Below are 57,671 nucleotides of genomic sequence, written 5' to 3'. Positions count from 1 at the left end.
ATGGAAAATATCGAGGAGATACTTTGAATTCGTTCAATACTGTATTTGGGAAGAATGGAGATAAAGCTAAAAAGATATCGGATGAAATTACGAATCCTCCTGAGAGATATATGTTTAGAGAGAAAGTTAAGGACTTTTCTAAACACTATCACACAATAGGGAATTTCGTTATTTTACCAAATAAATTGATCAAAGATATTATGCTAATAGTCAAAGAAGAAGGACAGTATGTAAAAAAACTAGAATCAACTACAATTAATAGGTATCGTGGCCTCCAGTCTTCTGGACTTCATGATTACTTTGATCAGTTTCTTGGTGTTTTAGAAAATTGGTACAATAAATCAGATGAAATTTCAGATGATTGGAAAAAAGTATTAGATGGAAACAAGGAGCTTTTCCCAAAAAAGTTTGATGAATTTAGAGATATGTTCTTTTTAAACTCCTACTTTGACGATGGTAGAAAAAATGTTAGAAGACTCACTGAGAAGTTTCCAAGTGCTAAAGGTCGCCCTACTCTAGAAAAGGCAGAAAAATATCTAAAAGATGCAACTCAAATAATAAATCAGCGTGCAGAAATAATGATTGAAAATTTAGAAAAGAATTTGTGAAAACTAAAATCCCGAACCTCATTTATATAACCGTATCATAAGTAACGGAAGGAGATTGTTTATGAAAAGTATTTATATAAAATCAGTTGAATTTTTCGATGCTAACGCACATCAAATAGATGAAATATATGCAGAAAAATTACTTATGGATATTTCAACAATAATTCCAATTAAAGATGATAATAATATTCTTTTTTTAAACGTGGGAAATGCATTCGAAGAGAATAAGTTTATTAAAGAATTTATAGGTAAAGAATATAAAATATATAAAGAGAAGAATGATATTTATCGCTTTATTCAAGGATTAAAGGGACAATTAGAGGTTAAGTTATATAATTTAGTATTACAGAATCCTATTGGTTACTTGATATCTTTGTATAGAATGTTAGATTACAACTCACAATTCACGCCTTTAGTAATGGAAGAAATAGATAAAGATATTGATGAAATTGAATTTAAAGATGAAAAAATAAGAATTTTAGCTAGTTCAATTAATCTTCTTAAAAAACAAGCAAATGAATCAAGATTCAAAAAGATTTTAGGATATATAGAGAATATAATTGCTATAGATAAACAAGCATTACAAAAAGTAGTTAATTATATACTCGCTTATAAATTTGAATATTCCGATACAAATATTCAAGCAGTTGTTGAACTAGAAGATTTAATTGAAGTGGCTAGAGGGATTTATCGTATTCTTAGTATAAAACACGAGATATTCTCTAATATAGAGAAGAATACATTAATAATTGATAATGGAGAAATAATCATTAGTGTAGAAGAACCTATTTTAAAAACAATTTCTGGTGATTTTTATGATGTAATGTCCAATAATTTAACAAATAATTTTAAATTTGATGACAAAGTTAACGAGGTAATGAGGGAGTTTATAGGGGTAGATAGTATCACTATTAACAATGCAATTAACAATGCAATAAACCGATATACTGATGGAGAAAGTGAATATCCGGGAATGATGTTTTTTGATGAAGAAGGATTACTAATGTTTTTAAAATCTTTCTTTTCAATCGATACTAATAATGCAAAAAAGATAAAAAAAGAATTGGTTTTAGATAAATTGAAAGTATCTAAAATTCGCAATGATGTTTCTCTAAATGAAGGGAGATTGATGAGACAGAGCATTTTAGAATTAAATGAGGGGTTATACATCTGTAGTGAACCCATTTTTTTATTTTCATTAGGAGGTATAATTGCAGACATTGCTGATGGAAATATTTCTAATGAAGAGTTTAAAGGTAAATTATTCAAATATATTCATGAAATGCATATAGAATTCGAGAAAGATGTGGAATCTTTAATAGGAGCAAATTCTTCGTGTCAATTATTAAATAGGAGGGTACACGAAACGTTTTTTAAAGAATTCAAATTGCCAGGTGAGATTGATATTTTAGTAATTATTAAAGGAGTACTATTTGTTATTGAATGCAAGGCATTTTCATTACAATTCAATTTAAGTGGTATGCTTTCTGAGATGAAAAAAGTAAAAGGAACTAGTGATAAAAAATCTATCCAACAAAAATTGAAGGCTAATGTAGACACTTTAAAAGAAAATAAACACATCGTAGAAAGTGTGGTTGGTTTGAAAATAGATAAAATTGAAGGCGTAATTATCACAAAGAACCCTTCAATAGCTTTTGAAGCAAACATGGGATTTTTTGATGTAATACACAGCTCTCAAATTCTAAATTATATAAAAGACCACACTTAGAATAGTCACGGAAAACCTTAAGTGTGAGAAAGAACACCTTAAAAAGAAGAAAGAATATTACTCAGAATAAGAAAATGCTGTTGAAAATATACTTAAGAGCAGAAACCAATTTTCCACAACCGGGCGCTATCCTTGATAAAAGGATAAGCGCTCATTTTTTCATTGAAGGGCCATTATGGAGAAAGGTTTATTTAACGTGTGCAGGATAGTTGTACAATAGTTTGGATTTTTATGGTAAGTTATTTAGTGAATAAACAGCCATAATTCAATATGAGAAAGAAAAAGAATAGACTATTGAAGGGAGTAATTATATGCTTAATTTTTTATTTGATTTTAAGCAACACAGGAATAAAAGACAATATTCAAAAACAAAAATAAAGGATTTAGATGCAGAATTAAAAATAGAAATTAAGAAAATTGAAGAAGATCCTGAGAGATTCATTTTGAATGTTTCACATAAAAATGGGGAGCAGATCATTGTTTATCGTACTATTTTTGACCAAGATGAAAAATTTGGAGTATTCTTTATAGAACTTAAAGTTATTCATAAAAAAGGCATTGTATTGAATCGAATTCGTTTAAGTGCCTATTACTCCAGTGAAGAAACGATTGAGCTTTGTGATATAGAAGTTTTTGGAGAGAATGAAGGTAGGGGGTACGGTTCAATTTTACTCGATTCTTTAATTAATTTTGCTATAGAAAACTCTATAAAGAAAATTTCTGGTTGGATTTCCTATTCAGACAAGGATCACTTTGATAAGCTAGATTTTTTCTATAAAAAACACGGTTTCAATGTAACTTGGGGTAATGACACTAACAATGCAAATAAAGCCGCAGACATTATTTGGACTAATTTTTGAACAGTTTGTCTAAGAGTGAAGTAACGGTGTGTTTTCCTTCAAGAACCATCTTTCGCAATCAGGCATTTATTGAAAAAGAATTGAGTCGCTTTTGCTATAGGATTATGTTATGGAGTAAAAAAAATAGCAGCGAATTTTTTACAAGATGAAAGTAAATGGGAGATTGAACAACAAGAAGAGAAATATCTTGGGGAAAAAGTAATTGTTATCAGAGGGGACTTAGATGCATTTAATTCAGAAAAGTATAAATCAGAATCATTTAGGTTATGGGTGCATAAATCCTCTGGAATTTTAATGAAGATGGAGACTTATAGTTCAGAAAGAAATGTAGTAGATTCATTTGTAACTCAGAAGTTTATTCTCGATAAATCAATTCCATCAGTGATTTTGAATTTAATATTCCAAAAGATTTCAAAAAAATGATGTAACTGTTCATGTTATGATATTTTTGTTGTAAACATAATTTATTGATTAGGGAGGCCAGCCAATTGCAATGGAAATTAACAAAAGAAGAATATGATGTTTTACTTTCATATGTAGGTTGTGGGAACTTTCCAGAAGCTGATATTATTGTTTTTGGTAATGAAGAGGGAACTGGCGGATATAGTGTTGAAGCAAATGCGAAAGCACGTGTAAATCTTTATGGTCGAGATGAAATTACCGGTCAATTTTTGACATGCTTGAAGGATGGTAATTGGCAGAATGGATTTTATGAACCAAATGCTTACGGTGGGCGTAGGAAAGTGGAGAAATACATATTACCTATCGAAATCAAAAAGAATAAATTTACTAAAGGTGTTTTTAATCAGACCATAGCGAGGTTATGTTTAGCGATTGAAGATCCAAGCAAGGATTGGTTTCAAGGTAGCTCTGGAAGTGGTGCTACTGAATGGGAAGAAATAAAACAATTTGTTAGCAAACAATTATACAGACCAAGGGATGGAGTCCAAACTGCACTAGCTGATTGGCGCCCACTTCCTCGTCCAAGTGAGAGAGAGGCGGATTGGCCAAAGGAAGAATATAGTGCTATTTCCCTGTCTACTAAAAACAATCCATATCTTGCATTCTTTAATAATCCCAAAAGAAATAGGAAAAAGCCTTCAGATTTTAGTAATTTTCAAGAAGATATGAAAAAACGTTTAGAAATTCTTAAAAATCTATTTATAACATCTAAAGCAAACGTCATCATCGGTATTGGGGGAGTTAGTGGATTTAAGAAAGACGCATTAGAATTAATGTTTGAAGACATAAAATTTGTACCATTGGAATTTAATACAGCAGATATGTTTACTAGGAAAAATCGAGAACTTCAAGTGTTAACATCAACTATTTCTTTACCTAATAAAAATCTCCAGATTTTCTTAATCCCATTTCCAGAAGCAGGAAATGTTTTTAAAACGCAAGAAGATGCTTTAAATATGTTAAAGGAACTATTCGTTCAATATATAAATCCAATATTTAAACCATGTTAAAAAGAAGATAATTATACGGGGTATGAATGTTAGAGTGCTATTGTTGAATATTCGATTTACAAAATACTCAAATCAAAACAGCGATGATTCCACAATTATTTGTAAAATCATCGCTGTTTTTTAAAGCAAGACAGTAAAAGCAATAATCGTTGAGGAAACAGCCAACAATAAAAAGATAGTTAATATTAAAGGTGTTGTTACCTAGTATTTATATTATTAAATGTGCGTAGATATAGGCTTTGTTTAAATGATGGCGGCTGTAAGTATGTAAGTTAGTCCTTAACATAAGGTAACAATAATACATACAATCCCTTTTTTTGTTCTTTTGAAAGTGTTGAAAGCATTTTCGTTAATTCTTTGTCCAATTCTTGTTCGATATCTACACTCATTTCTTCGTGGCCATCAGATACTTGCATCTCCTTCTTGTCCTCTAAACTTTGAAAAAAATTACTCATGGAAATTTCAAATTCATTACATATTTTCTCTAGCAAAGTAAAAGTAACTTCTTGATTCCCGCTTTCTATGCGAGATAGTGGATGTATTTAATCTATAATTAAATCATTAAAAAATATAAAAAAAACAAATTTCTCCGTATAAACCTATAGTAAAACAAGAGGTTATTTTCAAATAAAGATAGAGAATATATCAAAGAATACGAGCGGCACACATGTTTATCTATAAGTTATCCAATTAAATTGTATTTAACCGAATGAATGAGCTTATTATAGGAAGGGAATAATTATATAAATGGATGGGTAATTTAGCCTTTTTTTCTAAAAAACATGATAAAATGGAATTATAAAATTTGAGAAATCGATAGTTAATGATTTTTCAATATTCGATGCGATGATATATATCATAATAAATAATTCTAAAGAAAAATTTCTTGAATGAACAGTTTTTACAAGAATTTAGCATGTTTAATAAAGTAAAATAACTTATCGAGCTTCACATATATTTTAGAAACGAAAGAAAGGAATGGAAAAGAAGATGGAATTAGTCTTATTTATCTTGATGATGTTAACTTTATTAGTTGCTACATTCAAATTGTTTATTAAATGGTTTGAATTAATGGTACCGTTTATCTTTAAAAAGCGCCTTGCAGAACTTGAAGCACGTCGCATGGAAGATGTAAAAAAACTACAGGATATGGGAATTGAATTGTTTTCTGGTGAAGATTATCTTACAAAATATACAAGCATTCGATAAAATTGGTCTTTCTTAGTTAAATGCACCTTCATAATCAATATTTTAGTTCGCATTTTTTGTAAAAAGTCCATATTCTATTCGAGTAAATTGATGCAGTTTTTTATTAATGACAATCCCAAGATCTTAGTTTATTTTTTGAAGCGAGGAACGGTGTTTAGAATAATTATTAGGATACAGCTCTAAGTTAGAGGATTTACTCATTAGGGCTGTTTTCATTTTAATTATAATATTCATTTAATGTGAAATAATGTTATGTTCAGAGTGTATTAGAAATGGGTTTTATATAATGGGTGTTTTTTATCTAGATGAAAAATATTTTTTTTGCTAAATAATTTCGATATATAATTCCTCTTTTTTAAATTACGTAGTAAAAGGATGATTTTTTATGGATGTATTAATAGAACCAATTCAATTAAGTTTTCCTATTAAGCAGGCTAATGTAAGAATTTCTTCAGGTTGGCTGGATAGGCTAGACATTTTCACAAAATTTGTATTTAAAATGATTGTTAAAGGATATGGAGAAGAAGAAATTCAAAGTGTGACGAAATTACAGAAGCATTTAATATTAGAAGAAATTCATCGTCTACAAGATTGGGGATTAATCGAAAAAGATTACAAACTAACTAATTTGGGTGAAAATTATGAAGTATTGCTGGAAATAATAGAGGATTTTAATAAAGAAGAACCGATTTTTTATATTAATTTATTTAATGGTCAAGTCTTATTAGAAAAAAAAGAGTTTGTATTAGAACCTAAAGGAAAAAAGATGAAAAGTAATGTAACGTGGGTTCAAACACAAGGTGCAAATTTTAATAATGTTCAAGAGCAGTTTATTCAAACTTATTTGTTTACTCACCCATTGTCAGGTTATCTTTCATTAGAAGCTATAGAGGCATTGGATATTTGGCTTGAGATAGAGAAAGAGACGCCCACAGTGTATTATTTGAAAACAATAGAGTCACTAGCAAATTTGCCTCATAGTCAATTAAAGCGACAGATGGACGATTTATTGCTACAGCTTAAGGTTCCATCCTTAAAAGTAAAAATCGACCACGTTGATTTAATTAGACACAGAACTGTTTTATCTACGTTAAGCCAGTTAGAAAAATATGATGCTTCTTTGATATCAAGTGATGCGCAGAAATTACTTAAGTTAAATGATTTATACACAACCGAATTAAAGCATGAGGAAAAAGTGTATTATTGGAATCCGTTAAATAATCACTTTACTTTAAAATTTGAAGAACAGACTAAAGTTCAAACAAATAGCTTTAAGATTATAGCTGCATGTTTACCTCCTACTGAGTTATTTATTAAAGAAGTATTTGAAGATTTACCTGAGGGGTTTAAGGTTTTTGTTGAAAATGTTGATGAAAAAATATATACAATCCATGCGTGTTCTAAGGAACTTTTGGAGGAGTTAATATGAATAGGCCAGCGCTACGATTTTTAGGACATATGGCATCTCGTTCAGTGGGGATTGTACAAGGTGTTTCAAAAAAGAATATTTTTCAAGTAGTTTTGGAGACAGGTGTAAATGTAGCAGAACTAGCGGGTGAAATTGTTCGGTATAATGAAACATTAAAACATACTGCTTTTATAGAGCAATATGGTGAGCGAGTAAAACAAATGTCTCAAAAAAGAACTGAACAACAAATAAAATATCATCAACAAAAGGTTATACAAATCCAAGAAGAACAATTATTAAATTTACAACTTGAAGAAAAATTATTGCATCAGTCCTTAGAAGAGTTAAAACAAAAAAGCGAGACGCAAATGTTATTAAATGAAATAGAAATAAAAGAGAATATTGAAATTAAGGTATTCATTATGGATATGTTAAAAACTTATAACAAAATGCTTTCACTTTGTCATAAATGTATTGAAAGTACAGTAGCTGAGGGAGAAGAGAAGCAAAGATTATTTGAAGAGTATCGTAAAAATCAAAAACAAATGAATGCACTTTCAAAGGAGATATATTGATGGGAATAGATATAAATAAGGCGAAAGATAAAGTGAAAAATGCGAGAGCAACGAATACTAAAAGCGGATCAAAGCCAAAATTAAAGCATAATGAAAAAATGGATTACATTAATTCTGGTATTACGGTAGTAAATTCATTAGCAGAGTTAACGAATACTATTTTGAATTCTAAAGAAGAAACAAGGCGTGCAAAAATTGATGCAGATTCACGTCAAGCAGAATTAAATTCAGATTTAGCAAAAATGAGAATAGACTTGTCTGAGAAGACTGAAAAGATGAAGATGAAACTAGAAAGAGCTCGTCTTAACCAACAAGAAAAATTAAAAGAAATTGATGCGGAGATTCATAAAGTAGAGCAAACAGAAATGACAAAACGTGAGATGCTCAAGTATGATCATGAACAACGTATGGAAGTTCTAGGAATGCAAAGAGAAATGCTAAATACGATTATGGCTATTTATAAAAAATACTATGAGGATTTATTTAGTGGTAATTCAACGTTAATAATTCCAGGAGATATAGGTCAACAAATGCAACAATGTATTAGAACAATTAATACTGCATTACAGCCAGTTGCTTTAAGTCATAAGGAAATTTATCTAGAAATAGAAGATTAAGAAAGGTGGTATTGTATTATGCCTTTGCCACTTCTACCATTATTATTAGGTGGAACTGCTGTTATCGGTCTAGGAGCAGCAGCAGCATCGTTTATATTTAATGAATTAACAGAAGCGGAACGTTTGAAGCAGCAAGAAATGAAAGATAATATAGAACAATTTAAAGAAGAACAAGATATTATCTTTAAAAAATTGTTAGCGGAGCATAAAATAACGGAATCACAGTTTAAGTATGCTACTGATGAGAAAATTACAAATTTGCGTGTTCAATTTGCAAAAAGCCAAAGTCAAATTCAATATGAATTTTCCAAAAAATACATTCAATTAACTTACGAACAAATCCAAGTATCAAAAGAAATTCAAAAGGAAATTCGAGTTGCACGAAACCGTATGAAAATGGTTATTCAAAAAGAAAAAACGATTTTACGTAAGGAAGCGATGAACTATTTATGGAGGGAGTTACAAATTGGATTTGAGAAAGCTAATTCTTACGTTTCTTATTTATATGCACATATAGAAAAAATAAAAGCACATCGTTTTCAATTGAAAAGTGACGAATTTATTTTTGAGTTTCGCTTACCAAAAAATTTTCCGCATATCGGAAAGTTATTGTTTTTTGAAAAAGATCGATTATTAGAGCCTAATGTGTCTTTGTCTTTAAATAATTTTCAGTCTTTCAACCTTGTAGTAGAAGATCTAATAGAATTAAACAATTTACCAAAAGAAGCGAAAATCCCGGTATTTATTACATCAAGACTGGATAATAGTACATATAATGTTTCGATTGGGAAAGGAATGTTTCAATTTGTTGCTGTCCAACAATCTCAAGTAGGTGTTCAAGCATCAGTTAAGTCATTTGGGGAACGCGGGGAAATTTTACTTTCTTATAAAGGTGTAGAATTATCTATGCGATCTAGAGATTTAAAGAATCCATTGAAAATTCCTCCTATAGGTGCAAATATTCGGGTTTATCCAACAGGTTGGCATGGCCTTTTACAACAAAAAATATTTGTAAGTGAAAAGTATGAGGATAGCTTACGATCATTTCAATTTTCAACATTACCGATTGTTTTTACAGATGATGGTGCAGAAGAATTTATTACCTATTATGAAGAGCAGGGTTTAGAAGGGGCATCCGATGAATGGAAAATAGGTCCGTATAATGGTGAAGTAACATCATTTAAGTTGCAACTTGGAGATTTTTTAGTTTTTAATGTTCAAGTTGAGCAAGGAGAATTTCCATTTTTACGATTTAAACAGATTTTACCTTTGGAGGAAGCGTTTGAAACCGATGATATCTTTATAGTAATGGATGCAGAGTTTGAAATGGTACTGGAAACGGAATTGCCCCTCCTTTCAAAGGAAAGTCATCGCAATATGTTTGATTTGAATGTGATGATCTTGAAAGAAATTCAAATACAAGAGCAACTAAATCAAAGTATAGAGGGGCTAAACTTTTTTGCGAAATGGACAGAAGTAACAGAAAAGCTTATTCATTATTTATCAAAGGGAACAGAAATAGCATGTGAGTTAGGAGTAGGGACAGTAGAATTGTACAAAACGAATTTTGTGCAATTATATAAACATAAATATGAGATTTTAAATAATGATGAGGTTATTAGTATATTAAATACGATCGCAGTAAATGGGTTACCACAATTTTTTATTGAGGAAAATCAGATGAAAGTAGAATTCGATGAGACCAGCCGACATTTAATTTGTTATAGCAATCAAGAGGAATTAAAATTCTCTCATCAAAGATTGCTTGTCTACACACGCGTTTTTTGTTATCCGGAGACACAACAAAGACTGGCACTAGATGCGTTTAGAGAAGGTGCTTTATTGAATGCAAAACTGCAACCGTATATTATTAATGGTACAAATGTTCAAGCTGAACCAATTTTACTTCCGAAACTTTCATGGAAAAATCCTTATTTGCTTAGTAATATGGCACAAAAACAGGCTGTAGAACAAGCATTAGCAGAAAAAAATTTGTATTTAATTCAAGGACCACCAGGTACGGGGAAAACAACGGTTATCCGTGAGTTGATTCATCAACAACTTCACTTAACACCGTCTGCACGTATTTTAGTTGTTTCCCAAGCTAATGTAGCTATAGATAATGTATTAAAGGGGTTAGATGAACAGCTAGCGGATGAAATGATTCGATGTGGCAATTTAGAGAAAATTGATTCAGACTTACAAAGTGTGAGTTTTGATGAAAAGCATTCAAAATATGAGGATTTGTTGAAATATAATGATGTACCAGATTATTTACAAGAATTTTCAAATGAATGGAATAAAATAATCACTCGTGAAAATCCAGAAAATGCGCCTGTTATGGGAGAAATACTTGTTCGTAATCATAAAATTGTTGGTGCAACTTGTTTAGGGCTTATGCAGCGTAAAATTGGTCTAAATCGAGTTGAGTTCGATTTAGTTATTATCGACGAAGCGGGGAAAGCTTTACCTGCTGAATTATTAATTCCAATAAATCGAGCGAAAAAGTTAATTATGATAGGTGATCACAGACAGTTACCACCAGTTATTAATCCAGCTCTATATGATGCTGAGAAAATTGAATTATCGGAAGCAGACTATTGTAAAAATGAATTATTTACAACAAGTTTATTTAAAAGACTTTATGAAACATTACCGAATTCTAACAAAATGATGTTGAATACCCAATATCGAATGCCAGCGGTTATTGGTAATATGATTAGTGAATTTTTTTATAATGGAAAGTTAGTTAGTCATAAGAACACAACAGAACGACCAACGAAATATTTCAATGAAAATTTAAATTTCTTGAATATGGATCGGCATGTAGCCTATGTTGAAAATACCCAATATGGTTCTGTGACCAATGAATATGAAGCAGAAATAGTTGTTCAACTTGTTCAACAAATTCGTGCTACTAGACCTATTTCAGAAAAAGTTGCGATTATCTGTCCATATCGTGGGCAAAATCGATTAATTAAACAAGCATTTTATAAGCAACAGATGAATATCAGTGAGCTAAATATAGCAGTCAATACAATCGATGCTTATCAAGGTGATGAAGCAGAAATTGTAATCTATTGCATGACGCGTTCAAAAAGAAAAACCCTTTACTTTTCCGATGAGGCACGATTAAATGTTGCTTTTTCTAGAGTGAAAAATGATTTACTTATTATTGGTTCTATGAAGTATTTGAAATCCTATGGAGAAAATCATATCGTAAATAAAATTGCTGATTATATTGTACGAAATGGTGAAATTCTTACAATAGAAAACTTAACGCAATTTGGTAAACAAATAACGTCAGAGAAAAATAGAGAAATAGATTTAGCGTCATTTAGTTAAATTAAATTTCAATGTCCCGATGTAGTTAAGAAAGGGTTTTTATAGTTAGAACACCCGCCGTATCGTACCATAAACATGAAATAAATCCTTTACACAAATTATACACAAAGACCCAGAAATCCTTGATAAAAAAGGGTTTCTGGGTTGTTTAAAAGTCCTCCTGGGACGTATCGAGGTTCAGATAGAACAAGTTTGAACCAACTGAAAAGCGCTTCAAATCCTTTAGTATCAAAGGTTTGAAGCGCTTTTATTTTTTGAGTTATTCAACAAACGGGCCATTTAATTGAATAACACTTCTAAATAAAAAATAGTGTTTTTTGTTAATCTTGATGTGAGTTTGTGAAACAATGTACTTAAGCTAACGAGGCAGTTTAGTTCAATAAGAAATCCGTTTTTTTGTTAAAATAAAACTAATAAATATGTTCTTTAGAGGAGCTTGTCTAATTGGAAATAAACGAACGAAAGGAAAAGATTAATTTACTTCAAATGAAAAGTAAAAGAAATACCATTATTAAAGAAATGAAAATCAAAGATATTCACTTAACTCTTGATTCTTTCTTAGAACCTCAACATTCCTATGATTTACTTGGTGATTTATTCAATAAAATAGATAAGCCCGTTGAATATAAAGAGGAATTTAAGTTTGGACATTGTAAAGATAAAGCAGCTAAAGAACTAAGGTTGCTATACAAGAAAATTCCAAAGCAACTTCAAGAAAAGGAAGTTATTTTGTTTCATTTAAATTATCGTGAAACAGGTGCGATTATTTAAAGATTGGAAGATATTTTTAGAGATATAAATTGGATAGTTAATTTTAGTGGTTATTCAAACAATGTTTTTAATTTTGTTGTTGTTGAACCGACCTTTAATTATGGAATTTGTATTGAAAGGTTTGAATATTGGGATACCTTTACTATATGGGGTTTATTGAACTAACGAGGGCTTTAGTTCAATAACAATCTTCAACAAACGGGCGCAATTCGGTAGTGACCCTTTAAAGTTAGAGTTTTTATTATGCAGCTAATTGGCTGGCATGTTTTCGGTAATTTACCGGACTCATGCCGGCCAGTTTTTGTTTAATACGAACATTATTATAATAATTGATATACTCTTTTATTTTCTTTTGTAATGCTTCATAAGAGATTAATTGTTCTCCATAATACATTTCCTGTTTTAGTAAGCTAAAGAAGTTCTCCATGGCCGCATTGTCTGCGCACGTTGCTTTACGAGACATGCTTTGAAAAACCCTGTTCTGCCTCAATGTTTTCACCCATGTATTGTGTTGATAGTGCCATCCTTGATCGGAATGAATGGTTGTCCGATATTCAGCACGCTTTTGAATAATTGGAAGCGCTTGTTTAAGTGAATCTAACACAAAATCTAGGCTCGGCCGTTTTGACATACTTAACCCAATAATCTCACCATTATATAAATCCATGATCGGACTTAAAATATAATTTTTCATCATCTGTACATTTAAATTCAGTTACATCAGTCACCAATTTTTGAAGGGCATATGACGTTCTGAATCTACGATTCAAAAGGTTTTTAGCGACTTTCCCAACTGTTCCTTTGTATGATTTATAGCGTGATTTACGCACGAATTTCACACATTTCAACCCTAGGTTTTTCATAATTCGTTGTACCTTTTTATGATTTATTGTATGTCCTTGCACTCTTAATTCCGCATGAATTCGCCGGTAGCCATATCGACCTTCATGTTTTTCGAAAGTCTCTAAAATCAAGACTTTCCACTCTACGTCTGGATCCTTTTGCCCCATCAGTTTGATATGATAATGATACGTCGCTTCTGGAATATCCACTTGTTTTAAAATATCTTTTAATCGAAATCCTTCTTGTTTAAGTTCGAAGGCGATGGCAGCTTGTGCTTTTCGAGGAAGGCATCTGGATTCTCTCGAAAAGCCTTCAACTTTTTTAAATACGCCACCTCTAAACGAAGCAGTTCATTTTCGCGTTCTAGCTGCTCCTCACGTGACATTGTTTTTTCTTGGTTATTCGCTGTTGATTTTTGTTTCTTAGACATAGACGGGCGCCCCTTTAATTTTTTTTGCAGGCCCTCTATCCCTCCTTTTAAAAAACGATGATACCAACTAGCAACTAAAGTTGGATCATTCAAGTTAAAGTGAATCGCAGTATCTTGATAGGAAGCACCTGTTCGTTTCATAAAGTTTAATACATCTAATTTAAATTGAACAGAATAAAACTGCTTCGTTTTCTTAACGGATAAGCCACTTTGCCCAAACTCTTTAAAAGCACGGACCCATCTCCTTAATGGAGAATCACCTATACCATACTTCTTCGCTATCGCTCTATATCCTAGAGAGCCACTTAAATATTCTTGAACCACCATCAATTTGAATTCTTCATTATATTTAGTCATAAAAAATCACCTCAAAAGTTAGTTTTTCACTCTAACTTTTGGGGTGCAGTACCTTCTGTAGCAAGAATTGCGCTATTTCTTTTTTGGGGGCTATTTTATAGTGTATGAAAACTGTCATTTTGTCAGTGTATGTTTTGGGAAAATTTGATAAAGTTTAAATAATTATAATTAGAAGGAGGCGGTACATTATGAAAATCGCGAACATATTTAACGGGGTGAATCTATTTTAAGGGAAGAGCGTATAAATCCCCTATAAACTACGTGGTCCCTAAAATCCGGAGGGAAAAAAGTGATTATTAGAGACTATAGTGTTAATGACGAGACTGGTTGGGTAAGATGCCGAACACTTGCGTTTTTACAGACTGCTTATTTTGATAATGTACTAAATAAGAAAGAATGTTATGAAAATCCAGCAATCGAGCTAGTCGCAGAGTTTGACGGTCAAATCGTTGGGCTTATTGATGTTGAATATGAAATAGAAGAACGAACAGTTTGCTCCAGAGGAGAAGGGTTAGGAGGGATGATTTGGCATGTCGCTGTTCATCCGGATTTCTCCCGACGAGGAATAGGACAACAATTACTCTATGCTGCTGAAACTAAAGCTAGAAGTGTGAATTTAAATCGTTTTGAGGCTTGGACAAGAGATGATTTATGGGTTCAGAACTGGTATGAAAAAATGAATTTTAATATCGTTGATTCCTATTATCACGTTTATTTTGAAGGAAATGAAATGAATCATCGAATTCAAAGTAATATGCCCAATCTATACTTAGTTAACGCTTTTACTCATTACGTTGGGAAAGATATTGACCAATTTACAAATAATAAACGTATTCACCAATGTGTTTGTTTTGAAAAATCATTTTAATCATTTCTAAGTTATGAATGGCATATTTATCAATAATACTATTCAACAATCGGGCGCAATTCTGTAATAAGAATCAGCGCTCGCTTTCATTAAAGGGCTAGATTGTGGGATAAGGGGTCTAGCCAGATTTATACGGATTCACAACGGTAGGCAAAGAAATATCCCCAAAAAAAGGGGGAACAATATACTTTAACCCGAATTATCCAGTCTTCTTTTTAATCCGTCGTCTCCTTCATCCGTTATATATTAATTTTATGTTTAGAGATACGTTGTAGGGGTATATGTATAGAGAGTAACATCTAAAATTTAGGAGGGATAGAATATATCACATGAACAACACCAAGAATTAATCCAGGCTTTACACCAATGTATGGCTGCCTGCAATCACTGTTTTGACGCTTGTCTAAAGGAAGACGATGTAAAGATGATGGCTGAATGCATCAGATTAGACCGGGAATGTGCAGATATCTGTAACTTTTTAGAGCAGGCGTTAGCACGAAATACACCATTTGCTTCAGAGCTAGCATCAGTATGTGCGACAGTATGCGAGGCGTGCGGCAATGAATGTAAGAAACATGATTATGAACATTGCCAGCAGTGTGCGGAAGCTTGTTTCAAATGTGCAGAGGCTTGTAGAAAGCTAGCTGCTTAATTTCTTTTCTTACTTGAAAAATACTTTATCCAGCATTATGTACATTTTCACGAGTCGGGACGTCCAATTATTTGGCGTCTTTTTTATTGATACAAAGCAATTATTAAGCTTCTCCATCGTATATGAACTAAATCTTTCAAAAAAGCAGTAAAAGGGATTGGTTCAATCGCTACCCCTTTATATTAAAGAAAAAAGGATATGCTTCTTTATTGATTAAAGAAACGATAAATGTACTAGACCAGGAAGAAAACTATAACCTCTTTCCTTTATAGTGATATTGGGATAATAGGTGAGTTTTCTAATAATCCCTTTGTATGCAATTTCATTACATAACAATTATTAATAAGCTAGGTTACAAGATAAGGAAATAACCGATAAAATAAGAGGAGGGATAAAAATATGAAAAAACTAGGGACTCTATACTTTTTCTGCGGAAAAATGGGAGCTGGAAAAACGACTAAATCAAAACAAGTGGCTTTAGAGAAGCAAGCAGTATTGTTATCTGAGGATGAATGGCTTGCATCTCTTTACCCTAATCAGATTACAACATTTGAAGACTATCTTAAATTCTCAGCGCAACTCAAGCCGATGATGAAAAAGCATGTCCAAAACATATTAAGTGGTGGTACAGATGTAGTCATGGATTTTCCAGGTAATACTCAACAACAGCGAAAATGGTTTTTGGATATTGCATCAGAGGTAAATGCAAACCATCAACTAATTTTCCTTAATTTAAATAATGAGCAATGCTTACGTCAAATTGCACAAAGGTGTATCGAACAACCCGAAAGAGCAACTTTTGACACAGAAGAGATGTTTATTCATGTTACTAATTTTTTTGAAGAACCAGAAGTATCCGAGGGTTTAAATATTTTAGAGTTTAGTGGGGAAGAATAATAAGGTTTGCAACATATCCTTGAAGATTTAAAGTGTGTAAAAAAATACCAAAATAGACCAGCGATAGTTTCTATTAAAGGTAATGAGATTGTTCGGATTTAGGTGATTACATTAAAGGCGATTGGCATTCTAGTAATTCACCCTACTCTGTAAGGTATAGAGGGTGATTTACTTTTTTTTGAAAAAGTAAATGACAACGCAAGAATCGTTACAATAAGTGTAGCGAAACTAAACATGAGCGTTATAGACTCATAAACTGTCATTGGAACCATCTCCTTTATTTTCGTTTGAAACGAATTTTTGGAATAAAAGATGACCAATCACCCTTAATATCTCGATCTACTACATGTAGAAATTATACCTTTATTGGCGTTTAATATTAAAAAAGCGAACACTAATTCTTTTGTACGATTATAAGGGAATTAGTGTTTTTTAATTTGTTACGATACATTCTGCAATCTCTGGAAAATCAATAAATGGATTCCGATTGCCTTGAAGTTCATGGATAGCTAGGTTGCGATGCTTTTCATAGATAGATACTGGAAAAGATTGATGCCATTTTAACAATAAGGAGGTATTCTCTAGTTCTTTTTTTATTATGTTTGGATAGCGAATTAGGAAATAGAGTGTAGCTCTAGCAACGATTCCTTTGCCGTATTCTGGTTCGAATTTACTTTCTTCAGCTTTGCCGCAGCCATCTTTGATTCCTAAAATTAATCCTTCAGGGATATAATCATGGAAATCGTAATAAGGGTAGTTGCTGCGACTGCTATTGCAGGTAGGATTGCAGGCGAATAAATGATGCAAGTCTCCTCTCATCGGTTCTTTTTTATCGAACCATGATTGAGGCACTACATGTTCACAGTTAAATAGATTATCCGATAAGATGCTTATTAACCCTTTTGCCTGCATTTCGTGGAGCCGAACGTCCTCCTCTATGACAGAAAGGGGATCCATCCTTTTTCCAGAATAAAGACTTTTTAATGAACCGTTTTCCTGTAAATCAACCCAGGGGTACACATAACGGTGCGGGCTGTAGTTTAATTGATCTGTATGTGTTTTTATAAGCAATGTGTGAAGGCTGTCTAAAAGAGTAGTATTCGTGAATGAAATGCTATGATAGTATTGATTTCTGACTTCCTTATCTTTCTTTTCGTCATAATAGGGTCGATTTTCCTGATAGTTTAAAAAATCTGACTTGGCCGTTTCCCATTCACAGTATAGCAAATCTAGTTTGTCCATTATATTTTCAACGCCTGTCCATATACTTTTTGGTTGAATACATCCGATAAGTATTCCTCTGTTGTTAAGTACAGCATTCCGTTGCCTTCGAGTTTTGGCGAGTTTCCTAAAGGAATCGTTCTTTTTATTAATTGTGCATACAGCTCAGCCTCTGTCAGATTTCGCTCAAAGTTTCTGTTGGCATTCTCTTTTATGAGTGCAAGTGCACCAGATATATGCGGTGTTGCCATCGAAGTTCCGCTTAGTTTTGCATAAGTTCCGTTTAAATACGTGGAAAGGATTTCTTCACCAGGGGCTACTAAGTCGACTTCATTATTCGAATTTGAAAAATTAGAAGATCTGCGTTGGAGGTTAATCGATCCGACGCTGATGACTTCATTGTAGCATCCAGGATAGGCCAGTTCATTTGAAGAACTCTGTCCATCTCCCTCATTACCAGCAGCACAAACTACTAGAATTTGATTAGTGATTGCGTTTTGAATAGCTTGGTGTAACTCAGGTACATCGACAGAACCTCCGAGGCTCATGGAGATGATATCCACCCTTTGTTCAACTGCATAGTTAATACCCTTTATGATCCAGTCATATTGCCCTGATCCATATTTATCAAGCACTTTTAAAATTAATAAACTTGCTTCAGGTGCAACACCAACTACTCCGGTGCCATTATTGATTGCAGCGATTGTGCCAGCCACATGGGTTCCATGGCCATTATAATCGATGTATTGATCAGGTTGTCCATCATCATCATGAGTGAAATTCCACCCACCGATAATACGCCCACTCAAATCAGGATGGGTGACGTCGCAGCCTGTGTCCAATATCGCTACAGTAATCCCCTTCCCTTTAGAATTCTCCCAAACTTTTGGAGCTGCAATAAGTTCAATACCTTCTGGCACCACTTCGACCACTTCGACCACTTCATTCACTTGAAACGGAATTAAATGTAACTTTTGCTTCATTTGTATCCCTCCTGAAAGAAATTAGTTTTTAAGTGTAATATTGGTAATTAATAATATTCTAACAATTCTGAATTTAAATTAACAGTTACAATAGATGTGTTTTTATCTAAAATATCAGATTTTTAATAGTGAAAATAGTATTGGTATCTATTAGTCAATATCGCATGATAACATCTTAAAGATTGTGGATGTTTGTACTTAAAATAAACTGCATTGGAGAAGTTGAATTTCATGGAACAGAAGATGCTTATAAAGGTATCGAATTAATACGTGTACATAAACTTTCTAAAAATACAACATTAGCTGAAGTAGAAAATCTATTCTCTATGCTATTTCACAAAGGTGAAAAGGGCTATAAAAATCCAAAACAATGCGTGGGTAAAATTACAATTCGAGCAAAAAAAGAAAATGGTGAAATTGTATAAGAAGGACACGATTGAGGGGGAAAATGGAATTTAAAGTTTCAACAAACAAAAGAAAATGTGAGGATTTTCATTTAAACAAAATGGACCAAAAATATTTAAATCAATTCATCAATATTAAATTTAAAATATTTGGAGAGAGTGAGAAATAGATAAAGAATATTTACTTTAATATTAAAGTGTTTTAAAATCCTTTCAATACTTAAATTTACAAGGAGGCATATTATGGAACAAAACATTCCTGAATCAATTGATGAATATATTTTACAATATCCTCAAGAGATTCAAGAAATATTAAAAACAATAAGAAAGGCTATAAAGGAATCAGCACCAAATGCCCAGGAAAAAATAAGTTACCGAATGCCTACTTTTGTATTAAACGGAAATCTGGTACATTTTGCTGCATACAAAAACCATATAGGCTTCTACCCAACTTCAAGCGGGATTAATAATTTTCAGCATGAATTGTCGGGATATAAAACCTCTAAAGGTGCAGTTCAATTCCCGATTGGAGAACCCATCCCTTATGGATTAATTAGTCAAATAGTAAAATTTAGGGTTGCTGAAAACCAAAGTAAAGTGGAAGGAAAAATAAAAAAGAAATAATTTGTAGATGGCAAATTTCCCTTTGTTTATGAACTGTAACAAAAATCATAATAACAGGATTTATCAACAATCGGCGCGATTCTATAATATGGATCAGCGCTCGTTTTCATTAGAGGGTTAGATTATTGAATGACATGCTTTTGTAAATGTAACTAGACCATTCTTTGGGTGCTTTTTTCATCTAACATTATTGTATAGTTAAATGTAAAAGGGGAGACAGAGTATGGATAACCAATATTTCGTAGGTTGGGGTACATTGGCATTGACAGATACCACCTTTGTGTAACAATCCTGTTTACAACTCTAATGGGCATATTCACGAAATAAATGTACTAAAATGGTTATTTTCTGTTTCACTATTTATACCAAAGCCGTACACATGTGTTTCATTCTTATTCCACAATCGGGTCATATTGTTGAAATACATTCTTTTATGAAAAGTTACCAAACGGCGGTTTGATAACTTATTATTTGTTATTTAAAAGAAAATCTAAAAACAATTCAGAACTAGTATTTGGCTGCATGTTTAATCGTGTGCATACATGTACAGGGCGTATAATTTCTATGTTTTTCACATAAATCCTTTGCAGTTGATTAGTATCTAAATACCTTTCAACAGCAATAGATGGAGATAAAGTAATACCATAACCTGAAAGAACTGCTTGAACCGATTCCGTTAATCCATTAAAAACCAATCCTATTTTAGGAAATGGCACACCTTGAGTATGACAAATGGATTGAAAAAGTTTTCTTGTTGAACTCCCTTCTTCTCTCATAACAAATGAGTATTGAACAAGTTCATCTAAAGTGACCTCTTTATTTGCTAATTTATGCTTTGGGTGAGTAACGAAATAAAACTCAATATCTTTCCAATGTTTACTTACTATATTAGACTCATCTATATTTTCAGTAACAATAATTCCTATATCTGCCTTATAATTTAGCAAATTATGAATCATGTCTTTCGTGTTTCCTGATTGAAGTACAAATTGAATATGCTCATTTTCATCTTTATACTTCGAAATGAATGGTGGAAGTATAGCTGTAGCTGGTAAATAGGTCGACGCAATGACAATTGTTTCAGCTGCTTGTTTTTTTATATTCGCGATTTTTGTTTCTATCGAGGTTTCTAATGAAAAAAGGTTTTCCGCCTCTTTTGCTAGAATGCGTCCTATTTTCGTTAATTGAATTCCTCTACCTTTCGATTGGATCAATGTCACATCAAGCTCTTTTTCTAAATGGCGAATTTGTATCGTTACAGCTGGCTGACTCAAACATAGATACTCTGCGGCCTTTGTTACATTTTCAAATTCGGCTACCGTTTTAAATATTCTTAAAGCGTGTAGATTCATGAAAATCCCCCTTGCATAAATATTATTTATGAATATTACTTAATTATATATTAGATTTATTGATAATAGCGTTGTATGGTTTGTATAAAAAGTTGAGGGAAAAATAATGAGAACATTGATTAATCTTTCATTGATATTTGCAGGTGGAGTTTTTCTATTATTACAAATTAATGCTACAACAAACATCCCGTTTCTCAGTATCATTATTTGCATTGGCATGTTAGGTTCATTTATAGGGACACTTGCAGGAGGCGGAGGCTTAATTACGTTACCTGCAATGCTACTACTTGGAATTCCTATTCATTTTAGTATCGCAACAAATAAATTTTCTTCAGGAATCGCATCATTATCTAGTTTATTTGTTCTTCTAAAGACAAAAGAGTTGAATATGAAAATAATGAAATCCTACATTATTTCTTCGATTATCGGAGGAGGCTTTGGTGCGCTAGTTACGTCAATTCTTCCAGAGAAATGGCTAAATCTAATTGCAATTTGTTTGCTAATATTTACATTTTTTGTATCTATTAAAAGTAAAAAATGGTATAGCGAACTACAAGCAAATAATACAAATCTTAATAATAATCGTGCTTCTAAAGTGATGTCATTCTTTATTGGGATGTATGATGGTGGATTTGGTCCTGGGTCATCAACATTCAGTATTTTATACTTTATAAAATCTAAAAATACTTATGTAAAGGCAACACAAATGAGCAGAGTGTTAAATTTCGGTAGCTGTTTTGGGGCATTTATCATTTTTTATCAAACGGGTTATTTACAATGGGATTATGCAATTGCTTTGGGTATGGGATCTATCATTGGAACACAAGTTGCAATAAAAATTGTATCAAAAATACCTTTAAAAATTGCTAAAGGGTTAGTAACTACCATCCTAATTTTATTAATCGTTCAAGTAGCATGGCAATTTAAGTAGATATGCAGTACTAAATCACGATCTTCAGCAATCGGGCGCTTTTCTTGAAGATTATTGAGTTGCATAGGCAGCTCTTTTTTCTTATTCAACTAACAGAGCAGTTTAATTAAAAATTATCTACTTAGAGAAACGAGGGTAATAAAATGAAATATTTTACTAAAGAATGGCATGAATTGTGTCAAAAAAATAATTTACATCTGCATTTAGAGGAAGAAAAGCAAGCTGAAACATTCTCAGAAGAATATTTTCAACAGCTTTACCACATTGAATTAAATAGTTGGCTTACTGTACAAGAAGAAGCTAATTTAAGATTAAAATCTCACGAAAACTATGAACCTTTTAATAAAGAAAAGGGAATAGAACAATTTCATGATATTTTCATACATAATCTTATGTATTTAAAAAAGCAATTACCAGAAACAATAGTAAAACAGATTGCAGATATAAGGGTGTTTACTTTAGATAAGGCAACTCGTAATGTAATAAATGCTGTAACTCAATTTTGCGAGGAAAATTACAGAATTGTAACCACAGTAATTGAAGATTACAAAAGATATATAAAAGAAAACTCAACATTACTAGATATAGAAATTGATGGGGATTTTAGCTTCCATGATTGCAAAATTATAAAATCAATTAAGAATGATAAATCCTTAAAATTACTCCTTGATAATAAAGTGAGTGATACAAATATAGATGAGGTCATATTTGAAAATATTAATATTATCAAACAGGATGATTTGTTAGAAGATTCATGGTGGCTGTATGAGGAAATATATAAAGTGAATGACAAATATGAATTTCACATCTTGCTACAAAATAAAACGGAGGACTTAATTGATTTTATTATATCAGCTGAACAAATTTCCTTTATAAGTAATAAAAATAATCTTTGATAGTAAACTGAGGCGTTTTTGTATTAAGTCGAAGCGAAGATATTAAAAAAATAAAGAGAAGCCTTATTAAGCTAACGGGTGCTTATCTTCAATAAGGTACTCAACAATCGGGCGCGATTGCGGAATAAGCTCCTCTTCTCTGATACAATTTACGTGTGTTTAAATGCTATAAGAACTTGAAAGTTTGTAAATACATCAAAAAGCCAATAAACGTTGTTAAATCAACGTTTATTGGCTTTATTAACTGTATTTAGTTCTAAAGGTCTTGAGTTTGAACAAGTTGTAGCATTTGGTAGAGATTATGATTTTGAAAATGAAGAAAGACTAAATGCTCATTATGTAGCGGTTACAAGAGCTAAAGAAAAAATGATAATACAATTGTCTATACAAATAAATTAGCTAATATTTTTAGAGCCCAAGATGTTAGTAGCAAGGAGAAAATTAAGTAATCAACTGTTATAATTTCAAATCTGTTAAATATTGGAGTGGTTTAATTAGGGTGTTTTACCTATTAATTTACATAAAGATAGACTAGATTATTTTAAGCTGTTTCTAAGGTCGCCATAATGCTTAGAGAATCGTATGTAGACAAACTACACGAGAAAGAAGCTGATGGATATTATAGTTTCGGGTCGCGGGTTTGAATCCCTCATTACTTATACGTACGATAATTTTGTTCAGCTAGTTGCAACAGAAGTAAAACCTGGATTCTTTTTAGTAAGAAGAATTAATTAGAATTTCAGTTTGGAACATTACCATAGTTAATTTATAAGAGCTAGTGAGATCCAATTAATCAGCATGTATAATTGTTGAGTAAATAATCATGTTCTACACATTTCTACACAACCTAATTGAAAACCCAGTAATACCAAGGTTCCAGGCGAATGATAAATTCCCTCCTGGGACATCAATTGTAAATCATAGGTTGATTTTAAACCAAAAAGAAAAACGCTTAAAACCTTGGATAATACAGGGGTTTGGGCGTTTTTTTTGTGTAAAGAATATCGAGAATAGCATTGAATAACATATAAAATTAAATTTAGGTAAACAATGTGGGCAAAAAATTAAGATGCAAAAATGTTGATTGCAATTTCTTCATCGCGTTCTTCCATTTTTTATAGGAGCGTATAGCAAGGCTGTAAAACGTTTATCAATGGTGCAAGGTGAACCATCATTAAAATGGTAAATGGAAATATTTATTCAAATTATTTTTTTATGAGGTATTATTAAACTATATTATTTGTGAAAAGCATAGAGAGGGGTTTTTAAATGAGAAAAGTTTACTTGTTATTTGCTATTATTGGCACAGTATTTCCGTATTATTTTTTGGTGCAATTCTTGAACGAAAATGGATTTGATTTAGGGCTATTAATAGATTTATTATTTGCAAACTCGATATCGACCTTCTTCGCTGTTGACTTTTTTATTTCATGTTTTGTTTTATCATCTTTATGTTTAATGAGTCGAGAAAGTATAACATTAAAGAAAAGTGGATATGTCTATTAACTTTGTTTACAGTTGGTTTATCATTGGCATTACCATTATTTTTGTTTTTCAGACAGCCTTATATAAAGAAATAAGGGTGTTAACCTATATAGGCTTTAATTAAATACTCCGTGATGGGTGGTCTTTAACAATACGTTCTAATAGCTAAGTTAATAAAGAAAATTACACATTTATTCACTAATTGGTGTCCTAGAGGTGCTTGAATTAGAATTTTATTTTATTGGATTTATTTTCCTTTTAATAGAAATAGTAGATGTGTTTAGGAATATTGATAAACGAAATTTAGGTGTGAAATTTTCTTTTTCTTATAGTTATTTGACCTTATTTCGAGGGGGTTTTTTGAAATTAATTGTACATAGCACTCAAAATGTTTATTTTGTATTGAGTGAAATTTTAATTATGATACCATATAGATTAATACATATTTGGAGGAATAATTATGGAAAATAGTAAGATAAAGTTATTATTATTACTAAGTTTATTTTATGTTTTAATTTTATCAGCATGTAATCAGAAAGAAGAAAGTGTTGATAAATCAGGTGATAATGAACAAGAAAAAGTAGAAACTTTAAATCAAGAGGAAAAAGAAGAAGTAGATACATCAAATCAAGATGGTTTAGTTGAAAGTGTCGAGAAAATTTCCAAAAATGAAGAGATTGCTGAAGACAATCATTTAAATACATCTTTGACATTAGTTTTAGAAGATGTTATTCCTAGGGACCCAAGTATTGATGATAATGTCTATGGATATGAATTAAATTTTATTTTGAAATATATTAACCATACAGATAAAGACATAAAAGGATTTATAGCAGAAACATATTTTTATGATATGTTTGGTGAATTAGTATACACATTAGATTTCAAATATGAGTGGGATGTTATTCCTGCAAATGGTTCTTCAAACTTCAATACTGCTGTTGATTTAAATCAATTCAAAGATGAAGATATGCGTTTTTATAATTTGCCATTTGAGAATATGAAATTTAAATACAAAATTAAATCCATAGTCTTTACGGATGGAACAAGTATTTAAAAAAGTAAAGCCTTACAACAAGCTTTGTAAGGCTATTTTATTTTGGAACCCTGCAGGTTGGGTAATGGGAGCCGTTGGAATAACTGCCGATGCCTTAAATGTTTTTAGATAAAATTAAACGTAAGATGACTAAGGAATTAGTAAAAAAGAGAAAGAAATACAAAAAGAACTAAAGAAGTGGCTTAATACCGATATTATCCCTCCAATAAGAAAAAAGATGTATTACCAGTATAATAAAGATATGAAAAATGATATAAAGTATTGCGAGTGTAATAGTTATTTCCATTAAGAATTAAACCTTGATTCTAATCGTATTTAGCATTTTATGTATTGATGAAATAAGAGGTATCTAAGTAAAAACATAATTATACACAATTTCTACACAATGAAGCTAGAAACCCTAGTAAAATTAATGTCTCAGAAATATTTATAAGCTCCTGAGACGTCTAAAGCTTCATGCTAACTAAAAGCGCCTCAAACCTTTTAAAATCAAGGGTTTGAGACGCTTCTTTTTCTTTATTAAGAATACGTAAGAAAATGAACTGTGCAGGAAAGTCTCGAATGGCTGTTATAGGCTTAGTTATAAATGATTTTTTGACCATCGCTAGCATTAGTACAATCTGTTGCTTCCCAAAGCAGATCATCGTAGATACTTTGTTCTTTATGTTTGTTTAGTTTAGTGTGTCATGGTGGTTCGTTTTTACAATTATTTTACGCCAGGGACCCAACCTACATTACGTTTCATCATGTTCATTAGGGGCTCTGGAATGTTATTATCACGGCTCATATCCATTTCCGTAATAACGGGTTCACCAGCGGCTACTTTTTCCACCCAGTGCGCTTCAATTAATAGCTCACGACCAAGTGCAAGTAAATCAGCACCTGTTTCCATCGCTTCTTTCGCATCTTCTGGTGAATAAATAGAACCAACGCCGATAAACGGTATTCGACCGTCAATGACGCGTTTTAAAATTTTAATACGGTTTTCTTTTTCGCCGCTATAACGATGTGCTTCTGAGCGGAAATCACCTAATGAAATGTGCAAGTAATCGAGCTTTTCATCTGCTAAACGATCTACAAGTCGAACCGTTTCATCTAGCGTGATGCCGTCTTCTTCAGGCTCTTCTGGGCTAAAACGATAACCAACGATAAATTGATCATCAGCATATTGCGCTTTGGCGCGGTTTATACTTTCGATAATTTCTAATAAGAATGTCATACGGTTTTCAACAGAGCCACCATAACGGTCTGTGCGTTTATTTGTAAAGCCTGAGAAGAATTGTTGTAATAGATACGTATTGGCACCGTGAATCTCCACACCGTCAAATCCTGCTTCAATGGCGCGACGTGTCGTTTCACCAAATGCTACGACGATTTCCTCAATTTCTTCTACCGTTAATGCACGTGCCACACCGCCATCTGCTGCAACGTTTTCACTTGCACTTACGATATCGCCATTTGGTACAAGGTCACGTACTGCTTGGCGACCGCCGTGATATATTTGTAAAATTGCTTTTGCGCCACCGTCGTGAATCGCATCAGCAATACGTTTTAAGCTCAAAATATATTCATCGCTATGTGCCGAAATTTGACCTGGGAAGCCTTTCCCATTAGGAAGTACGTAAGCACATGCTGTAATCACCGCACCGACGCCATATGAGCGCTCACGGTAATATGTAATCTCCGCATCTGATACCGTATCATCCGCATTTGCTGAGTAAGTGGTCATTGGCGCCATTAAGTAACGATTACGAATTGTGACGCCGTTATGAAAAGTAAATGGTTTTAAAAAAGTTGTCATGTTATTCACTCCTTCTAAAACAAGAGTAAATTTATAGGATTTAAAAGTCAAAAATCATGCTTACGACTATTTTCTACAACAAAAAATCAGTAGAAAGAATGATTGTATGGAGGAATTGGGGAAAAAAGTGGTCGGTTTAACAGGATGGACCAGAGTTATCGTAAAAAAATTGATCCACAGCATATTGCTGTGATTAGCGCCTTTGGAAACGACTATTCGTTATTCACTCTTACACAATGCGCATGATACATCTTGCTTCACGTTATCCGCACGTTGGACACTTACGTATTTTAATAAAACACAGAAAAAAGCGGCCAAAGAGTCGCCTTTTTCTATGTCTATCATTAGCTTACAGTATCGTGTAACCTTTTAAACTAGCCTTCTATTTAGGTATCGTAGAAAACAATTCAACATCATCAAAGTAATGAATCGCATCTTTATCTTGGTCATAAATATATAATCCATAACCATTTTTATTTTGTACTAGCTCTTTTATTTCACTAGTAGTCATCGGTTTTTCTACTTCTATATTAAGAGTAACAATATATTTTAGTGCATTAAATTCCATAATAGCTCCAGGAACTAACCCTGTACTATCTTTGTTTATTATTGAAGAAATATTTTCGGGTATCTTTAATTCAAAATAATATTTACTATTAATTTTACTTAACACATCATAAAGCTGAGGACTGATTCTGTAAGAAATTTTAAATTCCACTAATTTATCATTAGCGTTTACTTTAAATTCATCAACTCCAAAATTTGGTGGAATAAATTGCTTTTCTAAAGAAACGGTACTACTGACTTCCTCAATTTGTTGTTGTTCATGATTATTTTGTTTTTCCTCTAATTGCTGATTGTTACGTTTTGTATCTTCAATTTGTTGATTATTATCGCATGCTACAAGAACAAAAATAGATGTCAACATAACTAGAATAAAAATAAAAAGTTTACTATTAATAATTTTTATCATTGTTTAACCTTATCGCTCCAACTAGTATACGTCCATTTTCCTGTCACAGTCTTAGAACTTATTACTTTGCCTGCACTCCATAGTTTTTCAGTTCCACTTGCTTGCACCCAACTACTTCCTGCTCTTAACAAATAATTAGACTTGGCGGGAATCGACCAAGTGATTGAAAGTGTTTTTGTAGTAGATGTTCCTAGTTCTACTTGAGTTGAAACCCCAACTTCAGCCACCATTGACTTAAAAGTAGCGCTAGTAGCAACATTAGCTGAAGAAGATTGCGTAACAGCTACTGAATAACTAACAGAATCTGTGGCCGAACTAGGATTTTTAGCCAAATGTTGAAATTCAAGCTGATTGTTTCTAGATGAACTAGAATGCACATATTCATACCCTGACATATCACTGGCATATGGCGCAATACTTGGCAAAGTTACAAGCGGAGCGTTATCGTATTCTGTATAGTCCTCAGAGTTTGTAAAGTCAACTGCGTTTGTAAGGTCTACAGGTTCTTCAGCGTTAGCACCACTAACAGCATGTAAAGAAAGTAAAGATAACATTGATGTTGCTAATAAGGTTTTCTTCATACACATCCTCCATTCATCATACAAATTTTACCAAAAATAGGTTAATGAAATTATATATCATTATTTTTTGATTTTCAAATTTTTTACATAATCAAATGTTTAAATTTGTTTTTTAAACAATCGTTGTATAGAATGCCTAAAAATTTATCATTTGAGAAACTGATTTGCTTGTTGTCGCACTCAGAATTTCTATTAACTAATATAGGATAAAACAGATTGTAAAAAGGAAAAGACCACTCCTTATAAGTGGTCAATATAGATAATATGCAATTTGGTCTTATTTTATAATGAAGTCGACTTACTTTTTTTCTCATCCATAATTAGGTCTTCTTCATGTTTTGGGCGAGGGGGTTCAGTATGCCCGACACGCTCATTCGGTTTTTTAATATTGGATGATTTTGCTGACTCGTCTGTTGCAAATTCTGTATCTTTTTTATCCCTTTTCATTTCGACACCTCCTAAAAATAGTATTTAACGTATCTCCATAAAATATCCTTGTTTTTTTCAAATTCACATTTTCAAAACAAAAATTATTTTTCCGACCACTAGTGGACAGGCTTTGATAATGACGATAATGGATGGCACACAAAAATAAAAAAACAGACAACTAGTAGTAGTTATCTGTTTGATATGAGACGTTTATTTTGTGATCTTTACATTATTAAATTTGTAATCTTCCCAGTTAGCAGTTAGGGCAATATTAATTGAATCAGCATTGACAGGTTCAAAGAAAATTACATTTTCGGCAGTTACACCTGGTTCAATATATGAATCAGCATGAGGAACATCTTTTTTATACCATCTATCAAAATTGAAATCATGTTTGTAACTGTATTGCTTGCCATTTGCCACTATCCTAGATAAAGAAACGCTAGTGTTTATTTTATCATTTGAGTTATTAATATACGTTAAATATACTTTTAGAGAATCTGAATCTTGAATGACTTTGTCAATATTCACCGTAACACCATTAATCGTTTTTGATAATTCCGATTGGGTAGTAGGAGTTTTACTAGAATTGGATGTAACAGCATATGTTTTAGATTTGCTATCGTAAGTTACTTTCCCTCCAAATAGTTCTGTAACTTCATTTAGTGGTACATAAGCCTTGTTATTAATTAACTGTACATCGATAGATTTTTTGTTGCCGTCGAAAGTAAAATTGTACTTAGTGGCAGCGTAAGCACCCATACTAAACGTAAATAGTAAAATGAATACACTCAATATAACTGTTGATTTTTTCAAATTAAATCCTCCTTTTTTAACCATAATAGGGAACTAAATAAGTTTTGTATATAACAAAAAACAGATAACCATAATAGGTATCTGCTTAAATAAGTTTCTTCTAATTAGGATAAAAGGATAATCTTGTGATTGGAATAAGAAACAGCGTCCGAACTAAAGAAAATTTTTGCATATATTGTTAAATTACAAAAAATAGGTGGCTTAATAAAATAGCTAATACTACCTTAAATCAATACTTCTTTTTCAATTAATATACATATAAAAGCGTAGAATTCGATTTCCTAGTTAGTGGAAAACTGCCACTGAGATAATAAGAGTAATCTTCAATGTTGGGGATCGTAAAAAATCTTGTTATGTAGAAGGAAATAATTAGGAAAAGAACATACTTGATTTAAGTTTGGGTATCAAAGCTGCCTAATACCATGAAATCGACCACTACGCCACTTACGGGGTTTTCTGAACCTAAAACGTTAATACCTAAAACTGTTACACCACTAATATTTGTAACGTTAGCAGAGACATATTTTGCAGCAATGTTCTTTTCTCTCATTTGTACCCGCGGTCTTGCATTAATCGATGAATTGGTGGAATAGACGCTTGATACTGCGTAGTCGATTGTTGATAACAGTGTATTGCCTGTAGCTAATGCATTGTCTGTAAAATAAAACGTCGCTACACCATTAGCATCTGATGTAGCTTGCCCATAGATAATACGCTTTTCCTTTTTAGGATTGGACTCGCCTGCTTTAAACACATGAAATAATGTTGGTGATAATGTAATAACTTCAATGCTCATAGCCATCCTCCATTGCATTTTACAATATCCTATGAACTTTTATTTCGTTTAATACTTGAAATAGGCATTATTAACTTTTCGTTAGAAGCAGACGAATAACACGCGAATTATGGAGAATGCATACTACAAGAAATGAATAAGTAGTAAAATATAGGAATGGCGTGATTTTAAAAAACCGACTTAAGGAGAGAACATAGATGGGCAGGAAGCGAAAAACCTTACCGAAAAATTTCGAGGAACTCATTGAAATAGGCGATCTATCAGCGTTAAAAGAGGTATTTTTACAATGTGAATTAGATGCTCATGGTGGTTACAGTAAATCAACAGCTTTAAGTTTTTTTAAAGTACCGAATGATTTGGTTCGCTGGCTTATGGAGCAGGGTGCTGATATTAATGCGCGTGATTGTTACGGAAGAACGGCTCTACATAAACAGGCAATGAGTTGGTGCGGAAATATTGAATTGTTACTTGAGTTGGGTGCAGCGATAGAAGCACTGGATTATCAAAATGAGACACCTTTATTTGCAGCGGCAGAGTCATTTAATCCAAATGCAGTTTACACATTAGTTGGCAAAGGCGCAAATCTTAGCGCAGAAAACAAGATGAAACAAACCCCTTTAGAAAAAGCTTTGGCAACCTGTAGAAACATAGATATCGTCAATATGGCAAAGGTTGCAGAAATTTTGCTAAACGCTGGCGTGACTGTAACGCAGGATATGCAAAACGCTATTAAGCGAATTGGCAACGATTTTGAATTTCACCGAGATAACTTTAATAAGGAATATTTGAATCAAACGGATGAGGCACTTTACCGTCTATATCAGCTATTTGCTGTTTCCCCAGTCGGAAAACGAAAGATGCATGATGGCAGCTCTCTAATAACAGTATCTTCAAATGGTTGGCAGGCGCAGCATAATGAACTATGGGGTTTACTCATTCCTTCACAAGGCCATGCGAACACCATACAGGGTGAGGTAATTCGTATTACTGGTAAAGTCGCTTATGAAATTTTAGATAACGGTGGCATTAACTGGGATAATCAATATCGAAAGATGCTCCACAGTTTGGGTCATTATTTTCGTCTGGGCACGCCATTAAACCCAGCGACTTTGCAAGAGGCTGAAACATTAGTGAAAGAACTTCACAAGGGTAATAGTAGTGATGAACCTGCGAGACTGTGTGAATTAGCTGTGCATTGGGTACTTAGCAATCCGAATCCAATGAGGTTGGAGCAGCCAGATTATAAGCGATAGCTACGTATGCCTTGTTCAGCCCAATAAGCATTCAATGCTTAGCAATTCTCTTACTTTACAAGCTAAAAAAAGAGAATCGGACAGATAAGGAATGACAAAACACCTTTATTGGCTTACTAAACATAATTGGAGGGAATGTTTTACTATGAGTTATGATGTTCATATCGGAAGGTTAATCAGTGGGAGAAGAGAATTAGAAGGTAAGGGTAGTTATCTGCTATGTACGGCCAATCAAACGATTCAAGAAATAACGACATTTGGTTCTAAAGATGGGATATTTATTAGTACGCGTGATTTGGAGAATGCCCTTTACGACTTCTGCAAATCTGCCATTGCTCGCTATATAGAAGAAGGACGAAACAAGGATGTGTATACTTTCTCACTCTATACGGATAGCTATAATGGCAGCTATATAGTGTACATTAATAATCGGCATTCTTTAGAGCAAACGGTTGCTCAATACTACGCACAATATCAAGAAAGTTACTTGGAAACTGGTAGCAAGTTTTACAATCAAACTCTAGAGCAAATCTATCGCTCCTGTAAATTTAGTGAAGGCGATTATCCCTTTATGTACGACGAGATGCCGAATGGTCTTGAAACCTATCTTGAAATGTTCAACTGTATTAGTCAAGAAACACCCACGTATTTAAGCAATGACGAGAACTACATATTTGAGAAGACCATAATAGATTCAGAGCTCTTTTTAATTGCCATCCAAGTTATTCATCGATTGCAAAATGACCTAAAGCAATTGAATCGTACGGAGGACTTTATTGCCTACGTGTCAGCCGCGGATGGCGTTGGTGGTGATTATTTGACATTAAGCCAGCTCATAAGAAAAACTGTACCCGAAGACCAATTGTATCAATCAATGCCTGACTTAATGAAGAAAGATATGGAATTCCATTCTGCAGTCGATGCTATACAGCAACGTCCCCTTGTTCAACAAGTAAAACATTGGGTAGATGTAATCGAAAGAGGAGAATTTGGTAAAGGTAGCATGCGAAGCTTCTGGCGAACAGATTATGAGGCTTATGAACAACTTGTGGGGCTTGGAGGTCACGCCATCCCACATATTCAAGAGCATCTGAACAGTGAACTTAAAGATGATACTAGGCGCATTCTAATGGTGGTATTAGAAGATCTGGCAGAACAAGCTGCTCGCTTATAATTTTACAAAATCGTATAAGGCGAAAGGGGGGAATCCAATATGACGCAACGACTACCATGTAAGACGGAAGGCTGTAGCGCAACAATACTGCCGACTACAGCAGCCAAAATGGGCGGTATTTGTATGCCATGTCATCAGGAGCATGCACGAAAAAAGCAACAAGCTTACATTGAGAAGCACCGCAAAACGGTTAATCTCTATGAAGGACTTACGAATTATGTGGACATTCTTAAGGTAATGCATGCGCCGAGAACGTATGCTCCTCTTATCCAATACATTCCTTTTCCGTTAAGCATGGAGCAGATATACATAGTATTATCAGAACAAGAAGCGGACAATATGTTGAAATATGCCATGGAATTACTTGCCAAAAATAATGACAATGAAGCAGAGGACATTCTATTGTCGCTAGTATGCTATCGAAATAAAAATATCGCCAATTCTTTACCTGAACTGATGGAGCGTAGCTTGTTTCATTATCCACTTGTTTTTAAAGATGCACCACCAGATATACAACAGCTCCTTTTAGAGCGTATTAAATGGGATCAGGATAACCGAAACCATCTGCTCCTTGTGCTCGGTTGGATTGGTAATGCCATGGTCATAGAGCAGTTTCGGCAATGGCAAAAACAGCCGCCAATATGGACAAAGCAGTTGTATGTAACGCCAGAAACCTACGCTCTTGAAGGCGGATGGGAGCTTAGCCGTGACGGAATGAGGCGTGACCTAATTAACCATGTCTGCTATGCAATTAGGCAAACAGACCAACAAAGTGAAGATTTCAATGAAGAGCAGTATGCGCATTTTCTTGGGATAAGCCATTCAACCTGTCCGTGGTGTAATAGGAAGTTAACGAAATTAATGGACGTGGCTACCGCTCATCCATCTTTGCACTATCTCAACATGCACAAGAACTTGCAGGTAATAACCTGTGATTTATGTGGAAGCTTTAGTACAATCTACATGGAATTGGACAAGGATGGTGTGCCTGTTTGGAGCCGTTATAATCAAAAACCAGCGTATCTTCCAGATATTGATGACGTAAACAGCTCTATTGAAATGACACCTAGGTTAGCCCTTGCACATGAGCCACAATCACCATATTATGCTGCGCTTTGGACGATGTCACAATTAAATTCGCAGATCGGTGGTTATCCAAGCTGGGTGCAGGATTCAGCATATCCGCTTTGCCCTTGCTGTGAGCAAAGAATGCGTTTTATAGGGCAGATTGATTATACTGATTTTGATGAATATGCTGAAGGTATTTTTTATATGTTTGTCTGTCTAAAAGACAACATTACAGCAACCATTTATCAGCAAAGCTAAATAATGTTACTGTGTCAAAGGGGGAATAATCTTGCGTTGGAAGGAAGTTAGCAAGACAGATAATCTGTCACTTGTCCACCAGGCAGCAATGGAACTGGATGTGAATGAACGGGACGAGCGCGGGAGGACACCGCTGATGCTTTTTTTAACTAATCGAATGCCTGTAAAAGCGATTGAAATATTAATAGAGCACGGAGCAGAACTTGAAGCACAAGATAAACTTGGTGAAACGCCACTTAAAAAAGCTGTAAAGTTCAAGCAAGTGGATGCTATATTGAAGCTGATCGAAGCGGGAGCCGAACTAGATTCGCCACTGGGTATTTTAGCGACGGCTTGGAATGCAGCTCGTACAGATAAAAAGCTTGCTGACCTTCTGCTTGCAACAAAAGGAGCGGTTCGCCTTTCGTTGACAATGGAAGAACAAAGCATTGTTGAGGAGCTGTTGTATGAAGAGTCACAAAACAAACTATGCGAGAAAATAGCACACATTAATTCGCCAGAAATATTACATGCCATTGTGAACGGATATAACTGGGATGATGGTCCGGAACCGATGCTATCTGTTTTTCAACATCCAGCAACGTCAGAAATTACACTTCTTGATATGTATGATTTGTTAGATGGGGATTACTGGATGAACAAGAGGGATTCACATGATTTATTAAACACAGATGAGGAGAAGCGCTTTACGGAGCTTGCTGTTGCACTGTATAAAAGATTAGAGCAGTGCCGTCACTAATGATAAGAAGAGGCTGCGCCGTTGTTGTCCGCTTCGGCGGTGCTTTCCGCTCAGCACAGTAAGCCGCAACCCTCGCTAGCGCGCGGTTCGTTACGTCTTACGCTACGTGCATTTCCGCAGGAGTCACCGCCTTCGCTACCAACAACTAGTGAACCCTTTTAATTTTTTAGTTATGTTCCAGCCTCTTTGCATTATTAGTAAGCATTTAATTTATGGATGACTTCCTCTGCTAACACATTGCTAAAGCGAATAATTCCATGTTCTTGTACAATCAGCCCTTCATTGAGGCGTTGATTGAGCCAATCTGTAATAAAGGAAGGCGCATACCCACCTAGACCGAACTCACTGCCAAATACGATGATGTTTTGATAAGCTTCTATATATTGGTCGTAACTAGTTTCAGGATACGACTTCGTATATAACCAAAATTGCACATCATACATGGTATAGGATAATTGATCTGCATGAAAACTAAAATGGCCTTTCTCTTCGACAATCTGTGTACATATGCTACGGATTTTCTGTTCCACTTGTTCCACCTCTGTTACACGAGAGCACAGCTCCTCCAGCAGAGGAGTAAACTTCCCATGCGCTACTTTAGCCAAGGCTTCTTCTTTGTCTTCTTCAGAAGTATCATAGTGTTCTTCATTCACTAAGCCTTTGATAAACGCTTCAAAATTATCGGCAAGGAACGTAATCTCATAATCATCTTCTTGATCGACATGAATCACTTCAGGTTCACCATCTCGACCACATGCTCGATAGTCTAACATCACGACATCATGCCCGGATGAAGGACAATCACAAATAACTACTCCAATGTCTGGATATCCCCATTCCTCTATCATAAACGGACTGCCCAAATCTCCGCATAGGGAATAGCTTTTCTCACGTCCAATACCCATAATACCTGTAATGGCAATATGATCTTCCGCCCAGGAAGTTGCCATATCTGTTGGAAAGCAAGTATTTCTCGGTACTCCGCCATTGTGTTGCTTCATTAAATAAATATACGAAGCGGGGAGTTTATAACCAAGCTCTTTCTCTATAGAGGCAATTAATTCATCCGACGGTGGCTCTGATTGATAGGATTTTCTTGCATACTCGCTATCTTCCCAAAATGCACTTAGAGACATCTCTGAAAAAGGAATTCTCTTTTCTGCGGAGCCACCACGCTCGGAGTAAGCTTTCTTCTGGGCAAGTCGAAGTTCTTCACTTTTTTGCTTCTTGGCTTTAAGGGTACTCTGTCTTAAAAAATACTCGGTGCTGCGATCTCCGGAATCTAATTGGTCAGACATGCTAAAAGCTTGAGCTGCTTCCTCATAGCGCTTTAAATAATAGAAAGCAAAGCCTACCCGATAATGCCATAGCGCATCTTGTTTACCTGCCTCAGAAATTTTACTAAAATGATTGAGCGCTTCTTCGTAAAGACCCAAATTGTTATAGGCTCTAGCCAAAATGCTAATCAATTCATCGTCTCGTTCTTCTTCAGGAATTGCTAAAAGGGTATCGACAATTTGCTGATGTTCGTCTACTTCATGCCACTCGTTCAATTGATTTATAAGCTTTTGTTCCATTGTTACCTCCAAATGATTATTCATAAATACTACCTATGTATCTGGTAAATCCTTACCTTTAAAATAGTAACATCTATAAATGAAGGATTCTAGAATTTTCCTGTATGTTAAAATCAATACATTATGAGTGTAAAAAATAAAAGTATGTAAATTTCGGATAAAATAGTAAAATATATAATTATATTAACATTTTAGTTATTTTATAAATGTATAGAGGAGAAATTGTATTGAAGAAAAGTTGGATTTTTATTTTGTGTTTAAGTTTATTTTTAGTAGCATGCTCTAATGAAAAAGTTGGTGATCAAACAAACAGTGAACAAAAAGAAAAAAGTATAGGATCTTTGGTAAAAGAGATAAATAACTATGTGATTAATAAAGAGTATACAAAAGCAGTTGAAATTTATGAAGAATTAGGGGATTTAACGAGCAATAATTATGATGAAGATATAGAAGAATTAATTGCAAAAGAGAAAGGTTATAAAAATGATATACGTATTGTAAATGAAATAAAAGAACATTTAGATGAGGCGTTATTTAATCCAGAAAGTTTACAGTTACATAAAATTTTTATTGCAAAATTTTCAATGGATAATGAGGATTATGAAATTTATATAGATTACTCAGCAATGAATAAAATGGGCGGTTATGCGCGAGATTATTTGGAATGGGAAGTTAAAAACAGTGCTTTGCAGAACTTTACTCAAATTGAACCTGAGCTGTTTAAACAACAGTTAGAACTGCACAAAAGTAGTACAATTAGTGATGATAGCTATGAATTTGATTTAAGTTTGATTAAAGAATAAATATATAATAACTGATTAGAGTAACAGCTATTTAGCTGTCGTTATGCGTGGAAATTTCCCTCTAGGACATTATTGTAAGCCTAACATCCACAATAGTTGTAAGGTTTATGAGTTTTGTATTGGACTTATTTTTAATATCGCCTTGATACGTAATTAAATTGCTTACTTCAACCATGAAATGTCTTTTTATTATTCTTCAACGTTTCATTGATTACTTCATGCCCATTTGTCCCATGATATAGGTAGATGGGGGGTGCAGGCTAATGGATTATGAATATTCCGTGAAGTTTTACTTTAACGAAAGCCGTGAAGAAGAATATAAAATTAAAAATAATATTGGACAAGAAACCTTTGTAGAAGAACTGTCTAATGGATTCAATGAAAAGCCTTGGTATTCATTTACTGAAACTGAACATTTTAAAACGATATTAATTAGCACGAAAGAAGTTTATAAGGTATCGGTCGTGCAAAATGTTGTCACATTTGATTAATCCAACGAATTTAATACTTTTATCGTTATGCTTACAACGATAGTTGGATATTTAAAAAGGAAGCTCTAATCGCTTCCTTTTTGTTTATATAATATTACGCTATAGATAATGGCAATTCGTGCAAATAAAAAGGTTAACGTTACATCGTATGGTTTGTTTCATACTCGATGTTTACTTTAATTTTGTGCAAGTCCCTATCAATTTTTGAAATTAACATATGTATTTCTTCATTTTCTGAAGCGTTAAACGTTTCTCCTCTTCGTTTGCTTAACGTGACTGTTTGATTGATTAACCGCAAACAAGATTTAATTAACGCTAAATCTGTTTTGATTGCTTCTTTATTTAAAATGTCTATTTCATCCATTAATATTCACCCCCACTATAGATAATACAATATTAGTAATAATTAACCAATGTACAGCGCTGTCCTTAAAAAACTGATGAAATATATCTTAACCAGTTCATCTGTTGTTCATCTTGCCTTTGTAAAATATATCTGGGCAATAAGTGTATGCATTCTTAAAAGGTACATTTAAATTTGTGCTATGAATCGGGTGATTGAAATGTTAATAATGGCTACAATATTTATTACAGCAGCACTAATTTTTTATACAGTAGGAGTATGGTCAGAAAAATTTCAAAAAACATTAAAATTGTGGCATGTGATTATTTTTTGGATAGGCTTCATATGCGATACGCTTGGAACGACCATGATGGAAAAAATGGCTACAGAAGGATCTTTATTTAGCTTTCATGGCGTAACAGGTTTATTAGCTATTGTGTTAATGTTATTTCATGCCATTTGGGCTTCTATTGTGTTGGTGAAAAATGACTCTAAAATGAAGCAAAAGTTCCATAAGTTAAGCATGGTGGTATGGTTCATCTGGTTGTTTCCTTATATATCTGGAATGATATTCGGGATGATTAACAAATTTTAAAGTTTTGTTCTTTGAAAAAAATGTTCTAAAAATTACCCTATTTATTATTATGTCACAATACTTTCATTTGATATTCAAATCTTATATGGTATGGTTTTGAATGGGGCATTTACTGAATTCCAATTTTCAATAGGCGCTATCTAAATCAAGATTATATTTTAGCTCTAAAATAAATGTATGGGCAAAATAACATCCAATTAGATGGTTACAATAAATGTAAATCCCTTTTGAATGAGTGGTGGTTGAAAACACCCCTCTAATGAAACACGGAGCAATGAAGGTGATACAATTTAATTACTTGCTACTACATTAATAAATTATGAAAGAGCTGATAAGATATGACATGGGGTTTAGTTATGACAATAGTGATTGGATCTATTGTTAAATTGGTAATGAGTCCTCCAAGCATCGTTGTAGGGTGGACTGTCAGTAAATTTGAACTGCACAAAAAACTGGATGCAAAAGATGTTACCGTAACCTATAACGGAAAGAATTTAGAAGAAGAAGAAAAAAGTAGATTTACTAACTATTTTAATGAAGCTTCGTTTTTAAAAAAGCATTATATTTTCCCAGGTAATGAAAAGTTATTTTTAGAACCTGAATCAAATATCACGCCATTTGTTATCAATTTTAAAAAAGGCAAAAAGGATATACACTTCTTTGTTTTTAATTACGATAATCACGTTGATATCGTGAAGAAATACAAGGAAAAAGTCGTTTCATACAGTGTAAGTTCTGATTGTTTACAAAACTTTTCAACGTCTAAAGGTTTAGTATAAAAAGCTTTCATTGCAAATGATTCAACCAGTTGTCGCTATTATAGCGGCGACTGGTTGTTTTCGTTTTGTATGAAATGAAAAAGGCACTTACTAAATTGTAAGTGCCTTTGATTGCGTCGTCTTTTTTAAAATAGTAAAAAAATTGCTATCGTTTGAGATTGTATAGTCCTCTTTGGTACTTATGACAGTCAGTGATTTATTATGTGAATCAAGGAATATCGCATAACCTGTATTTAATGTGAAGTTGATTCGGTAATCATAATCAAGCAAGGATACGGATGCTTTTTCAAATTTGGCGTTTTTAAAAGATTCTATAAGTTCTTTTTGTGTTTCTTCGGGGAGTTTTATGTCTGTAAATATAACTTTGTAGCCTATATTGACTCTATGAACAGTGACAGTTGGATTGGCTGCATTGAAATTAGCGTCCGTTAATACATCTGTTGCAGAATAGGTTCGACTTTTTATTGCAATAAAAAACTAGCAACAACGATTATAAGTAAAGATAAAATAACGGTTAATATAAATTTTCTGATTTTTGATTTTTTCGTATAGACCCCTCTTTATCCTTTTTTTATAAAATGATAGCAAAATGCTGCAATTAAAAAGAATAGCATTTGCAATTCTTTTACGAAAAATTATAAAATTCTATATTGTATTTATTTGAAAATTGACTAGGATGGATTTTGTTTATAAAATTTGTGTACTGTGTTTAGTAAGTTAGTGGTTTTTACAGCACAAAATAGCTTTTAGTTAGCAGCATTTGCCTTCTATAAGAATTAGCAAATACATGAATTACATGTGATTTTCTTACTAATGGTTAGAGGTTAGTTAGTTGATTAATAATACATGGCGTTTGAATGGATGGTGTCAGTAAATGTTAGCAGAAAATATAAGGTCAGCTAAAAGAGGAAAAAATGAACGGAATGGTATTCACAATTGGCATCCCTATTATGCGAGTTATTCTGAATACTTTGTGGAGGATATGCTAGATTATTTAGGAGCTAATGAGAGCTCGATTGTACTCGATCCTTGGATGGGCAGTGGGACAACGGCTTTAGTGTGTCAAAAGAGAGGAATCAAATCTTTTGGTATAGATATCAACCCAGTGATGGTCATTTTTTCAAAAGCTAAAACTAGAAATTTAATTGAATTTAATTTGGATAGTATCGGAAATGCTATTAAGGAAACGGCTAGTCATGTCAAACTTGCAGAAGATGAATTTTTAAATAATGAAGACACATTAGAATTTGTAAGTGATAAACATCTGAATGTGTTAAATAAAATTCAACTAGCTATCGACGACGTTTGTAAGCATCACAGCGATATTTCAGATGCACCATTATCAGATACAATACGAGCTTTTTACTTTGCCGTTCTATTTAGATGTTTAAGGTACGTAGGGAAATTCAAGGTAGGTAAAAATCCAACATGGCTAGTGAATGAAATACGTAAAGCGAGAACCGACGAAGTAGATACATATCATTTATTTTATCATTATGTAAAGGCCATGATAAAAGACTTAGAAACATACTATACGAATATTTTAAATTATGGCTATTCCTATCCCTCTTTGTATGAAGGGGATAGTAAACAAATGATTTTTTCTGATTGTACCGCAGATAATATCATTACTTCTCCTCCGTATTTAACACGCATTGATTACGCTGTTTCTACAAAGCCAGAATTATTGTTTTTAGGTTATAAACAAGATACGGATTTTGATAGAGTGAGAAGAGCAACTATGGGAGCTCCTGTTATTGCTGATAAAAATATAGTCATAAACGAAAAGTGGGGTAGTTGTATTTGTTCTTTTTTAAAACAAGTGAAAGAACATCATGCAAAAGCCTCCCAAAGTTATTACCTACCTATATTTTTACAGTATTTTAGAGATGCATTTGAGTCGTTACGTGAAATCAAACGAGTACTAAAACCAAATGGACAAGCTTGTCTTGTGGTGCAATCTTCTTATTATAAAGATGTAGAAGCTAAACTGGGAGAAATGTATGTGGAGATGGCTCAATCCCTTAATTTAGAAGCACAAATTATTAAACGAGATGTTGTGAAACATCATTTAGCCAATGTTAATACGAAATCTTCGAAATATGTGAAAAATAAAATTTACTATGAGGATGCTGTTCTTATAAGAAAGAAGGGGAAAAATTGACGGAGTATAGTAGCCATAGAGAACAAGTAGCACAAGTTCATGGTGTGTCAGATAGACAAAATATCGTCGAAAATGCTTTATTACATGCATTCGAACCTTTTATTTTTATAAAAGAAGTACCATTTATTAATTTTGGTAATATGACTGCTGGTGAATTAGCGAATGCATTTAGCGCTTACCCTATCGTGGTAAAATCCATTTTAGCGACGGTAAATGTTGCAGGAAGGGCGATTAAGCGAGATTTAGATATATCTATTGATACATATAGTGATAAGTTACCGAAAGAAAAAGCGGCAATTTTAGCAGGTTATATTAAACCGATGTTGCCCAATGAACTTGCAATTCCTGCAATATGTGAATTGGATAGATGGTTTTATGTAGATAAAGAAATAAGAAAATTTAAAGGTAGTTGGGAAAAAGCGATTCTTACTATTTTAAAAAAGAATGCCGTAACAGATGATTTTAAAAAAGTTAAGTTTGAATGGGATGGGGAAAACTTTCAATTAGATGCAGTACATCCATCCAATGCGCCCTATAAGGTTGGTATCGATGTCAGAAGAATTGAGGCAAAACAAGATATCCATAAAAGGGCAGATGAAATCATCAATAAGGCGAGAAAATTTAAAAAAATTTGTCCAAATGCTAGCTTTTACGCAATAATTTATTACCCATTTACGAGTGAACATATTAATTTACAAACCAGATTAAAAGATGAACATATTAATGGTGTTTTTTTTGCTACCGAATCATTTTCAAGTATTGAACAGCAGACAAAGTATATTTTAAGTTCAGAAGGTTTACTGAAGGACGAGATTTATTAGATAATGAATAAATAATAGGTTATGAAGCAAAGTTAGAAATAATAAGGAGGAAACAACTATGTCAAAGAAAAATAAAGCGTTATCACTCGAACAATGTGAGGAATTACTTCAAACTTTGCAAGAGCGATTTGAGAAAAATATGAATCGCCATCAAGGACTTGATTGGACTTCAGTACAAGCAAAGCTCGAGACGAAAGCTGAAAAACTATGGTCACTCAATGAAATGGAAAACACTGGCGGTGAGCCTGATGTCGTAGGGTATGACGAAAATACGGGGGAGTTTATTTTTTATGATTGTGCAACGGAGAGCCCGAAAGGTCGCAGAAGTGTTTGTTACGATCGTGAAGCATTGGAGTCAAGGAAGAAGCATCAACCAGAAAATACTGCGATAGATATGGCAACGGCTATGGGCATTGAACTTTTAACAGAAGAACAATACCGAGCATTGCAGGAACTAGGTACTTTCGATTTAAAAACGTCGAGCTGGGTACAAACACCTGCAAATATTCGAAAACTGGGCGGGGCCATTTTCTGTGATCGTCGCTACGATACGGTCTTTATGTACCATAATGGAGCGGATTCCTACTATGCTGCAAGAGGCTTCCGTGGCGCGCTTAAAGTATAAATATAAAAAAACTTCGGAGAGCTTTCTAGAGCGTTTATGCTGTTTAGAAAGCTTTTATTTATTACAATTTAGTATTAAGGGGAGTGGTTATGTGATTTTCAGCAAAGTATTTGAGGAACCAAATAGTACACATTGTACAAATACAATTTTTAGGGAAGCTGTTAGAGCCATCATTTTAAATCAAAATAAAGTTTTGCTAGTTCATTCAAATAAGGGAGATTACAAATTTCCAGGAGGGGGACTAGAGGACAATGAAACTCATTTACAAGGGTTAGTACGGGAAGTAAGGGAAGAAACAGGTTATGTGAATTGCTATGTTTATAACAAGCTGGGCTTGATTTATGAAAAGAAAGTGGATGATGATGACGACAACACATTATTCCAAATGACATCCCATTATTATCTTTGTGAATTAAATGATACAAGGATGATAGCACAGCAACTAGAAGCATACGAATCCGAACTGCAATTTACTCCGAAATGGGTATTAATTGATGAAGCAATTAAACAAAATGAAAACTTGGGGAATACATTAGAGAACAACCGATGGCTACAGCGTGAAACCTTTGTTTTAAAAGAGCTGAAAAGATACGTAGCGTCAGGATTTCATAAAAGATCATAGCGTACTATCGTATGCTCCTAATAGATTGAAACGGGTGAAGCATGCGATTTTTTATATCCAATCATTCATATAACATGGTTAAACCTAAAATTTCTTTTTAAGAGCGTTTGAGGGCTAATCACCAAAGGAGAGCCCAAATGAAGGGTAACAGTATTAAAGCTATCATAATAACGAAAACAGTCATCCATGCAAATTTGCAGGGTGACTGTTTCTTTCATATGAAAGCGGGAGCTAGTGAAAAATGTAAAGACCGTATTTCAACCAGCTCGTCTATTTTGAAAAACAATGAAAAGGGTCACTAGGCTGGGCATAACCCTTTTTAAAGAGAGGTGCAATCAAACTGTATGTTAGAATTAGCAGTCTTCTTTGCTATTTATGAAAGTAGCGCCAACAATAATTAAAAGAATAAATAATACAACGATTAGAGCGAATGTTGAACCATAGCCATTGTTATTACCGTATTCATAGTTACCACAATAATTGTTGTTCCAACTGCCCCCTACATTTCCGCCGAAGTATCCCATGGAAAATCCCTCCTTTCTTCAATATATAGTATGTAAACTACTAAGAAGTGGAGGGGTGTTTATCCATTGGGGTAAGAAAAATAATGAAATCGCCATTAAAATAGTTAGAATCGCCAGCAGAACAAAGGAAATCGCCACTAATGCACAAGAATCGCCACAAAAACCTCCACAATCGCCACAAAAACCATTTGTGCAATTCGTTATTGGTTACATCGCAACCCAGTGATCTTTAGAAACTTCTACAAGTTGTGTATTGTCTAAGTTAAAACGGTTTACCATCAACTCTTCTTCGGTCATGACTTGGCGTTTCTTTTGTTTTTCAATGGCTGGATCTGGAATCGGAATTGACTGCAATAACATTTTGGTATAAGGATGTTGTGGGTTGGCATACAGCTCTTCGCTCTCTGCTAATTCTACAATTTTTCCTCCATACATAACGGCAACGCGATCGCTAATATGTTTGACCATCGACAAATCATGGGCGATAAATAAATAGGTTAAACCTAAACGTTGTTGTAAATCTTTCAGTAAATCCACAACTTGCTTTTGAATGGAAACATCTAGAGCAGACAGTGGTTCATCACATACTATAAAATTTGGCTCGACAGCTAAAGCGCGCGCAATGCCAATACGTTGGCGTTGCCCGCCACTAAATTCATGAGGGTAGCGTAAAGCATGTTCCTTTTTTAAGCCTACTAGTTCGAGTAATTCTTCAACTCGGGCACGACGTTGTTCTGTTGATGTCGTTAATTTATGTACATCAAGCGCTTCCCCGATAATATCAAGCACCTTTTTACGAGGGTTTAGTGATGAATAGGGATCTTGGAAAATAATTTGCATATGACGTCGCATACTTTTTAACTCATTTTTAGATAAGCGTGTAACAGGCACCCCTTTATACAACACTTCACCATCTGTTGGTTCATGGAGCTGTAAAATCGTACGCCCTGTTGTGGATTTGCCTGAACCAGATTCACCAACGAGCCCCAATGTCTCACCAGGGAAAATACGGAATGATAAATCATCGACTGCCTTTAAAAGCTCACCTTTCTTTAAATCGAAATGTTTTGATAAATTGCGAACTTCAACAAGCGGTACAGTTAAATCTATATCTTGTGCTAGATGGGGTGGCTGTTTCGGTTCTTTTTTTTCATGAAGCTTTGGCAATGCGTTTAACAGACGCTTTGTATAGGGGTGCTGTGGGTTCGCAAATATTTCTTCCGTAGTGCCTTCCTCAACAATTTCTCCCTCTTTCATGACAATGACACGATCACACATACCTGCAACTACACCTAAATCATGCGTAATTAAGATAATAGATGTCCCTAGACGTTCTTGCATTTGCTTCATTATGCTTAAAATTTGTGCTTGGATTGTGACATCTAGTGCTGTTGTTGGTTCGTCAGCAATTAACAGGGCAGGGTTACAGGCAAGAGCCATGGTAATCATGACACGTTGACGCATACCACCACTAAATTCATGCGGGTACTGATGATAACGCTCCTCACTATTTTTTATACCAACAGATTTTAATAATTCAATCGTTTTTTTGTAGGCTTGCTTTTTAGTCATTTTTTGATGCTTCATTAAACCTTCAGCGATTTGTTCACCAACACGAATGGTTGGGTTAGTGGAAGTCATGGGGTCTTGGAAAATCATACTAATATCTTTTCCCCGAATCGCTTCCATTTGTTTTTCCGTTTGTGTCACTAGATTGTCCCCTTGGAAAAGAATTGTTCCAGACTTTAAAAAAGAAGGGGGGGAAGGGAGAAGGCGCATGATGGATCGAGCCGTTACGCTTTTACCGCTACCAGATTCGCCTACAATGCCGACTGTTTCTCCTTTATTGACATAAAAGTTTACCCCTTTTACTGCTTCAAATTCACTTTCACCAGTAATAAAAGAAACGCGTAAATCTTGTATTTCAAGAATTTTTTCACTCATCGAATGCTCATCCTTTTATAAATTTTAAATATTCTTATTGACGAAATGTAGTCGTTCATACATACTGTACTATACAGGTAGGGATTGTACAATATAACCTGTGATGTAAATTATTTCGTTTGATTTTCATACCTTACTACTATAGTAAACGAAGAAAGGAGGAAATACATGATTAATTTTCAGAATATTATAAAGTTTGAGGGAAGTTATTATTTCAAGCGGGTTTTTAGCGAGATAACGAGGAAACATAGTTATTCAATTGCACTATTTTTACTAGGATTCCCAGTTCATGTTGTTACATATTTTTTATATTTGTTAAAAAAGGATAAAAATTTATATGTGCCGTTGTTTGCACAAATAAAACAACAATTTATTTCAGAGGGAAAAGTACATGCTTGGGCAGCCGAATATAAGCTACAGGAACAAACAAAGGCTGCATTTTTTAATAAATCACTGAATGAACGTCAACTGGATTTGGTTGTTAATCAATTAACAGAACAAAAGCTACATAGAGAAGTTGAAAAAATATTAGCAAACGATGGTTTAGCAAAGCCTTCTTATAAAAGCTATTTTAGTGAACTGCTTGAAAATCCACTGTTTTTAGTTTTGTCATTTATTCCAGGCGTTTTTATGTATATTTTCCTTATCTTATGTAGTAACGCATTTAGTCGGTTTATCGTTGAACGTTTAGTTCAAAGTGCCTTTGTCATCGTTGGTGTTGCCACATTAGTATTTACGATTTTATATTTATCACCATTTGACCCTGCTCGCAATTTGCTAGGTATTGAGGCAACACCTGAACAAGTCGCAAATTTTAATAAAATTTATGGACTCGATCAACCTTATTTAGTGCAGCTTTGGCATTCTTTATCTGGACTGTTTACGTTTGATTTAGGTAATTCGTTTGAAGGCAAGGAAAATATTACGCAAAGTATTATGAATAAATTTCCTGTGACATTGGAAATTGCCCTATTGTCATTACTAATGGCGGTGGCGATTGCCATTCCTGTTGGGATTATCTCAGCGGTAAGGCCAAATTCTTTTGCAGATTATGCGTTTATGTTTATCGCACTTATTGGTTTATCCATACCGAGCTTCTGGCAAGGTTTGATTTTTATTTTAACGTTTTCATTAAAATTACAATGGTTCCCAGCTACGTATAATCCGAATAATTGGTTATCCATTGTTATGCCAGTTGTTGTATTAGGTACTTCTATTACAGCGTCGATTGCTCGCATGACAAGGTCAAGCATGCTTGAAGTGATTCATGAGGATTATATTATTACTGCCAAAGCGAAAGGATTGAGTGAGCGCAAGGTTATTACCAAGCATGCGATTCGCAATGCAATGATTCCTATTGTTACAGTAATCGGTCTGTTATTTGGTGGTATGCTTGGCGGTGCTTCTGTTACAGAGAAAGTCTTTAACATCAGTGGTATTGGTAGCTATATCGTTGATAAACAATTTATTCCGGATATACCGGCACTCCTTGGAGGGGTTGTCTATATTGCGATTACGATTTCGATTGTCAACATGGTGATCGACGTGTTATATGCATTCTTTGATCCACGTATTCGTTCAAAAATGAAGAAATCTTAGGAGGAGAGGGGATAGTGTGAAATTCATCTCGAATGTTAAGCTGCTAATTAAAATAACGCAAGAATATGTCAATGCACAGTTTACCATTGTCTTTTCTGCTATTTTTTCAGTGTTGTTTTTACTAAATAGTTTTAATTTTGCTGACGGTGTATGGCGTCCCTATATCCTTGGGCTATTTATCATTTACGTTGCTACGACTTTATATGTATGGGTCGCAACGTGGCAAATAAAAAAAGATTTAGCTAAACAACGAGAAATTCAAAAGCGAACAAGATTGCTTGGTTACCCATTAATGTTAACAGTACTAGTGGGTAATGTATTTGCAGCAGGTTTCGGATTTATGCTCGCAACAAAAAATAAAACGGCAGAATATACTTTTGCTATCTATGCCTTCATTACACAAATTTTTATTATCGGTATTTCGGCACTCAATTTATTTAAGCCGTATGTAGTCGATACATTTTTATTTGCAATGGGTGGGTTTTTAGCACTCGCTGTCTTTTATGCCGTGATGGCTATACTTGTAGCGCGTTACGTTACGGCTAGTAATGCGCCAAAATGGATGATACCCCTTGGTGTGGTGTTACTTTTACCTACACTAACTGGCAATTTATTTTCATTACTGCTTGGCTTGACGTTAATTAAAAAAGCACGTAATACGGATCCATCGGCAGTAGAAAAATGGCAAAAAATATGGAATAAAATCTTGCGCAATACGATGGCTGTATTCGGCATGTTCTTCATTATTTTTATGTTCTCGCTGTCGGTCGTGAGTTCATGGACATTTGATTACGATTTTGCCGTGCAAAATAATTATAGTGCCTTGCTACAAACGCCATCTTTAGACTATCCGCTCGGAACTGATAATTTTGGTCGGGATTTATTTTCTAGAATCGTATTTGGTGCTCAAATTTCATTAATTGTTGGTTTCTTTTCTACAATTATACCAGCTGTAATAGGAGGAGCACTCGGTGCGTTTTCAGGCTATTACGGAAAAAATACAGATAACATTATCATGCGTTTGCTAGATATTTTATATGCTATCCCAGGCATTTTACTAGCTATTGCAATTATTGCAGCATTTGGCGCAAATACAGTGAACTTAATTATTGCGTTGAGTGTAGGGGCTATTCCAACCTATGCACGAACGATGCGCGCCAATGTCATGCAAATTGCCAATTTTGAATTTGTTGAATCAGCAAAGGCGCTAGGCGTATCAGATGCCGCCATTATTTTTAAACATATCGTACCGAACGCTCTTGCTCCGATGATAGTAAAAGCGACTTTAACAATTGGCGGAGCGGTCATATCGACTAGTAGTTTAAGCTTCCTTGGCCTCGGTATAGAGCCGCATATACCAGAATGGGGCAATATTTTAAAAGTAGGTAGTACGTATTTAGAAACCAATGCTTATGTGGCTATTTTCCCAGGGTTATGCATTATGTTACTCGTCTTATCGTTTAATTTTTTCGGCGATGGATTACGTGATGCCCTTGATCCTAAAACAAATTAACTTATTATATTGGAGGAAAAGACAGATGAACAAAAAATTATTTACATTGGCTACATCAGCAACTGTTGCAGCGGTTGCGTTAGCTGGTTGTGTAGAAACAAAATCAAATGTAGAAAATAAAGATGATCAATCAGAAACAGCTAGTACTAAACCAGTTCTTGAAGTGCTTGGGATGGCTTCACAAGAACAAGATATGAATATTGTACGAGACCAATTAGTGAAAAATGGTTTTGAAGTAAAGTTAAATATTCAACCAGACTTCGGTTCTTACTCGGCACAAAAAGATGCTGGCAACTATGATGTAGCGGTATCTAGCTGGACAACTGTAACCGGCAATCCAGACTATGCAGTAAGAGGATTATTTAAAACAGGTGGAGATTACAGTGTGACTGCCGATGCCACTGTCGATAAATTAATAGATGAAGCAAGTACGTTAACGGGGGATGCTGCAAAAGAGAAGTATAAAGAGCTAGAGCAAGCTTTAGTATTTGATAATGCGTATATTGCGCCATTATATATTTCTCAAAAGTTCCAAGGGATTTATGCAAAAGAAGTAAACCCAGACACTGTCCGTTTACCAAAATCACGTGCACAAGCATGGGAAACAATTTCATTTAATGATACCGCTAAAAATGCAACAGATACATTAGTTTTACATCAAGGGATTGCTTCCTTAACTTCTCTTGACCCGGTAAAAGGAAATGACGGTTCCATTAATACATTAAATACTAATATGTATGTACGATTAGTGAATTTATCTGATACGGATGAGGTCGTTTCTAATGGTTCACTATCTTATCATCACGCTATTTCCGAAAATAACAAAGAATACTATTTCGTCTTACGTGATGATATCAATTTTGCTAAGGTGGAAAATGGCAAAGCGGTAGATACCGGCGATTTAGTATCGGCTGAAGACGTTGTATTCTCTTTACAGCGCGCAAAAGATCAAAATTCAGTACCAGATCACCGCACATACTCTATTCATGAGAATATTGACTCTGTAGAAATTGTTTCAGATATAACTGCACTTGAAGCGGTGAAAACGTCTGACGGTCAATCAGTTTTAGATGAATTATCGGCTAAACTTCCTGCAGCGATTGCACAAGTTGTAACGGACGAAGCGAGTGTAGATAATGCAGCAGGTAAATATCAAGTTGTGAAAATTACAACACCGAATCCTTTCCCACAAGTGCTAAACTATTTAGCTCACCAATCGGGCGGAATTGTGTCTGAAGCGGCAGTTAAAGCAGTCAATACATTTGACGTAGCAAGTTATGACCCAAATGTAAATGTGGCATACGGTGACCAAGCTACTGTAACAGAAGGGGCAACATATGCCAATCATTTAGCGGCATCTGGACCTTACATTTTAGTTCAAAAAAATGATTATGAAGCAACGTTTGTCAAAAACCCAGCTTACCAAGTAGGGACTGAAAACGAGCCGAAAATTAATCATATTAACGTTCGATTCATTGAAGATAATGATTCAGCACTTTCTGCTCTTCGTAATGGTGAAATTGACGTATTACAATCTGTGCCTGAAACGAAAATTGATGTTGTAAAAGGTGATGCAAACTTAGCGTTAAAAACAGCGGATAGTAATGCTGTATCATATTTATTAATCAATCCAAAAGGCCGTGAAGTTTCGAAATCTGCAGACTTGCGTAAAGCCATCCTTTACTCGATCAACCAAGATGAATTTATTAGTTTCTATCAAGGTAATAAAAAACCAGCCGTTTCAACAGTTTCCCCACTTGTTGACACAGGCCTAAAATTAACAGCAGATAGCACAAAGGTAAAAGAATTTCTAAGTGCTTATAAAGCTAGTAAATAAAGTATCTGCCACTTTAGGTAAAGCACTTCAAAGCCATTTTTTATGGTTGAAGTGCTTTTTTTAGTACAAAGCTACATTATTTGTTTAAAATTGGAACTTTTCAGAGTTTTAATCGTATATGAAGAAAAAAGATAAAGAAGGGGAGTTAGGCATTTGCGAAAGAAAGATGTACTCATTATGCTAGTCACTTTGATTGTAGAAGGAATCATTACTTACTTGATTGCATCGTTTTTCTCTGTTCGATTTATCGAAATTATGTTTTTTGTTGGTTTTGCCATTGCAGGTGGAATTTTTTACTTTTTGAGTAGTGGTGGACCAATGGCTAGATACAATGAAGTTCAAGTTACTGCTCAAACAGGAATCATTCACAAAAACGAGCAATTTACTACCAAGAAAGGTCCGATATTTTTGGCTTCGGTATTATTTTGTTTAATTGGACTGGTGTTTTTTCTCCTATTAATTGCAGAGATTATTCCACCTAGTGCAAAGTAATATAGAAAAGTTATGCAGCTCTTATTCCGACTTTACAAAATACTTTACTTACATTAAAAAGCCCTTCTACCATTCTCCAACGGTTAGAAGGGCTTTTGCTGTTGACATGATAAACCAAAATAGAGGACATTCTAGTGTTCGTTGTAAATCAACGTACCGAATAATTCACATAGTAATTGGAAAGTACTTTAAGAAAAAGTCGGAGTTGATTGTTGTGATATTTAATCAAGATAAAGAATTTTACTGCTATAGCTGTCGTAAAAAGACGGTCTTTACATGTAAAGATCGACACAATAAAAGCGGAGTAGAAAGTCATTGCAGTGAATGTAGCGGCATTTGGTTTGAATGGCAAAATCGAGCCGTTGAGCGAGAAATGGAAAAGTGGGTTGAATATAACCACAAAATCGTCAATTAATACTATTATTTCCATAAAAAATGGTATTCTTGCTTGTAAAATATTAGATGAAAAGAAAAACCTTGCTTAAAATATTACGAGTTTTTGCTTAAATATGATACAAATTATTCATTTCAATCACCTATTTAGAACTTAAGGCTTGCCAATATGGCTATGTCTGATTTAGTTGTATATAATAAAATAAAGTTAACGCGTGAAGGTGATTGTATTGGACGACATAGTCATAACAGGGTATGGCATTAAAGCTCCTGGAATTCTAGATAAACATAGTTTTTTAAATGTATTAACAAAAGGTATTTGTACACAGAGTAATTTAAACAATGCTCATCAGCCTCAAGCAAACATCGTTGCGGGCGTGATTGACCAAAACTTTCAGGAGATTAATGGCGTAAATTATCGCCGACATCCACGTTCTGTAAGAATGGCAATTGCCGCGACATTGGATGCAATGGAAATGGCAAATTTAAAAGATGTTCAACCGCATCGAATCGCTGTCATTATGGGTACATCCGCTGGAGCGATTTTGGAAATCGAAAAATATGCTGCGGATGGTTTTGATTTAAGAAAATTCCCGATTCATGGGGTTGCGCTTGTTGATACCCACACGCTTTCGAGCTCTGTTGCAGAAGCTATCGGATCGTGTGGTTCTGCATTTACCGTCACAACTGGTTGCAGTGCTAGTTTAGATGCCATTTTAATAGGGAAACAATTATTAGAGTCTGGAAGTGTTGATGCTTGCATTGTAGGAGGAACAGAGGCTCCTTTAGGCCAGTGGACTATTAATGGCTTTAAAAAATTGAGGTCTCTTTCAACGGAGTGCTCCATTGAAAAAGCGGGTGTTCCCTTTTCAACACTGCATCAAGGCTTTGTTTTATCCGAGGGAGCTGGCGTTATGGTTTTAGAACGTAGACAATCTGCAAATGCACGAGGGCAAAGCATTTATGGGAAGGTTGAGCGTGTTATTTCGAGAAATGAAGGGCAGAAACTATTAAATTCTGATAGTACTGGTAGACATATGTTAGACGTTTTTCAAGAAACGGTTGGGGATACACTACCGAGTTATATAAACAGTCAGGCACTAGGCATAGCATTGAATGATCAAATCGAACGCTTTATTTTGGAAGAAACATTTGGTTCAAATGTGCCCATTACTTCGATTAAAGGAATGATTGGTCACACGTTTGGTGCAATGGGAGCAATGCAAATCATATCTTCTTTGTTGTCAATGGAATATGGGTTTATCCCGCCAACGATTAAAACATTAGGGCATGGATTTGAAGATACACCGATTGTTTATGAAACGAGGCATCAAGCGGTAGAGTCTGTATGTATCACTACTCATGGTAGTAGCGGGAATAATGCTTGTTTATTACTGACACATACTTAGGAGGCTCTTTATATGTTTTTTATTTTTTTACTTTTGTTATCTGGTATTCCCATTTGTGTTGGAATTACGATTTTAGTGTTATTCAAAAAAAATAAACTATCTAAAATTATTTTTCTATTTCTTCTTTTGGCGTCCTTTTGGCATATAGATGTTTCATTTTTATATGCTGTTCAATTGTTTAGCCAAGAGACCATTATGTTCTTTTTTAAACTATTTCGATTTGGGTCAATCATGTTAACACCAACCATCTTTTACGTTGGGTATACGATTGTTCAAGAAATGCTCCCATCGGAGTATCAAAAAAAGTGGGGGTCTATTGTTAATCGGACCACTGTGTTCATCTCTTATGCGTTTGCGTTATTTGTTTACATAATAGGATGGAGCTCTAAAAGTATTCGTGGGTTAGAACGTATTCAAATGGATACAAGTGTTTTTTACTTTCCTGTTGATGGAGAGCTATCCTGGATTTTTAATTTTAATGTATTTCTATTTATCATCACAATTATTATTTGTTTGTTGATTAGTTTAGATGTACAACATAAAAGTGAACGTTCTTTTTTATTTTATTTTACTATTTTCACATCCATCGGCTTTGCTATTGGTTACTTAAATATGTTTCCAACTTCTAGATTGTACCCAAGCTCGATTGCTATTTTAGTCTTTGCGATTTCTATCTTGATTCTTTCGAGTAGAATGCATCTTGAAATTGTTAATAATATGAATAAAAAGCTATACGAGCAAAAGCAGTTTTTGTTCAGGGTCATTGATTTAAATCCTAATTATATTTATGCGCAAGATGAAAGTGGTCGTTATACATTAATGAACAAATCGTATGCACAGTTAATGGGCATGAGCTTTCAAGATATGATTGGGAAAACGGACGGCGATTTACTAGCTGACTTCACTGATGGAGAAGAATGCAACAATCCAGATAATACGTTTAAATTGCCAGAAAAGTATTTTATAAAAGAAGAAGCTATTACATCCGCTTCGGGGGAAGTGGTATGGGTACAAACGGTTAAAGTTCCGATTAATATAAATGATAGTGCTACATTACTGGCAGTTTCAACTGATATTACGGAACGCAAGCGCTATGAAGATGAAATCAAGTTTCAAGCTAATCATGATGCATTAACAGGGTTACCAAATAGAAGGATGTTCAATGAAGATTTAATAGCGCTTTTAGAACAAGCAAAACTTGAAGGAAGTCAAAATGCCATATTGTTCTTTGATCTCGATCGTTTTAAATATATCAATGATTCACTTGGACATGATGTGGGTGATCTCTTATTGATTGAAGTATCAAGGCGTATTGAAATATTGCTAAAAGAAAAACATAGCAAGGCAACGATCTATCGACTCGGTGGAGATGAATTTACCATTTTACTGCCTGATTATGATGCTACTGAAAGTGAGAGATTTGCTAAAGATTTGTTATGTCAATTTAATACAGCGTTTTGGATTGATGGAAGTGAGTATTTCATTACACCGAGTATTGGTATTAGCACGTTCCCTAATGATGGGTATGATGCGAATACATTGATTAAGCATGCAGATACAGCCATGTACTACGTAAAAGAACGAGGGAAAAATAACTATCAATTATTTACTTCAGAAATGCAACAACACTTCTATCGAAAGATGATGATTGAAAAGCAATTACGAACAGCATTAGATAATGAGGAGTTTGAGCTTTATTACCAGCCTATTATTGATGTGAAAACGAATGAAATTATTGCTATGGAATCACTCATTAGATGGAATAATGAGGTGCTTGGGCAAGTTACCCCAGATGAATTTATTTCCGTTATGGAAGAAACAGGGATGATTATTCCGATAGGTAAATGGATATTGACTACAGCCATAGCACAAACAGCCCGTTGGCACAATGAAACAAATAAGCCTTTAAAAATAAGTATTAATGTATCGGTGAAGCAGCTGCTTGAATCAACATTTGTAGAAAATGTTAAGCAAGCAATAGAGAATGCGTCATTCGATGCATCCTATGTTGTGTTGGAGATTACGGAGAGTATTGCGATGTACGCTGAGTCAATGATTGAAAAATTATATGCATTGAAAAAACTAGGAATCAGTTTATCAATGGATGATTTCGGTACAGGCTATTCTTCGCTTAGTTATTTAAATAAATATCCATTGGATTCCTTAAAAATTGATAAATCATTTGTTATTGGGATGAACCAAGATGATGAAAACAAAGCGCTTGTCAAAACCATTATCGCGATAGCTAAGCAGCTCGATTTGAAAGTAATAGCGGAAGGAGTAGAAGGGGCGGAAGAATACGAATTCTTAGCCGAAATTGGCTGTGACTATGCGCAAGGTTATTTGTTTAGCCGACCACTACCTGTCGCAGCATTAAAAGCGCAATGGCTTACCATTAACTGATGTACGCCCTATTCATTCACGGTTAAAATTTGTTAGCTAGGCTTTCTCTTTTGAGGAAGCCTTTGCTGTAACAATTACTAGTATTATATTGCGACTATACGCTTGAACAAAATAGTGGAGATAGACAAATAGATAAAAAGGAGCGAATGGTGTTTATGAAAAAATGGATAGTATTCTTTACGCTAATAATATGCTTAAGCTTTCAATCAAATATAAAAGCACAGGTTATTTGGGATGGTGCGGAAATTACAAAAGGGCAAACAGGTAAGTTGACCTTTTCAAAGGATGTGAAAATATATAAAAAAAATGCTGATGGCACGTTCACCTCACTCGTTGTCAAGAAAGGAGAATTTTATCGTGTATACGGCCATGAGTATTCGACTGTTGGCAAAGTATACAAGATGAGTGGCGGCTATCGTGTACAAGCAACCAATTTAGTGATTTACAAGGATGTTCCGTTAGCTATTCAACAACAAGTAGCAGGTGAAAAGTTTACGGTTGGAACACCTATATTTTCAAGCTCAGCAAAAGGCGTTTCTATTAAAGAAGCCCCGAGTAGTTCAGCAAAAACTATTATGCATACGCCATATGGAGCTGTTTTTAAAGTAGTCGAGCTAAGTGGAGATTATGTAAAAGTAGAATACAATCCAAGAACGGATTCAACAATTGATTATGTATGGGGATATGTACCGCAAGACTATGTTTCCAATTTACCTGAAGGAACTATTCAATATGTAAAAGAAAATGTTGATGTATCCGTTCGTCCTGGCTGGCAAAGTCAATCATTAAAGACGGGCACATCTGTTGCAGTCTATTTCACAACAGCAGATGGTCGTGCCTACGTGTCTTCAAATAAAATATATGGATACCTCCCTGCAAGTGCTTTATCCAAAACGCCAATCATGGACAAAGAGCTACTAAGTTTAGCTGAACCGTCGAACATTTTATTTGATGCAACGAAAAAGATTTCCTTATCACAAACAGCCCCAGATTACTATTTAGCCGAGTTTTCACCGACTGCTAGTAATCGCTGGCAAGGCTATATGCAACTAGTAAATGATGATGAAATTACTGGAGGCAAACAACTAGCAGGAGTTCTTAGCTATGCACTTGTAAATAATAAGCTAACTTATCATTTAGCAAGTGAAGTGCACGACCATAAAATAACGATTCAGTTCCCGCTAAAAGTAAATGATACAATTCATATCAATGGAAACGAGCAAAAAGTGACCAAAATATATGAGCATTTATCTTT

At 34.1% G+C, this 57,671-nt stretch carries 56 protein-coding genes and 2 pseudogenes (2 of these 58 running past the window's edge); 40 read left to right on the top strand and 18 right to left on the bottom strand.

The window, feature by feature from the left end:
• From T479_RS16165 to T479_RS16150, 4 genes are all read left to right on the top strand, one after another.
• Positions 1-608: the 3' portion of a DUF6994 family protein gene (locus tag T479_RS16165; RefSeq protein WP_025220241.1), read on the top strand. It extends 253 nt beyond the left edge of the window; 608 of the gene's 861 nt are visible here — the last part of the coding sequence; its start codon lies off the left edge, out of view; it ends in the stop codon at positions 606-608.
• Positions 609-669: 61 nt separating this feature from the next.
• Entirely contained in the window at positions 670-2,337 is a 1,668-nt protein-coding gene (locus tag T479_RS16160) for an NERD domain-containing protein (protein WP_025220240.1), read from the top strand.
• A 311-nt stretch (positions 2,338-2,648) separates the two neighbouring features.
• The gene (locus tag T479_RS16155) at positions 2,649-3,197 is read left to right on the top strand and encodes a GNAT family N-acetyltransferase (protein WP_025220239.1); all 549 of its coding nucleotides are present in this window, start codon (positions 2,649-2,651) and stop codon (positions 3,195-3,197) included.
• Between the two features lie 488 nt (positions 3,198-3,685).
• Positions 3,686-4,669, top strand: a complete 984-nt coding sequence (locus T479_RS16150) for a hypothetical protein (protein WP_025220238.1) — start codon at positions 3,686-3,688, stop codon at positions 4,667-4,669.
• A 272-nt stretch (positions 4,670-4,941) separates the two neighbouring features.
• Here the strand turns inward: T479_RS16150 and T479_RS23810 are convergent, their stop codons facing one another.
• Entirely contained in the window at positions 4,942-5,085 is a 144-nt protein-coding gene (locus T479_RS23810) for a hypothetical protein (protein ID WP_158497903.1), read from the bottom strand.
• A 574-nt stretch (positions 5,086-5,659) separates the two neighbouring features.
• Here T479_RS23810 and T479_RS16140 point away from each other — a divergent pair.
• The 6 genes and pseudogenes from T479_RS16140 (at position 5,660) to T479_RS24375 (ending at position 12,759) form a co-directional block, all read left to right on the top strand.
• On the top strand, positions 5,660-5,878 hold the full coding sequence (locus T479_RS16140; protein WP_025220236.1) for a hypothetical protein: 219 nt from the start codon (positions 5,660-5,662) through the stop codon (positions 5,876-5,878).
• A 385-nt stretch (positions 5,879-6,263) separates the two neighbouring features.
• Complete coding sequence (locus T479_RS16135) at positions 6,264-7,307, top strand: hypothetical protein (RefSeq protein ID WP_025220235.1); 1,044 nt, start codon at positions 6,264-6,266, stop codon at positions 7,305-7,307.
• The gene (locus T479_RS16130) at positions 7,304-7,861 is read left to right on the top strand and encodes a hypothetical protein (RefSeq protein ID WP_025220234.1); all 558 of its coding nucleotides are present in this window, start codon (positions 7,304-7,306) and stop codon (positions 7,859-7,861) included. The genes T479_RS16135 and T479_RS16130 overlap by 4 nt, the downstream gene beginning before the upstream one ends.
• Positions 7,861-8,478: a hypothetical protein gene (locus T479_RS16125; protein ID WP_025220233.1), complete on the top strand. Its 618-nt coding sequence runs from the start codon at positions 7,861-7,863 to the stop codon at positions 8,476-8,478. Before T479_RS16130 ends, T479_RS16125 begins: the two co-directional genes overlap by 1 nt.
• Before the next feature lie 18 nt (positions 8,479-8,496).
• The gene (locus T479_RS16120; protein WP_025220232.1) at positions 8,497-11,823 is read left to right on the top strand and encodes a DEAD/DEAH box helicase; all 3,327 of its coding nucleotides are present in this window, start codon (positions 8,497-8,499) and stop codon (positions 11,821-11,823) included.
• A gap of 486 nt (positions 11,824-12,309) precedes the next feature.
• Positions 12,310-12,759 (top strand): annotated as a pseudogene (locus T479_RS24375) (YxiF family protein).
• A 76-nt stretch (positions 12,760-12,835) separates the two neighbouring features.
• On the opposite strand, the gene T479_RS16110 reads toward T479_RS24375, so the two are convergent.
• Genes T479_RS16110 through T479_RS16100 form a run of 3 tightly spaced genes read right to left on the bottom strand, consistent with a single transcriptional unit; the run spans position 12,836 to position 14,224 of the window.
• Positions 12,836-13,225: an IS3 family transposase gene (locus tag T479_RS16110; RefSeq protein WP_249038309.1), complete on the bottom strand. Its 390-nt coding sequence runs from the start codon at positions 13,223-13,225 to the stop codon at positions 12,836-12,838.
• Positions 13,226-13,247: 22 nt separating this feature from the next.
• Entirely contained in the window at positions 13,248-13,646 is a 399-nt protein-coding gene (locus tag T479_RS16105) for an IS3 family transposase (protein ID WP_038509858.1), read from the bottom strand.
• A gap of 17 nt (positions 13,647-13,663) precedes the next feature.
• Complete coding sequence (locus T479_RS16100; RefSeq protein ID WP_025220230.1) at positions 13,664-14,224, bottom strand: helix-turn-helix domain-containing protein; 561 nt, start codon at positions 14,222-14,224, stop codon at positions 13,664-13,666.
• A gap of 289 nt (positions 14,225-14,513) precedes the next feature.
• On the opposite strand from T479_RS16100, the gene T479_RS16095 reads away from it, so the two are divergent.
• From T479_RS16095 to T479_RS16085, 3 genes are all read left to right on the top strand, one after another.
• Positions 14,514-15,092 (top strand): GNAT family N-acetyltransferase, encoded by a 579-nt coding sequence (locus T479_RS16095; protein WP_025220229.1) that lies wholly within the window; start codon positions 14,514-14,516, stop codon positions 15,090-15,092.
• 322 nt (positions 15,093-15,414) lie between these two features.
• The gene (locus T479_RS16090; protein ID WP_025220228.1) at positions 15,415-15,744 is read left to right on the top strand and encodes a four-helix bundle copper-binding protein; all 330 of its coding nucleotides are present in this window, start codon (positions 15,415-15,417) and stop codon (positions 15,742-15,744) included.
• 399 nt (positions 15,745-16,143) lie between these two features.
• A complete protein-coding gene (locus tag T479_RS16085; RefSeq protein WP_025220227.1) occupies positions 16,144-16,641 on the top strand; it encodes a P-loop nucleotide/nucleoside kinase family protein in 498 nt (165 codons plus the stop codon).
• A 137-nt stretch (positions 16,642-16,778) separates the two neighbouring features.
• On the opposite strand, the gene T479_RS24355 is transcribed toward T479_RS16085, so the two are convergent.
• From T479_RS24355 to T479_RS16075, 3 genes are all read right to left on the bottom strand, one after another.
• On the bottom strand, positions 16,779-16,904 hold the full coding sequence (locus T479_RS24355) for a putative holin-like toxin (RefSeq protein ID WP_227665368.1): 126 nt from the start codon (positions 16,902-16,904) through the stop codon (positions 16,779-16,781).
• Between the two features lie 169 nt (positions 16,905-17,073).
• Positions 17,074-17,883: an endonuclease I family protein gene (locus tag T479_RS16080; protein ID WP_025220226.1), complete on the bottom strand. Its 810-nt coding sequence runs from the start codon at positions 17,881-17,883 to the stop codon at positions 17,074-17,076.
• Positions 17,883-18,845, bottom strand: coding sequence for a S8 family peptidase (locus tag T479_RS16075; protein ID WP_025220225.1), 963 nt, complete (start codon positions 18,843-18,845; stop codon positions 17,883-17,885). The genes T479_RS16080 and T479_RS16075 overlap by 1 nt, the downstream gene beginning before the upstream one ends.
• Before the next feature lie 188 nt (positions 18,846-19,033).
• Here T479_RS16075 and T479_RS16070 point away from each other — a divergent pair, with 188 nt between their 5' ends.
• Positions 19,034-19,270: a hypothetical protein gene (locus tag T479_RS16070; protein ID WP_025220224.1), complete on the top strand. Its 237-nt coding sequence runs from the start codon at positions 19,034-19,036 to the stop codon at positions 19,268-19,270.
• A gap of 222 nt (positions 19,271-19,492) precedes the next feature.
• Positions 19,493-19,873, top strand: coding sequence for an iron chaperone (locus T479_RS16065; RefSeq protein ID WP_025220223.1), 381 nt, complete (start codon positions 19,493-19,495; stop codon positions 19,871-19,873).
• A 467-nt stretch (positions 19,874-20,340) separates the two neighbouring features.
• On the opposite strand, the gene T479_RS16060 is transcribed toward T479_RS16065, so the two are convergent.
• Complete coding sequence (locus T479_RS16060; RefSeq protein ID WP_025220222.1) at positions 20,341-21,225, bottom strand: LysR family transcriptional regulator; 885 nt, start codon at positions 21,223-21,225, stop codon at positions 20,341-20,343.
• A 106-nt stretch (positions 21,226-21,331) separates the two neighbouring features.
• Between T479_RS16060 and T479_RS16055 the strand changes: the two genes are divergently transcribed.
• From T479_RS16055 to T479_RS16030, 5 genes and pseudogenes are all read left to right on the top strand, one after another.
• Positions 21,332-22,156 carry a sulfite exporter TauE/SafE family protein gene (locus T479_RS16055; RefSeq protein WP_025220221.1) on the top strand — a complete coding sequence of 275 codons (825 nt, stop codon included), beginning with the start codon at positions 21,332-21,334 and terminating at the stop codon, positions 22,154-22,156.
• A 143-nt stretch (positions 22,157-22,299) separates the two neighbouring features.
• Positions 22,300-23,052: a DUF4085 family protein gene (locus T479_RS16050; RefSeq protein ID WP_025220220.1), complete on the top strand. Its 753-nt coding sequence runs from the start codon at positions 22,300-22,302 to the stop codon at positions 23,050-23,052.
• A 213-nt stretch (positions 23,053-23,265) separates the two neighbouring features.
• On the top strand, positions 23,266-23,451 hold the full coding sequence (locus T479_RS16045) for an ATP-binding domain-containing protein (RefSeq protein WP_025220219.1): 186 nt from the start codon (positions 23,266-23,268) through the stop codon (positions 23,449-23,451).
• An 870-nt stretch (positions 23,452-24,321) separates the two neighbouring features.
• Positions 24,322-24,632 (top strand): annotated as a pseudogene (locus T479_RS16040) (DUF2834 domain-containing protein).
• 365 nt (positions 24,633-24,997) lie between these two features.
• Complete coding sequence (locus T479_RS16030; protein ID WP_025220217.1) at positions 24,998-25,594, top strand: hypothetical protein; 597 nt, start codon at positions 24,998-25,000, stop codon at positions 25,592-25,594.
• A 706-nt stretch (positions 25,595-26,300) separates the two neighbouring features.
• On the opposite strand, the gene T479_RS16025 is transcribed toward T479_RS16030, so the two are convergent.
• From T479_RS16025 to T479_RS16005, 6 genes are all read right to left on the bottom strand, one after another.
• The gene (locus T479_RS16025; RefSeq protein ID WP_025220216.1) at positions 26,301-27,395 is read right to left on the bottom strand and encodes an NADH-dependent flavin oxidoreductase; all 1,095 of its coding nucleotides are present in this window, start codon (positions 27,393-27,395) and stop codon (positions 26,301-26,303) included.
• Between the two features lie 382 nt (positions 27,396-27,777).
• Positions 27,778-28,368 carry a hypothetical protein gene (locus T479_RS16020; RefSeq protein WP_025220215.1) on the bottom strand — a complete coding sequence of 197 codons (591 nt, stop codon included), beginning with the start codon at positions 28,366-28,368 and terminating at the stop codon, positions 27,778-27,780.
• Positions 28,365-28,949: a hypothetical protein gene (locus T479_RS16015; protein ID WP_025220214.1), complete on the bottom strand. Its 585-nt coding sequence runs from the start codon at positions 28,947-28,949 to the stop codon at positions 28,365-28,367. Before T479_RS16015 ends, T479_RS16020 begins: the two co-directional genes overlap by 4 nt.
• Positions 28,950-29,231: 282 nt before the next feature.
• Complete coding sequence (locus T479_RS23960) at positions 29,232-29,396, bottom strand: hypothetical protein (RefSeq protein WP_162832720.1); 165 nt, start codon at positions 29,394-29,396, stop codon at positions 29,232-29,234.
• A 192-nt stretch (positions 29,397-29,588) separates the two neighbouring features.
• The gene (locus T479_RS16010) at positions 29,589-30,194 is read right to left on the bottom strand and encodes a stalk domain-containing protein (protein WP_024363244.1); all 606 of its coding nucleotides are present in this window, start codon (positions 30,192-30,194) and stop codon (positions 29,589-29,591) included.
• A 391-nt stretch (positions 30,195-30,585) separates the two neighbouring features.
• Entirely contained in the window at positions 30,586-30,990 is a 405-nt protein-coding gene (locus T479_RS16005) for a hypothetical protein (RefSeq protein WP_024363243.1), read from the bottom strand.
• A 197-nt stretch (positions 30,991-31,187) separates the two neighbouring features.
• Between T479_RS16005 and T479_RS16000 the strand changes: the two genes are divergently transcribed.
• From T479_RS16000 to T479_RS15985, 4 genes are all read left to right on the top strand, one after another.
• On the top strand, positions 31,188-32,243 hold the full coding sequence (locus T479_RS16000; protein WP_025220213.1) for an ankyrin repeat domain-containing protein: 1,056 nt from the start codon (positions 31,188-31,190) through the stop codon (positions 32,241-32,243).
• Positions 32,244-32,388: 145 nt separating this feature from the next.
• Entirely contained in the window at positions 32,389-33,417 is a 1,029-nt protein-coding gene (locus T479_RS15995) for a DUF4303 domain-containing protein (protein WP_025220212.1), read from the top strand.
• 39 nt (positions 33,418-33,456) lie between these two features.
• On the top strand, positions 33,457-34,743 hold the full coding sequence (locus T479_RS15990; RefSeq protein WP_025220211.1) for a hypothetical protein: 1,287 nt from the start codon (positions 33,457-33,459) through the stop codon (positions 34,741-34,743).
• Positions 34,744-34,774: 31 nt separating this feature from the next.
• Positions 34,775-35,482 carry a DUF4274 domain-containing protein gene (locus T479_RS15985; RefSeq protein ID WP_025220210.1) on the top strand — a complete coding sequence of 236 codons (708 nt, stop codon included), beginning with the start codon at positions 34,775-34,777 and terminating at the stop codon, positions 35,480-35,482.
• 194 nt (positions 35,483-35,676) lie between these two features.
• On the opposite strand, the gene T479_RS15980 is transcribed toward T479_RS15985, so the two are convergent.
• The gene (locus T479_RS15980) at positions 35,677-37,059 is read right to left on the bottom strand and encodes an SMI1/KNR4 family protein (protein ID WP_025220209.1); all 1,383 of its coding nucleotides are present in this window, start codon (positions 37,057-37,059) and stop codon (positions 35,677-35,679) included.
• A 227-nt stretch (positions 37,060-37,286) separates the two neighbouring features.
• Here T479_RS15980 and T479_RS15975 point away from each other — a divergent pair, with 227 nt between their 5' ends.
• Positions 37,287-37,862 (top strand): outer membrane protein assembly factor BamD, encoded by a 576-nt coding sequence (locus tag T479_RS15975; protein ID WP_025220208.1) that lies wholly within the window; start codon positions 37,287-37,289, stop codon positions 37,860-37,862.
• Positions 37,863-38,125: 263 nt separating this feature from the next.
• The gene (locus T479_RS15970; protein ID WP_024363237.1) at positions 38,126-38,353 is read left to right on the top strand and encodes a hypothetical protein; all 228 of its coding nucleotides are present in this window, start codon (positions 38,126-38,128) and stop codon (positions 38,351-38,353) included.
• A gap of 139 nt (positions 38,354-38,492) precedes the next feature.
• Here the strand turns inward: T479_RS15970 and T479_RS15965 are convergent, their stop codons facing one another.
• Positions 38,493-38,717, bottom strand: coding sequence for a hypothetical protein (locus T479_RS15965; protein ID WP_024363236.1), 225 nt, complete (start codon positions 38,715-38,717; stop codon positions 38,493-38,495).
• A gap of 199 nt (positions 38,718-38,916) precedes the next feature.
• Here T479_RS15965 and T479_RS15960 point away from each other — a divergent pair, with 199 nt between their 5' ends.
• From T479_RS15960 to T479_RS15935, 6 genes are all read left to right on the top strand, one after another.
• The gene (locus tag T479_RS15960) at positions 38,917-39,291 is read left to right on the top strand and encodes an HsmA family protein (protein ID WP_024363235.1); all 375 of its coding nucleotides are present in this window, start codon (positions 38,917-38,919) and stop codon (positions 39,289-39,291) included.
• A 338-nt stretch (positions 39,292-39,629) separates the two neighbouring features.
• Entirely contained in the window at positions 39,630-40,070 is a 441-nt protein-coding gene (locus tag T479_RS15955; protein ID WP_024363234.1) for a YfmQ family protein, read from the top strand.
• Positions 40,071-40,944: 874 nt separating this feature from the next.
• Complete coding sequence (locus T479_RS15950) at positions 40,945-42,234, top strand: DNA methyltransferase (protein WP_025220207.1); 1,290 nt, start codon at positions 40,945-40,947, stop codon at positions 42,232-42,234.
• Positions 42,231-43,055: a hypothetical protein gene (locus T479_RS15945; RefSeq protein WP_025220206.1), complete on the top strand. Its 825-nt coding sequence runs from the start codon at positions 42,231-42,233 to the stop codon at positions 43,053-43,055. Before T479_RS15950 ends, T479_RS15945 begins: the two co-directional genes overlap by 4 nt.
• A 58-nt stretch (positions 43,056-43,113) precedes the next feature.
• Positions 43,114-43,680: a DUF4256 domain-containing protein gene (locus T479_RS15940; RefSeq protein WP_025220205.1), complete on the top strand. Its 567-nt coding sequence runs from the start codon at positions 43,114-43,116 to the stop codon at positions 43,678-43,680.
• 91 nt (positions 43,681-43,771) lie between these two features.
• Positions 43,772-44,302 carry an NUDIX hydrolase gene (locus T479_RS15935; RefSeq protein ID WP_025220204.1) on the top strand — a complete coding sequence of 177 codons (531 nt, stop codon included), beginning with the start codon at positions 43,772-43,774 and terminating at the stop codon, positions 44,300-44,302.
• Between the two features lie 353 nt (positions 44,303-44,655).
• Here T479_RS15935 and T479_RS23325 read toward each other — a convergent pair whose 3' ends face one another.
• Entirely contained in the window at positions 44,656-44,826 is a 171-nt protein-coding gene (locus T479_RS23325) for a YjcZ family sporulation protein (RefSeq protein WP_081327855.1), read from the bottom strand.
• A gap of 55 nt (positions 44,827-44,881) precedes the next feature.
• On the opposite strand from T479_RS23325, the gene T479_RS23805 reads away from it, so the two are divergent.
• A complete protein-coding gene (locus tag T479_RS23805; RefSeq protein ID WP_158497901.1) occupies positions 44,882-45,052 on the top strand; it encodes a hypothetical protein in 171 nt (56 codons plus the stop codon).
• On the opposite strand, the gene T479_RS15925 is transcribed toward T479_RS23805, so the two are convergent.
• A complete protein-coding gene (locus tag T479_RS15925; protein WP_025220202.1) occupies positions 45,034-46,770 on the bottom strand; it encodes an ABC transporter ATP-binding protein in 1,737 nt (578 codons plus the stop codon). The two genes, T479_RS23805 and T479_RS15925, sit on opposite strands and share 19 nt — an antisense overlap.
• Positions 46,771-46,938: 168 nt before the next feature.
• Between T479_RS15925 and T479_RS15920 the strand changes: the two genes are divergently transcribed.
• The 7 genes from T479_RS15920 to T479_RS15890 form a co-directional block, all read left to right on the top strand.
• Complete coding sequence (locus T479_RS15920; protein ID WP_025220201.1) at positions 46,939-48,369, top strand: ABC transporter permease; 1,431 nt, start codon at positions 46,939-46,941, stop codon at positions 48,367-48,369.
• A gap of 16 nt (positions 48,370-48,385) precedes the next feature.
• A complete protein-coding gene (locus T479_RS15915; protein ID WP_025220200.1) occupies positions 48,386-49,882 on the top strand; it encodes an ABC transporter permease in 1,497 nt (498 codons plus the stop codon).
• Positions 49,883-49,907: 25 nt separating this feature from the next.
• Positions 49,908-51,719, top strand: a complete 1,812-nt coding sequence (locus T479_RS15910) for an ABC transporter substrate-binding protein (RefSeq protein ID WP_025220199.1) — start codon at positions 49,908-49,910, stop codon at positions 51,717-51,719.
• A gap of 153 nt (positions 51,720-51,872) precedes the next feature.
• Positions 51,873-52,211: a hypothetical protein gene (locus T479_RS15905; protein ID WP_025220198.1), complete on the top strand. Its 339-nt coding sequence runs from the start codon at positions 51,873-51,875 to the stop codon at positions 52,209-52,211.
• Positions 52,212-52,834: 623 nt separating this feature from the next.
• Positions 52,835-54,013 carry a beta-ketoacyl synthase N-terminal-like domain-containing protein gene (locus tag T479_RS15900; protein ID WP_025220197.1) on the top strand — a complete coding sequence of 393 codons (1,179 nt, stop codon included), beginning with the start codon at positions 52,835-52,837 and terminating at the stop codon, positions 54,011-54,013.
• A gap of 12 nt (positions 54,014-54,025) precedes the next feature.
• On the top strand, positions 54,026-56,416 hold the full coding sequence (locus T479_RS15895; protein ID WP_025220196.1) for a sensor domain-containing protein: 2,391 nt from the start codon (positions 54,026-54,028) through the stop codon (positions 56,414-56,416).
• 155 nt (positions 56,417-56,571) lie between these two features.
• Positions 56,572-57,671 carry the 5' portion of an SH3 domain-containing protein gene (locus T479_RS15890; protein ID WP_025220195.1) on the top strand. Its footprint extends 109 nt past the window's final position, so only the first 1,100 of its 1,209 coding nucleotides appear in the window; the start codon lies at positions 56,572-56,574; its stop codon lies off the right edge, out of view.

Origin of the sequence: Lysinibacillus sphaericus, assembly GCF_000600105.1 — a bacterium.
Classification (GTDB): domain Bacteria; phylum Bacillota; class Bacilli; order Bacillales_A; family Planococcaceae; genus Lysinibacillus; species Lysinibacillus sphaericus.
Note: the sequence above shows the minus strand (reverse complement) of the source record. Positions and strands in the feature narration are given on the sequence as shown.

What these genes read in the sequence shown, in the direction of transcription:
- T479_RS16155 (WP_025220239.1), top strand. Translation starts at nt 2,649, where the DNA reads ATGCTTAATTTTTTATTTGATTTTAAGCAACACAGGAATAAAAGACAA.
- T479_RS16015 (WP_025220214.1), bottom strand. Translation starts at nt 28,949, where the DNA reads ATGAAGAAAACCTTATTAGCAACATCAATGTTATCTTTACTTTCTTTA.
- T479_RS23960 (WP_162832720.1), bottom strand. Translation starts at nt 29,396, where the DNA reads ATGAAAAGGGATAAAAAAGATACAGAATTTGCAACAGACGAGTCAGCA.
- T479_RS16070 (WP_025220224.1), top strand. Translation starts at nt 19,034, where the DNA reads ATGTTTGTACTTAAAATAAACTGCATTGGAGAAGTTGAATTTCATGGA.
- T479_RS16160 (WP_025220240.1), top strand. Translation starts at nt 670, where the DNA reads ATGAAAAGTATTTATATAAAATCAGTTGAATTTTTCGATGCTAACGCA.
- T479_RS16130 (WP_025220234.1), top strand. Translation starts at nt 7,304, where the DNA reads ATGAATAGGCCAGCGCTACGATTTTTAGGACATATGGCATCTCGTTCA.
- T479_RS16085 (WP_025220227.1), top strand. Translation starts at nt 16,144, where the DNA reads ATGAAAAAACTAGGGACTCTATACTTTTTCTGCGGAAAAATGGGAGCT.
- T479_RS16065 (WP_025220223.1), top strand. Translation starts at nt 19,493, where the DNA reads ATGGAACAAAACATTCCTGAATCAATTGATGAATATATTTTACAATAT.
- T479_RS15950 (WP_025220207.1), top strand. Translation starts at nt 40,945, where the DNA reads ATGTTAGCAGAAAATATAAGGTCAGCTAAAAGAGGAAAAAATGAACGG.
- T479_RS15910 (WP_025220199.1), top strand. Translation starts at nt 49,908, where the DNA reads ATGAACAAAAAATTATTTACATTGGCTACATCAGCAACTGTTGCAGCG.
- T479_RS16060 (WP_025220222.1), bottom strand. Translation starts at nt 21,225, where the DNA reads ATGAATCTACACGCTTTAAGAATATTTAAAACGGTAGCCGAATTTGAA.
- T479_RS16005 (WP_024363243.1), bottom strand. Translation starts at nt 30,990, where the DNA reads ATGAGCATTGAAGTTATTACATTATCACCAACATTATTTCATGTGTTT.
- T479_RS16030 (WP_025220217.1), top strand. Translation starts at nt 24,998, where the DNA reads ATGGAAAATAGTAAGATAAAGTTATTATTATTACTAAGTTTATTTTAT.
- T479_RS16025 (WP_025220216.1), bottom strand. Translation starts at nt 27,395, where the DNA reads ATGACAACTTTTTTAAAACCATTTACTTTTCATAACGGCGTCACAATT.
- T479_RS23810 (WP_158497903.1), bottom strand. Translation starts at nt 5,085, where the DNA reads ATGCAAGTATCTGATGGCCACGAAGAAATGAGTGTAGATATCGAACAA.
- T479_RS15970 (WP_024363237.1), top strand. Translation starts at nt 38,126, where the DNA reads ATGGATTATGAATATTCCGTGAAGTTTTACTTTAACGAAAGCCGTGAA.
- T479_RS15925 (WP_025220202.1), bottom strand. Translation starts at nt 46,770, where the DNA reads ATGAGTGAAAAAATTCTTGAAATACAAGATTTACGCGTTTCTTTTATT.
- T479_RS16125 (WP_025220233.1), top strand. Translation starts at nt 7,861, where the DNA reads ATGGGAATAGATATAAATAAGGCGAAAGATAAAGTGAAAAATGCGAGA.
- T479_RS15965 (WP_024363236.1), bottom strand. Translation starts at nt 38,717, where the DNA reads ATGGATGAAATAGACATTTTAAATAAAGAAGCAATCAAAACAGATTTA.
- T479_RS24355 (WP_227665368.1), bottom strand. Translation starts at nt 16,904, where the DNA reads ATGACAGTTTATGAGTCTATAACGCTCATGTTTAGTTTCGCTACACTT.
- T479_RS16000 (WP_025220213.1), top strand. Translation starts at nt 31,188, where the DNA reads ATGGGCAGGAAGCGAAAAACCTTACCGAAAAATTTCGAGGAACTCATT.
- T479_RS16140 (WP_025220236.1), top strand. Translation starts at nt 5,660, where the DNA reads ATGGAATTAGTCTTATTTATCTTGATGATGTTAACTTTATTAGTTGCT.
- T479_RS16120 (WP_025220232.1), top strand. Translation starts at nt 8,497, where the DNA reads ATGCCTTTGCCACTTCTACCATTATTATTAGGTGGAACTGCTGTTATC.
- T479_RS16080 (WP_025220226.1), bottom strand. Translation starts at nt 17,883, where the DNA reads ATGGACAAACTAGATTTGCTATACTGTGAATGGGAAACGGCCAAGTCA.
- T479_RS15955 (WP_024363234.1), top strand. Translation starts at nt 39,630, where the DNA reads ATGACATGGGGTTTAGTTATGACAATAGTGATTGGATCTATTGTTAAA.
- T479_RS16135 (WP_025220235.1), top strand. Translation starts at nt 6,264, where the DNA reads ATGGATGTATTAATAGAACCAATTCAATTAAGTTTTCCTATTAAGCAG.
- T479_RS16075 (WP_025220225.1), bottom strand. Translation starts at nt 18,845, where the DNA reads ATGAAGCAAAAGTTACATTTAATTCCGTTTCAAGTGAATGAAGTGGTC.
- T479_RS15995 (WP_025220212.1), top strand. Translation starts at nt 32,389, where the DNA reads ATGAGTTATGATGTTCATATCGGAAGGTTAATCAGTGGGAGAAGAGAA.
- T479_RS16055 (WP_025220221.1), top strand. Translation starts at nt 21,332, where the DNA reads ATGAGAACATTGATTAATCTTTCATTGATATTTGCAGGTGGAGTTTTT.
- T479_RS15940 (WP_025220205.1), top strand. Translation starts at nt 43,114, where the DNA reads ATGTCAAAGAAAAATAAAGCGTTATCACTCGAACAATGTGAGGAATTA.
- T479_RS15920 (WP_025220201.1), top strand. Translation starts at nt 46,939, where the DNA reads ATGATTAATTTTCAGAATATTATAAAGTTTGAGGGAAGTTATTATTTC.
- T479_RS16050 (WP_025220220.1), top strand. Translation starts at nt 22,300, where the DNA reads ATGAAATATTTTACTAAAGAATGGCATGAATTGTGTCAAAAAAATAAT.
- T479_RS15895 (WP_025220196.1), top strand. Translation starts at nt 54,026, where the DNA reads ATGTTTTTTATTTTTTTACTTTTGTTATCTGGTATTCCCATTTGTGTT.
- T479_RS15980 (WP_025220209.1), bottom strand. Translation starts at nt 37,059, where the DNA reads ATGGAACAAAAGCTTATAAATCAATTGAACGAGTGGCATGAAGTAGAC.
- T479_RS16020 (WP_025220215.1), bottom strand. Translation starts at nt 28,368, where the DNA reads ATGATAAAAATTATTAATAGTAAACTTTTTATTTTTATTCTAGTTATG.
- T479_RS16110 (WP_249038309.1), bottom strand. Translation starts at nt 13,225, where the DNA reads ATGTCAAAACGGCCGAGCCTAGATTTTGTGTTAGATTCACTTAAACAA.
- T479_RS16100 (WP_025220230.1), bottom strand. Translation starts at nt 14,224, where the DNA reads ATGACTAAATATAATGAAGAATTCAAATTGATGGTGGTTCAAGAATAT.
- T479_RS15960 (WP_024363235.1), top strand. Translation starts at nt 38,917, where the DNA reads ATGTTAATAATGGCTACAATATTTATTACAGCAGCACTAATTTTTTAT.
- T479_RS15990 (WP_025220211.1), top strand. Translation starts at nt 33,457, where the DNA reads ATGACGCAACGACTACCATGTAAGACGGAAGGCTGTAGCGCAACAATA.
- T479_RS23325 (WP_081327855.1), bottom strand. Translation starts at nt 44,826, where the DNA reads ATGGGATACTTCGGCGGAAATGTAGGGGGCAGTTGGAACAACAATTAT.